This is a genomic window from Streptomyces sp. NPDC001832 (assembly GCF_040297265.1).
Classification (GTDB): domain Bacteria; phylum Actinomycetota; class Actinomycetes; order Streptomycetales; family Streptomycetaceae; genus Streptomyces.
The window spans coordinates 1-50,910 of record NZ_JBEOYU010000044.1 but is presented as its reverse complement, the minus strand read 5'-3'; the positions used below and the strand labels follow the sequence as shown (position 1 = coordinate 50,910).

Here is a 50,910-nt window from a genome sequence, read left to right as displayed (position 1 = left end):
CCCGCGCATGGGCGCGCCCCGGTACAAGTCGAAGCGGGACAGCCGGCAGGCCGTCCGGTTCACCGCGAACGCCCGCTGGTCGATCACGCCGGGGCTAAAGCTGCGCCTGTCGAAGATCGGCGACGTGCGGGTGAAGTGGTCCCGGACGCTGCCCTCGACCCCGTCCACGGTGACCGTGGTCAAGGACAGCGCGGGCCGGTATTTCGCGTCCTTCGTCGTCGAGACCGGCCCGGAGGAGATCCTGCCGGAGGCGACGCCCGAGATCGGGATCGACCTCGGCCTCGGACACTTCGCGGTCCTCTCCGACGGCACGAAGATCGACAGCCCGCGCTTTCTGCGCCGGGCCGAGAAGCGCCTGAAGAAGGCGCAGCGTGTTCTTTCCCGCAAGGAGAAGGGCTCGAAGAACAGGGACAGGGCCAGGGTCCGTGTCGCACGGGCGTACGCCCGTGTCGCGGACGCGCGCCGTGAGTTCCATCACCAGCTCTCGACGAGGCTGATCCGCGAGAACCAAGCGGTCGCCGTGGAGGACCTGGCGGTGAAGGGGCTTGCCCGCACGCGCCTGGCCAAGTCCGTCCACGATGCCGGATGGTCGGCGTTCGTGAGCATGCTGGAGTACAAGGCCGCCCGGTACGGGCGGATCTTCATCCGGTTCGGCCGGTTCGAGCCGACCAGCCAGGTGTGCTCGCAGTGCGGCGTGAAGGACGGCCCCAAGCCCCTGCACGTCCGTACCTGGACGTGCGCGGCGTGCGGGGCCGTCCTGGACCGGGACATCAACGCGGCGGTCAACGTCCGCCAGGGCGGCCGGACTGGCCGTGTCAGCCCGTGGAGCGCTGGTAAGACCGGGACTCGTCCCGGCACCGCGCAGCGAAGCGGGAACCCACCCGACACCACAGCCTTCAACGGCACGGTGCGCTCTTCGTCGTGTCGTTCAGCAGCCGTTCAGTACGGACTGCAGGGCGCTCTTCTCGGCCGAATCGACGCTCAGGTTGTAGTAGTGCTTCACATGTACCCAGGCGCGCACGTACGTGCACCGGTACGCGGTGCGTGGCGGCAGCCAAGTGGTCGGGTCCTGGTCGCCCTTGGACTGGTTGACATTGTCCGTGACCGCGATGAGCTGCGGGCGCGTCAGATCGTTGGCGTATGCCTGTCGTTGGGCGGTCGTCCAGCTGCTGGCACCCGATCGCCAGGCCTCGGCGAGCGGGACCATGTGGTCGATGTCCAGATCGGATGCCGCGGTCCAGGTGGCGCCGTCGTACTGCGAGTACCAACTGCCGCTGACGGCCGCGCAGCTGGAGTCCTGGGTCACATTCGTGCCGTCCCGGTCGAGGACGACCTCACGGGTGTTGCAGGTGCCCGACTGGGTGATCCAGTGCGGGAACTTGTCGCGGCTGTAGCCGCTCGACGAGCCCTCCGCGGAGACGGTCAGCTCGCTCAGATAGGTACGGGCGGTCGATGCCGAGACCGGGGTGGGCATGGCCGCCTGGGCGGTGGGGGCGGTGAGCAGTCCGGTGGCTGCGGCGAGGGCGGCGGATGCGGCGACGACAGCGATGCGACACGCGTAGACACCTGACATGCGAACTCCCTTGTTGTGGGGGGCGTTGGACGGGTGGCCCATAGGGCCCGGCCATCGTGGCGGCGCCAGGTTTCCGTGGGGTGGGCGCCAGGTAACAGAGTGGCGACATGAGCACGTCACATCAAGACTTCTGACGAACGGAGCTGGAGCACAGGGGCCTGTCTGCGGGAGCCCGGCGATCGCGTCCATGAAGGCGGGGGCGCCTGCGACCGGGGCGGGAGAGAGAACAAGCAGCCTCGCCTGCCGGTCAGGGGGTGGCGGGCGAGGCTACTTTGTTCCGTCACGATACAAAGACCTGTCCGGGAAAGCCAATCCTTCCCCGGTGGGGGCGTCGGGCCGGTTGGCCAGGAGCGTGCCTGCTCCGTCGTCTTTGCCCCCAGGGCCCGTCCGCGCAGGTCCTGGCCGGTCCCGCTCGGCAGGCCATAACCATGCGGACCGGCCAGGATGGGGAAGTAGCGGACCCGAGGAGATGTTCAATGGCCCAGCATCTGATCCCCCCGGCCGCGGCCCCCGGCGAGGACCGCTCCGCGCGTTCGGTCATGGTGGCGATCGGTGCGCTGCTACTCGGCATGCTTCTGGCCGCACTCGACCAGACCATCGTCTCCACCGCGCTGCCGACCATCGTCAGCGACCTCGGCGGTCTGGAACATCTCTCCTGGGTGGTCACGGCCTATCTGCTGGCGTCGACCGCTGCGACCCCGCTCTGGGGCAAACTCGGCGATCAGTACGGACGCAAGAAGCTCTTCCAGACCGCCATCGTCATCTTCCTCATCGGCTCGGCGCTCTGCGGCGTCGCCCAGAACATGCCGCAGCTCATAGGCTTCCGGGCCGTTCAGGGCCTCGGCGGCGGCGGCCTCATCGTGCTCTCGATGGCGATCGTCGGCGATATCGTCGCACCGCGCGAACGAGGCAAGTACCAGGGTCTGTTCGGAGCGGTCTTCGGCGCGGCGAGCGTCCTCGGACCGCTCCTCGGCGGCCTCTTCACCGAGCACCTCAGCTGGCGCTGGGTCTTCTACATCAACCTGCCGATCGGCGTCGTCGCGCTGCTCGTGATCGCCGCCGTGCTGTACATCCCGGTCAGCCGCACTCAGCACACCATCGACTACCTCGGCACCTTCCTCATCACCTCCGCCGCCACCTGCCTGGTCCTCGTCGCCTCGCTCGGCGGCACCACCTGGGCCTGGGACTCGGCGCAGATCATCGGTCTCGCCGTCCTGAGCGTGCTGCTGCTGATCGCCTTCGTGTCCGCGGAGCGCCACGCCGCGGAGCCCGTTATTCCGCTGAAGCTGTTCCGGATCAGGACCTTTACCCTCGTCGCCGTCATCAGCTTCGTCGTGGGCTTCGCGATGTTCGGCGCGATGACCTACCTGCCGACCTTCCTGCAGGTGGTGCACCACATCACGCCGACGATGTCCGGTGTGCACATGCTTCCGATGGTGCTCGGTCTGCTTCTCACCTCGACCGTGTCCGGGCAGATCGTCAGCCGCACCGGCCGCTGGAAGGTCTTCCCGATCGCGGGCACCGGCATCACCGCGATCGGACTGCAGCTCCTGCACCGGCTCACGGAGACCAGCGGCACCTGGGAGATGAGCATCTGCTTCTTCGTCTTCGGTGCCGGTCTCGGCCTGGTGATGCAGGTCCTGGTGCTGGTCGTGCAGAACGCCGTCAAGTACGAGGATCTCGGCGTCGCCACGTCCGGAGCCACCTTCTTCCGCTCCATCGGCGCCTCGTTCGGTGTCGCGGTCTTCGGCACGATTTTTACGAACCGGCTCACCGGCAAACTGGCCGCGGCGCTCGCCGGCCGCTCACTGCCCCCCGGGATCAGTGCCGAGGGGCTGGCCGCCGACCCGCGCGCCATCGGCCGGCTGCCGCCCGTGCTGCGGCCCTCGGTGCTCCACGCGTACTCGACCTCGATCACCGATGTGTTCATGTACGCGGCCCCCGTCGTCCTGGTCGCCTTCGTCTTCGCGTGGTTCCTAAAGGAGGACAAGCTGCGCGGCTCGGTGACCGCCCCGGAGCCCAGCGAGACCCTGGCGTCGAACCCGGTCGAGCGGTCCTCGTACGACGAATGCGCCCGGGCCCTCTCAGTGTTTGCCACCCGCGCGGGGCGCCGCCAGGTCTACGAGGAGATCACCAAGAGGGCGGGGTACGACCTGCTGCCCGCGGCGAGCTGGATGCTGCTGCGCATAGCTCGGCACGGCACGGTCGAACCGGCCATGCTCGCCGAGGTCGCCCAGGTGCCGCTGCGGGTGGTCAGCGAGGCTGCCCGTCAGCTGGAGGAGCGCGGACTGGCCGGGCGCGTAGGCGCACAGCTGGTGCTCACCGAAGCTGGTGCGGAAGTGGTGGTGAAGCTCGCGGAGGCCCGTGAGGAGTCGATGGCCGAGCTGCTGGGCGACTGGTGGGGGCCGGAACGGCCGACCGATCTCGTCAAACTCGTGGCGGAGCTGACCGCCGAGACGAACGGGTCGAGCAAGGAACGGCCCCACACCCCCGAGCCGAGACGGGACCACGCTGCCGGACCGGGGTGAGCCGCCCCGCGGACAGCTCCTACAGTTCCTACAGCTCCTTGGCGAACCAGTGCTCCGCGTACTGCCGCCGGTGGAACGCCGGGACCTCCCGAAAGCCGTGCTTGGCGTACAGCCCCCGTGCCTCCACCAGGTCAGCGCGGGTGTCGAGCCTGACCGTGCGTACGCCGAAGGCGCGCGCCGCGCTCTCGACAGCCGCCAGGAGCAGCCCGCCGCCGCCCGTACCGCGGTATTTGGGCCGTACGAACACCCGGGTCAGCTCCGCGATGTCCGCGTCCACCAGCAGCAGCCCGGCGCAGGCGGCCGGCTCCCCCTCGAACCGGCCGACGACGAACTGGCCGGTGGGCGGGGCGAGTCGGTCGGCGCCGTCGTCGGTGAGCCCCTCGTCGATCTCCTCGGCGGTCGCGGGCCGCCCCCAGTAGCGACTGGCGACCTCGTCGTAATAGTCGCGACGCAGCAGCGCGGCGTCGGCGGAGTCGAAGGGTTCTGGGGTCACGGTCCAGGTCATGCCGGTCATTCTTTCGGAAAGAAGGAGGATGACAGTCAGGTAAAGAGGGGGTTTATTGAGTCTCCGTCATAACGCAATGCGAAGGTTTCACAGCACGCCCAGGTCGAGGGGCGGGCGCGGAAGCGGCGGGAGGGGCGACGCAGCATGGCGAATGCGGAGCACAGTGTGCGCGGAAACGCGGCAACGGGGGCGAGGACCGGGGCTGCCCGGGCTCTGTTATGGCTGGTTGCGGCCGCACTGGCGATACGGCAGATAGCAGTGGTGCTACGGCAGCCGCCGGACGAACGGCTTGCCGATCTGGACAACTGGATCGGTGAGAACGGTGTCCTGCATGTGACGGGCTCGCTGTATGACAGCGACCGGTTCACCGGCACCCCGTTCGCCGGACTGGTGCTGAAGCCACTGACCCGGACCGCCGAACAGAGCCTGGGCGTCGCCTGGACGTTCGGATCGCTGCTGCTCGTCGCCGCCCTCGGCATCATTGCCGCCCGCTCGCTGCCGGGCCCGGTCACCCGTCGCACCTCGCTGTTGGCCGCTCCCGTCGCGATCAGCCTGCTGATGCTGTCCCTGCCGGTCCGTAACGCGCTCCACCTCGGGCAGACCAGCATCCTGCCGGTCCTGCTGGTGCTGCTGGCCTGTTGCACGGTCCGCAGGGAACGTGCCTCGGGCCTCCTGATCGGGCTCGCGGCCGCGCTCCAGCCGACCGTGCTGCTCTTCGCGGTCCTGCTCTGGCTCACCGGCCGCCGCCGGGCGGCGATCACCGCAGGCGCCGCGTTCGCCGCCTGCACCGCGCTGGCCTGGGCCGCGATGCCGCACGACTCGTGGACCTACTGGGTGCACCATGTCGCGGGCGCCGGGCTCGGCGACGACGCGGACAGCCTGGCCAACCAGTCCCTGCACGGCGCGCTGCTCCGATTCGGCCTGGAGGGCCCGCTCGAAATCGCGCTGTTCGTGGTGCTGGCGGCCGCCGTCTGCTACCTCGGACTACGCCGCGCCGTACGGTACGCACACGACGGGCAGCTGCTGCTCGCCGTGGCCGTGACCGGCTGCGTCTCCGTCGCCGTTTCACCGACCGCCTGGCAGCACCAGCTGCTGTGGGTGCTGCTCGCCGTGGTCGGCCGCGTCGGCAAGCGGGCCTCCGACCGGCTGGTGTGGCCGACGGTCGTGGTGCTCGTGCTCATACTGCCGGGGAAGATGCTGCTGCCGAACAAGGCGCTGGTCTTCCCCGTACGAGACAACGTGCTGCTGATAGCGGCGCTCGGCGCGGCCTGCGCCGTACCGTTCCTGATGCGCACCTCGCCGTACTGGCAGCAGCCGATCCCCACCGATTACGCGGCGCCGGTCGCGGCCCGCTGGAGCCGCATCCCTCTGCTGCCGTTCTGGCGGCGGGTGCTTGGTCGGCCCAATCTGCTGCTGGAACTGCTCCTGATCAGGGTCGTGTACTCCGCATACGCACAGATCAGGCTCGCGGCGACGGCAGGACGTGCCACCGCCGAACACCACGGTCGCCAGATCCACTCCCTCGAACAGTGGCTGCACATCGACATCGAGCACTGGGCCAACCACGCGGTCGTCGAGGTCGCCTGGCTGAGGGGCTTCTTCGACTACTACTACGAGACGTTCCACTTCATCGTGCCGCTGACGATCCTCGGTGTGCTGTACGTACGACGTCCCGCGGACTACCGCTGGGTCCGCAGCTCCATCGGCTTCGCCACGGTCCTTGCGCTGGTCGGCTTCTGGCTCTACCCGCTGGCCCCGCCGCGACTGATGCCGGGTCTGGACTTCATCGACACGGTCAATGGGGTCCAGGACTTCGCGAAGCCGGACTACGGAACGCTGACCGAGGTGACCAACCAGTACGCGGCGATGCCCTCGCTGCACTTCGGCTGGTCGCTCTGGTGCGGTGTGGTCATCGTCATGCTGGCCCCGAAGACGTGGATGAAGGCGCTGGGGCTGCTGCACCCGCTGTTCACGGTCTCCGCGATCGTGGCCACGGCCAATCACTGGGTGCTGGACGCGGTGGGCGGCGCAGCCGTCGTCTCGCTCGGCTTCGGGCTGACCTACGTACTGTCGGGGCCGCGGAGGCTGCAGCTGCCGGCCGTGCCTGCGGCGGCGAAGCCGCGGGACGGGATCGCGGTGCCCGTGCCGGGTCCGAGGCCGACCGACGATGCGGTGGGCAGCAAACACTAGTGCCGCGACCGGCAAGGTTTGCCCTGATCGCCGCTGGGATGTGCCGGGCAGCGAGCAGCACCGGTACGGACGGCGGGGCCGGGGCGTGAGGGGGAGGCGCCCGCCGTCCGAAGCTGCCGGAAAGCGGTCAGCTTCCCGCGGCACCGACGCCCGCGGTGCTTGCGGCGGTGCTGACCTGAAGCTGCTTGATCCCGTTGAGCCATGCCGAGCGCAGCCGTCGCGGTTCGTCGACCAGCCGCAGGTCCGGCAGCACATCCGCGATCGCGTTGAAGATCAGGTTGATCTCCATCACGGCAAGGGACTTGCCGAGGCAGAAGTGCGGACCGCCGCCGCCGAAACCGAGGTGGGGGTTGGGGTCGCGGGAGATGTCGAAGGCCTCCGGGTTCTCGAAGACCTCGGGGTCGTTATTGGCCGAGGAGTAGAACAGCCCGACCCTGTCACCCTTCTTGATCTGCTGCCCGCCCAGTTCGAGGTCCTGGGTGGCGGTCCGCTGGAAGGAGACCACAGGCGTGGCCCAGCGAACGATCTCCTCAGCGGTCGTCTCCGGCCGCTCGCGCTTGTAGAGCTCCCACTGATCGGGGTGGGTGAGGAAGGCGTGCATGCCGTGGCTGATGGCGTTACGGGTGGTCTCGTTCCCGGCGACGGCGAGCAGGATCACGAAGAAGCCGAACTCGTCGGAGGAGAGGTTCCCTTCGCCCTCCGCGGCGACCAGTTGGGAGACGATGTCCTTGGCCGGGCACTCCTTGCGGGCGGCCGCCAGATTCATCGAGTACGAGACGATCTCCATGGCCGCCTCGGTGCCGGCCTCCTCGGTGATCGCGTACTCGGGATCGTCGTACGCGGCCATCTTGTTGGACCAGTCGAAGATCCTGGACCGGTCCTCCTGCGGTACGCCGATGAGTTCCGCGATGGCCTGGAGCGGCAGTTCGACGGCGATGTTCGTGACGAAGTCGAACGAACCGTCGTCGCCCGCGGCGGCGAGAGCGGTCTCGACGATTCGGCGGGCGCGGCTGCGAAGGGCCTGCTCCAGGGAGCGTACCGCCCGGGGCGTGAAGCCCCGCTGGACGATCTGGCGGACCCGGGTGTGTTCGGGCGGGTCCATGTTCAGCATGATCAGCTTCTGTACCTCGATCTGGTCGCGGCTGATCGACTCGTTGAACCGGATGACCGCGGTGTTGGTGTTCGAGGAGAACAGTTCGGGATGGGTGGAGACGTACTTGACGTCCGCGTGCCGGGTGACGACCCAGTAGCCCTCGTCGTCGAAACCGGAGATACCGGTCGGCTGGGTGCACCACCAGACCGGTGCGGTCTGCCGCATCTGTGCGAACTCCGGGTGCGGAATGCGGGCTTGGAGCAGGTCGGGATCGGTGAAATCGAACCCTTCGGGCAGATGGGGGCAGGGCATCGGCAGCTCCAGGTCGGGCCGAGAGTCGCCCGAACGATGTCTGACGACCCATCAGAAGATGTCCGAAAGGTAGTAACGAGTTCTACAACTGGCAAGAGCGGCGGCCCGACCTGTTGCGTGAAGAGTGGGTGAGGTAGGCATGAAGCGGACGCAAGGTGCGTGCAAGACCCTTGCGTACCGAGGGTAAGCCCCACAAGACTGCCTGTAGAACTAGAACGCGTACTAGTTCCCTCCGCGGGCGCCGGGACGCCCCTGCGGAAGTGCGAGGAGAGGACGAGCTCATGGCCGCGGAACCTGTCATCGTCGAAGCCGTACGCACCCCCATCGGCAAGCGCCAAGGCGCGCTCGCCAATCTGCATCCCGCCTATCTGCTGGGTGAGACCTACCGAGAACTTCTCGGCCGCACCGGCATCCATGCCGACTGCGTCGAACAGATCGTCGGCGGTACGGTCACCCATGCCGGCGAACAGTCCATGAACCCGGCCCGCACCGCCTGGCTCACCGTGGGCCTTCCGTACGAGACCGCCGCCACCACCGTGGACTGTCAGTGCGGCTCCTCGCAGCAGGCCTCCCACATGGTGGCCAACATGGTCGCGGCCGGAGTGATCGACATCGGCATCAGCTGTGGCGTCGAGGCCATGTCGCGGGTGCCGCTGGGCAGCGGCTCCAAGCACGGACCGGGCAAGCCCTGGCCCGACGAGTGGAACGTAGACCTGCCCAACCAGTTCGAGGCCGCCGAGCGCATCGCCCGCAATCGCGGACTGACCCGGGAGAACGTCGACTCGCTCGGGCTGATCTCGCAGGAACGGGCCGCCGTCGCCTGGGCCGAGGAACGGTTCAAACGGGAGACGTACGCGGTCCAGGTGCCGACCACCGAGGAGGAGCAGGCGGCCGGGCAGGGCATGTGGCGTCTGGTCGACCGGGACGAAGGGCTGCGGGACACCACGATGGAGGGGCTCGGCCGGCTCAAGCCGGTCATGCCCACCGCGATCCACACCGCGGGCAACTCCTCACAGATATCCGACGGCGCCTGCGCGATCATGTGGGCGTCCAAGCGGATGGCGCGCGCGCTCAAGCTCAAGCCGCGCGCCCGGATCGTCGCGCAGGCGCTGGTCGGCGCCGACCCGCACTTCCACCTCGACGGACCGATCGACGCGACCCGCGCGGTGCTCGGCAAGGCCGGTATGTCGCTCAAGGACATCGACCTCGTCGAGATCAACGAGGCCTTCGCCTCCGTGGTGTTGAGCTGGGCCCAGGTCTTCGAGCAGGACCTCGAAAAGGTCAACGTCAACGGCGGAGCCATCGCGCTCGGTCACCCGGTGGGCGCCACCGGGGCCCGGCTGATCACCACGGCACTGCATGAACTGGAGCGCCGTGACAAGGAGTTCGCACTGATCACGATGTGTGCGGGCGGCGCACTGGCGACAGGCACGATCATCCAGCGGCTGTAACGCGACGCTGTGGAGGAAGGCCGGTCGACGCAGGCTGCCTCGGCGGCCGCTGCGCGGACGTCCTCCGCGGGCGCGGCCTCCAGCGGCTCCAGTTTCGCGAGCAAGCTGAGCACGGCGGCCAAGTGGGGCGGCCGCGGCCTGCTCGGACTCGGCGTCGGCGTCGCCGCCTACGAGGTCTCTGGTGACTCACCCCCGATATCCTGGCCCCCGCGGTGCACTGTGACCGCCGGGGCCAGGCCCTTTGTCCGGTCACAACGATTCGGGCCTTTTCCCGGGCCCTGCGAGGCAGAAAAGCGTGATGAGCGAGTACGACACGTCCGGCGGCTGGTTCGACGCCGATCCGGAGCTGGAGCCCACCGAGGACGGCCTGCGGTTTCTCGCCGCGCTGCGGGAGCGGGCGGAGTCCGGCGGATGGGGCTGCGAGGCCGACGACACCTATGCGACGTTCGCGGTCTTCGAGAATCGTACGGAACTTCTGGTCACTCTGGGTCTGTCCGATCCCACGACCGAGCCCGAGCAGCATGTGCTGACCGTGGGCGCGTTCTTCACCGGTTCGCGTCTCGTCGGCGGGGAATTCCACGATCAGCTGTACACCCTTGAGCGGACCCTGGAAACGCTCATCGAGAAGGACGGGTCGCCGGAATTCCTCGCCGAGCGGGCGGCGGAGTGGTTCGCGCGGATGATCGAACTGCCCGTCCTGAGGAACGAGTTCGCTGTCGACGGCCGGGTGGTGAACCGGCAGTGGGTGCTGGCCGGCTCCGGCCGGGAGCTGGCGGCGCAGTTCCGGGTGGAGCCGGGCGACCCGCTCGCGCGCACAGTCCAGGTGCGGGGCGCGGCCGGCTCCGCGGAGTGAGGGCGGTGTGACCGTGGACGGACTCAGCCCTCCGCGGTGACGTCCCGCGCCATGCGAGCACGACGGGGACGGGCGGGGCGTCCGCCAGGGGCCGGTAGACGACGCCGGGGTGCGGGTGCATCTCGGCGGTGAAGGCCGCCGAGTGAAGTTCCCCGTGTGTCCTGAACGTGAAGGAGAGTTCGATGTAGATAGAGCGATCTGACGTGGTGCTCAACACCATTGCGTTTGGCCCCTGAGCTGTACGTCAAGCCCTGCTGAAACAGCGCAACGGGACCACCTGATAGATCAACGATCGGCGAAGAAAGTCGATCAAGGTCAGGGGTCCCGTTGCAGGAGAAGTCTGTCATCGCGTCCACGATCCAGACAGCCCGGGGTGTGTTCGCGCCGGGGTATCTGGGGGGAGTTGACCCAGATCGTGGACTTCGCGCTGGTGGACGCGGTGCTGGAGGAGACCGGCCGGCGCGAGAAGTGCGTGCGGCTGCTGCCTTCTCGGGTGGTGGTGTACTTCGTGCTCGCTCTCGCGCTGTTCGAACACCGCTCGTACCGCACGGTGTGGTCCAAGCTGACGGCCGCCCTGACCCCGCTGGACCTGGTGCGCCCCGCGGTCTCCTCGCTGACACGGGCCAGACGCAGGTGGGGTCACCTCTGCGGCGGCGCTCCGGGGCCCGCCGCGTCCCCACCCCCGCCGAGCACCTGGGCGACGGCTCCTACATCGCCCGCATAGGCTACGGCGTCCTGCGGGTACTGCTGCGGGTGCGCGTGATCGAGGCGACCCTCACCGTCACCCTGGCCGATGGCACCGTCCGTACCGAGCAGTGGCGGCTGATCACGAACCTGCTGGACCCCGTCCGTTATCCGGCCTCGAGCCCGGGTGCGCCCGCTCAGTACGGCACATGGGTGGGGAAGGTGGTGGTGGGGCCGAACAGCGCGGCGTACCCGTCTTCGTGCTGGCGGCGGTGCCGCCCGGACCGGCTCACCTCGGTGACCGGGTTCGCGAGCGTGAGCAGTCCGTCGTTGGCGAGCTCCTGCACACGCATCAGCAGTGCCCGCACCGACAGACCGAGTTCGGCGGCGACCGTCTGTACGTCGAGGCCGGACTCCCAGCTCCACAGCAGCACGGAGTCCATGCTGGGCGACCAGATGACCGTGTTCTCCACCTCGCCGGGCGGCACGGGAAGAGCGGGCGGGGGCGAGGGCGGGGCAGGCGGTGGCGTGTCCAGTGGCGGAACGACCACCTCTTCGCGCGGATGCGGCACGGTGACCTCGGGTGCGGAAGGGGGCTCGGCCACGGCTTCCTTCGCCGCTTGCGTGGTCTGCAGGAGTTCCTCGGCAAGGGACCGGGCGTCACTGCGGCCCACCGTGCGTCGTGCTAATCGCACTTCTCGTTCGTTGAGGCCCATCATGTCTGCGATCGAGCCGTCGTCGCCGACTGTGACGGCGAAAGCCGCAAGCATTCGGCTCCGCTCCGCCTGCGCCTCGTCCAGCAACGCCTGCGCCAGGCGCAGGCGTTCGTCGCTGGCGCAGAATGCTTCCGCCAGTACGGAGTTCCGATCCCAGAATTCTCGAGGTTCCACGTACGTGACAACGCTCCGGCGGCTGACGGGAACGGACACCCGAGCAAAATGCGCCTAGATGGACCAACGGGTTATTAAGCTGGCCGATTTATATGAAGTTGATGATTTGTCAATTGTTGACCCGTTCAAGGGCGTGGCGAAGGCCCCGACCGCCCGATACACCAAGGCCCTGCGGGAGTCCTCACACGTCGGGGGCGTCGAACGTGACCTGGGCCTCGAAGGCGGCGCGGCGGGTGGCCCGGCGCAGCGCCTTCAGTACTGTCCCGCCGATGGTGAGGGTCAGCACAACGGTCAGCGCGGCGCGGCCCAGGTCCCAGCCGAGCGAAGTCGCCATGCAGTACGCGAGGAAGCGGACCAGGTTCTCCGCCAGCGGGTCACCCGCGTGGAACGAGATCCCCGAGCCGAGCGGGGGCACCACCGTCCAGCCGTACAGGTTCATCACCGTGCCGTACGCGAACGACGCCACGAACCCGTACACCGCCAGCATCAGGAGCTCGGCCCGCCCGCGCAGCCGGTCAGGTCCCGGCAGCAGGCCCGCGCCCATCGCGAACCAGCCCATCGACAGCATCTGGAACGGCATCCACGGACCGACTCCACCGGTGAGCAGCGCGGACGCGAACATCGTCACCGCGCCGAGCACGAAGCCGAAGCCCGGACCGAGTACCCGGCCGCTCAGCACCATCAGGAAGAACATCGGTTCCAGCCCCGCCGTGCCCGCGCCCAACGGACGCAACGCCGCGCCGACCGCGGCGAGCACCCCCAGCATCGCCACCGCCTTCGCGTCGAGACCGGAGTCCGCGATCATCGCGACGACCACACCGACCAGCAGCGGCAGCAACGCGGCGAACAGCCAGGGCGCGTCCTCGGAGTGCGCCAGGCCGGAGGTCCCGTCGGCCAGCAGCGGCCAGCCGAACGCGACCACACCGATCGCGCTGATGAGGACGAGCGCGGCGATCGCGCGCGGCCCGAGACGCACCGGCCGTGTCCGGCGCCCACTCATGACGGGGCTCCCAGCGCGTCGCGCACCTGTGTCACGGTCAGCCACTCCTGCGGGGCGAGGATCTTCGCGGTCTGCGGGGCGAACGCCGGGGAGGAGACCACCACCTGGCGGGTCTCCCCGTCCGCGACTGTCTCCCCATCGGCGAGAATCACCACCCGGTGCGCCAGCTCGGCGGCGAGTTCCACATCGTGCGTGGCCAGGACGATCGCATGGCCCTCGGCCGCGAGAGAGCGGAGCACCCCGACCAGCCGGGCCTTCGCCGCGTAGTCCAGACCGCGGGTCGGCTCGTCCAGGAGCAGCAGCGGGGGCCTCGCGGTGAGCACGACGGCCAGGGCGAGCGCCAGACGCTGGCCCTCCGAGAGATCACGGGGGTGGGTGTCGTCCGGCACGCCGGGCAGCAGCTCGGAGACCAGGGCGCGGCAGCTGCCCGCCGTGGCACCCGCATCGATGTCGGCCGCGGCGCATTCGGCGGCGACCGTGTCCGCGTACAGCAGATCGCGTGGTTCCTGTGGCACGAGCCCGACCCGGCGCACCATCTCGCGCGGCTGTGTGCGGTGCGGGATCCGGCCGCCGACGAGGACGGTGCCCGTGGTGGGCTCGACCATGCCGACGAGCGTGGCCAGCAGGGTGGACTTGCCCGCACCGTTGCGGCCCATCAGGGCGACGGTCTCGCCGGGGGAGACGGTGAGCGTCACCCGGCGCAACGCCTCGACGTGTCCGCGCCGTACACCGAGACGCTCGACCCGGGCCGTGACATCGACGACGGGCTCCACAGCGGCGGTGGCGGTCCCGGCGCGGCGGCCCAGCAGCCGGGCGAGGGCGCCGCGCCGCGCGGGGGCGGTGCGCAGCGGGGTCACGGCCGCCCCGGCCGGCAAAGGTGACGGAGCGGGCGGATGTGTCCGCGCCAGCCGCTCGCGCAGGTCCGCCGCCCGGCGCCGGGCATCGCGGACCGAGAGTGGCAGCGGCTCCCACGCCGCCAGCCGACCCAGCGCGACGACCGGCGGATGCACCGGGGAGACGGACATGATGTCTGCGGGCGCGCCCATGACCGCAGCCGCGCCCGGCGACGGCAGCAGGACGACCTGGTCCGCATACTGCACCACCCGCTCCAGACGGTGCTCCGCCATCAGGACCGTCGTACCCAGGTCGTGCACCAGCCGCTGCAGCACGGCGAGGACCTCCTCGGCCGCCGCCGGGTCCAGCGCGGACGTCGGCTCGTCGAGAACCAGGATCTTCGGGTGCGGGGTGAGGACCGAGCCGATCGCGACCCGCTGCTGCTGGCCGCCGGAGAGCGTGGCGATCGGCCGGTCGCGCAGCCCGGCCAGACCCAGCAGATCGAGGGTCTCCTCGACCCGCCGTCGCATTACGTCGGGGGCGAGGCCCAGCGACTCCATTCCGTACGCCAGCTCGTCCTCGACCGTGTCGGTGACGAAGTGGGAGAGCGGGTCCTGGCCCACCGTGCCGACCAGATCGGCGAGCTCGCGTGGTTTGTGGGTACGGGTGTCGCGCCCGTCGACCGTGACCCGGCCGCTCAGCGTGCCGCCGGTGAAGTGCGGTACGAGACCGGAAACGGCGCCCAGCAGCGTCGACTTGCCGACCCCGGACGGACCGACGAGCAGCACCAACTCGCCCTCCGGGATGGTCAGATCGACCCCGGAGACGGTGGGACGCTCCGCGCCCTCGTACTGCACCGAGACATGCTCGAACCGGATCACTGGCTCTCCTTGGAGTTCGGGGCGCCCACCGGGGGCGGCACGGGCGCCACCACCGCGGGCAGCAGCCCGATCAGCACCGCGGCCGCGGGCCACAGCGGAAGCACCGGCGCGGTCAGCGGCACGACTCCGGGGTGCAGCGCTTCCGCATCGACCACGCCCGCCCAGATCATCGCCACGGCCACGGCGACCCCCGAACCCGCCACCAGCCAGGCCCGCACACCCCACCGGTCGGGCCGGTAGCGAGTACGGACCGAACGGGCCCCGCCGAGCCGCAGCCCGGCCATAGCGGCGAGGAGCCCGGCGATCAGCAGCGGCAGTCCGTACACCGCACCCTGCGCGGCCAGCAGCCCGTACGAACCCGCGCACACCCCGAGCAGCCCGCCGAGCGTGAGGATGTTCGTGGTGTGCCGGACGGCGGGCGGGACCTGCGCGCTGCGCCCGTATCCGCGCGCATCCATCGACGCCGCCACCGCGACCGACCGCTCCAACGCGCCCTCCAGGACCGGCAGCCCGATCTGGAGCACCGCCTTGACACCGCCGGTCGGACGGCCCCGCAGCCGCCGTGCGGTGCGCAGCCGTGCCACATCGGCGACCATGTTCGGCGCGAAGGTCATGGCGACGACGACGGCGACCCCCGCCTCGTACAGCGCACCCGGCAGCGACTTCAGCAGCCGGGCCGGGTTGGCGAGCGAGTTCGCCGCACCGACGCAGATCAGCAGGGTGGCCAGCTTCGCCCCGTCGTACAGCGCGAAGAGCAGCTGTTCGGCGGTGACCCGGCCACCGATCCTGATGCCCTTCGCCCAGTCGGGCAGCGGCACCTCGGGGAGCGTGAACACCGTATGCGTACCGGGGATCGGCGAACCGAGAAATACGGAGAAGACCAGCCGCACCGCGATGACGAACAGCCCGATCTTGATGAATGTCCCGTACGAGCGGGCCCACGGCGCATCCGTCCGGCGCGCCGCGACCACATAGCCCGTCACCGCCACCAGCAGCCCGAGCAGCAGCGGATTGGTGGTCCGGGACGCGGCGGTGGCGAGGCCGAGCGCCCACAGCCACCAGGCCCCGGCGGGCAGAGCGTTGCTACGGGTCGCCTCGGGGGCGCGCAGCAGGCGGCGCAGCCGTTCCGGGCCGCTGGTCGAGGAGGTCATCCGCGGCGGCGGCGGGCCTGCACGACTGCGGCTGTACCGAGCAGGAGAACGGCACCGACACCGACGAGCACCCCGGCGGACGGACCGCCACCGGAGCCGTCCGAGCCGTCGGCGGCATCGGAGGCGTCGGGCCCGGCGGGGGACGCGGACGCGGCAGGCGTCTCGTGTCCGTTGCCCGAGACCTGTTCGCCGCAGCCCGAGGCCGGATAGCCGGATATGGCACAGAGCATCGCGTCGCTGTTGTAGCGCAGCGGCTTGGCCACAGCGGCGAGTGCCTCCGCGCTGCTCGCGTCCGGGGCGACCCGCGCGCATGCGGTGCGCAGCGCGGGCGGCGTCTCCCCGGCCGGGGCGTCCGCCGCCGTGCCCGGGTCGATGACCAGCGCGACCCGCTTGGTGCCGTCCTTCGCCGGGGTGTCCGCGCATATCTTGGCGAAGTCGGGGGAGCGGCGCGGCTTCGCCGAGTCCCCCGAGCCCTCGCTCACCGAGAACCGGAAGCCCTGCACCGCGCCGTCGTCCGGCCGGACCAGGGACGGGCCCTGGGTGGCGTACGTCCAGCCGGTGCCGGAGCCTTCCCAGAACGACCAGTACCGGTAGCCGGCCGCCTGGGCCGGTCCCGCGCACAGCACGGCCAGGACGAAGCCCGGGACCAGGAGCGCGCCGACTCTTCCCAGCCGCCTCACAGCTGCTGGTTCTTCCGGCGGCCGCTGATCAGGAAGCCGACGCCAGCACCGACGACGAGGCCGATGCCGACGTACCACCACACGCCGCCGATCACGTCGTCCCCGCTGTGGACCTCGTCCTTCTCGGTGGGCATGTACCCGGTGTCGGCGGACGGGTCGGGCGTCGTGATGGCCGCGGGGGTCGGACCGGTCGCGTTCAGCTCGTCGACCAGGTTGACGCCGCCGAAGTCGCGGGCGTCGGCGCCGGTCGCATGCGCGGCCAGGATCAGCTGCGCGTAGGCGGCGGGACCGTTCTGCTCGGCCCAGGCCGCGGAGTTCTTCTTCAGCCAGCTCACGGCCTTGGTCGCCTTGTCCTGGTGGCCCGCGGCGGACAGCGCGACGACCGCGTCCGCGGTGTTGCCGATGTCGGGCTGCGGGGTGGAGTCGGTGGCGCCGGGCATCGGCGCCAGGTCGAGATGACCGCTGGTCGCAAGGGCATCCGCGAGGAAGTGGGCGCCGTTCTGTGCGGCCTGCTCGGGCGTGAGATCGGACCCCGGGTGGCAGCTGGGCGCCTTGACCGCGGCGTTGTTCCCGACGGCCAGGCCCTTGCCCATCGTGCCGAGCACGGCGGCCGCGGTGGCGTCCGCGTTGGCGGCGAGCTTCCCGGCCTTGTCGGGCTGGTAGGCGAAGGCGCCGCCGTCCTTGCTTCCACAAGGGATCGCGAGCGCCAGCAGCGCGTCGTAGGGGGTCTTGCCGCCCGGGGTCGTGATGTCCGCGATCCGCTGGCCCTGCCGGGCAAGGGCGCCGATCACCAGCGAGGTGGAGTTGGCGTCACTGGGCGCGCCCGCGGTGTAGCCCCAGCCGCCGTCCTCGTTCTGTATGGACTTCAGCCAGCGGACCGAGTTGTTCACGGTGTCCCGGTGCCCGCCCACCTCGACGAACGCCTGGACGGCGACCGCGGTGGCATTGGTGTCCAGCACGGTCTTCTCGTCGCACGGTTTGGAGACGTCGGCCCGGTACGCGGCGTAGGCACCGTTGGCGCACTGCTGGGCGATCAGCCAGTCCACCGACTTCTTGGCGGGCGTGACGCCCTCGACCCGCTGGGCGAGGAAGGACAGCGACTGCCGCCAGACACCGTCGTACGTGGGGTCCTTCGTTCCGTACAGCCCGGACGGCTGGGCGACGGACGGCGAGGGCGACGGGGACGGCGCTGCGACCGCGACCGGGGCAGCGGCCGCACTGAGCACGGTGGCGGTGACGGCGAGCGTTGCTGCTCTGCGGCGTACGGTCATGGTGGGCGGGGCCTCTCCTGGAGGAACCGGGCACAGGCACGCTCAGGCACCAGGCTCCGGCTCCGTATACCTCGACGGTGCCGACCACCGGGGTTCCGGTGGTCCGAGCCGGTCACGACCGCGGACAGGGCATTCCGACTCACCGTCGCCGACGACGGTTCACGGTTGCGTGGTCAGTGCCGGATTCGCACCGGCTTCCCCCTGAACGGGCATGATGACGACTCGCACACTCTACCGGGCGCGGTCGGAGGGGTTCCGGGCCGGGAGGAGCGCCGACGCCCGCCCACCCCCCCGCCGGGGCGGGAGCCCCGTCACACTGCGACGTACGTCACAGGCTCGCTCCCCGCCACCGCCTCCGCGCGCCCCAGCTTCACCAGCCGTCGCAGATGGGCCTCCGCCTCCGAGACGGCGATGTTCCGCGAGCCGTGCGGGATCTGCGCCCAGGGCCGGTTCCACTCCATCCGCTCGGCCAGCTCCCAAGGCGTCAGTGGCGTGACAAGCAGCCCGAGCAGCCCGGTCAGCCGCTCCTCGTGGTGGTCCAGGAGTTCCCGTACGCGCCCCGCGGCATCCGCGAACGCGTACTGGTGGGCGGGCAGCACCTCCGCGACGTCGAGCCGGCCGATGCGCTCCAGCGAGTCGAGGTAGTCGCCCAGGGGGTCTCCCCAGCTCGAACGCGGCTGAGAGCTTGGGGAAGGGTCGGTGACCGTCGCGTCGTCCGGGTCCTCGTACAGCCCGATGTGCGGGCTGATCCCCGGCAGCAGATGGTCCCCGGAGAAGAGTCGGCCCCGACCGGGCAGATTCCTCGGATGCTCCTCCTCCAGATGCAGGCAGACATGGCCGGGCGTGTGCCCCGGCGTCCAGATGGCCCGCAGCTTGCGGCCCGCCAGGCCGAGGAGTTCACCGGGAACGATCTCCCGGTCCGGAAGCGCGGACCGCAGGCCGGGCAGGGTGCGCGTCCGGCCGCCCTCGGTCGCGGCGGCCCGCAGCGGCGCGAGATGCTCCTCGGGCGCGCCGACCGCCGTGAGCTTCGCCGCGAGGTACGTCAGCCAGGTGCCCGGCCGGGACTCGCGGGTGCGGCGCACGATCGCGGTGTCCGCCGCGTGCATGGCGATCCAGGCCCCGGACGCCTCGCGCACCTGCCCGGAGAGCCCGTGGTGGTCGGGGTGGTGGTGCGTGATGAGCACGCCGTGGATGTCGGCGACGTCCACGCCCACGGCGGTCAGCCCGGCGGTGAGTGTGTCCCATGCCTCCGGGTCGTCCCAGCCGGTGTCGATCAGGACCGGTCCACGATCGGTGTCGAGGACGTGCACCAGGGTGTGGCCGAGCGGATTGTCCGGGATGGGGACCCTGATGCTGTGCACGCCCCCGCCGTGGTCGGTCACCTGCGTCATGGTTCCCCACTCTCTCCGCGGCCTGGTGTGGCCCGGCCGGCGTACCGGACGTACGGCTGTGCGGTGCAACGTGCCCACTGCGACGTGCCCACTGTAACGAGAACTTGTTCCATTAGTAGCCCCAGTTGACCATCTATCCGATCGGGGGTCGGTCGGCAGTCCGGGTGGGCGCGGTCGCAGTCGTGGACTCCTGGAACTGGAACTGGTATCAGTTTTGACGGGCAATCAGCTCGCATACCGGTTCGCGGGAGGCAGCAGCCAATGACCGAGCTTGTCGAACACGGAAAACTGTTCATCGGCGGGGAGTTGGTCGATCCGCTGGGCCCGGAGGTCATCGAGGTCGTCTCGCCCCACACCGAACAGGTCATCGGCCGGGTGCCGCGCGCCTGCGAGGCGGACGTGGACCGGGCTGTCGCCGCCGCCCGGCGGGCGTTCGACGAGGGGCCCTGGCCGCGGATGACCGTGGACGAGCGGATCGCGGTGATCACCAGGATCAAGGACGCGTTCGCCGTCCGGTACGAGGAGATCGCCCGGGTCATCAGTTCGCAGAACGGCACCCCGTACACGTCCAGCGTGATGGTGCAGGCGCTCGCCGCGATGATGGTGTGGGACGCGGCGATCACTGTGGCCCGCACCTTCCCGTACGAGGAACGGCGGGACGGGGCGCTCGGGCCGCTGCTGGTGCGCCGGGAACCGGTGGGGGTGGTCGCGGCCGTGGTGCCGTGGAACGTTCCGCAGTTCACCGCTGCCGCCAAGCTCGCGCCCGCACTGCTGGCCGGCTGCTCCGCAGTCCTCAAGGTGTCGCCCGAATCCCCTCTGGACGCCTACCTCCTGGCCGAGATCGCCGCCGAGGCCGGGTTGCCGGAAGGGGTGTTGTCGATCCTTCCGGCCGACCGCGAGGTGAGCGAGTACCTGGTCGGGCATCCCGGCGTCGACAAGGTGTCGTTCACCGGGTCGGTGGTTGCCGGGCGCCGGGTGATGGAGGTCGCCTCCCGCAACCTCACCCGGGTCACGCTGGAGCTCGGCGGGAAGTCCGCGGCCGTGATCCTCGCGGACGCCGACCTGGACGCGGCCGTCGCCGGCATCGTCCCCTTCGCGTGGATGATCAACGGCCAGGCATGCGTCGCCCAGACCCGCATCCTGGTCCCGCGCTCCCGCTACGACGAGACGGCCGAGGCGTTCGCCGCGGCAGCGGGTGCGCTGAAGGTCGGCGACCCGCTCGACCCCGCCACCGAACTCGGCCCCCTCGTCGCGCGACGCCAGCAGCGGCGCTCGCTCGACTACATCCGGATCGGCCAGGACGAGGGCGCCAAGATCCTCACCGGCGGCGGCCGTCCGGCGTCCCAGGAACACGGATGGTACGTGGAGCCGACCCTCTTCGGTGACGTCGACAACTCCATGCGCATCGCCCGTGAGGAGATCTTCGGCCCCGTCATCTGCCTGCTTCCGTACGGCGACGAGGACGAGGCGGTACGCATCGCCAACGACTCCGACTACGGCCTCAGCGGCAGCGTCTGGACCGCCGACACCGAACGTGGCATCGACATCGCCCGCCGGGTCAGGACGGGCACGTACAGCGTGAACACCTTCAGCCTCGACATGCTCGGGCCGTTCGGCGGCTACAAGAACTCCGGTCTGGGGCGGGAGTTCGGGCCCGAGGGATACGGCGAGTACTTCGAGCACAAGATGATCCACCTGCCGGCCGGCTACCAGGGCGGTGCGTGATGGGGGACCGCTGGGCCGTGGAGGTCGACCGCGGGGTCTGCATCGGCTCCGGGATGTGTGTGAACCACGCTCCGGGCGGATTCGCACTGGATTCCGCCCGGCAGTCCCATCCGGCAGCCCCGGAGACCGACGCCAACGAGAAGGTCCTCGCCGCGGCCGAGGGATGCCCGGTCGAGGCGATCACGATCACGCTGGCCGGATCGGGGGAGGCCGTCTTCCCGCCGGAGGAGTAGGGGTGTCATGGTCGCCGGCGCCGACCAGGAGGACGACACCGAGCCCAGTGCCGCGCGTCAAGCCGATCAACGAGGTGAAGCCGTACCGGCCGACGGCCGGCGAGGCGGACGCCTACCCCCCGGCTCGCTCCGGCGCTGACCCGCCCGATACCCGCTACCTGCGGCTTCGGGATCTTCAGCGCGAGATCGAGGAGGGCCCGAACGTCATGGAGTCCTCCAACGGCGCCAACTCCGTGATCGCGTACGGCAAGGGCGGAGAGATCGCGTCGAACCGGTGCGGCGAGCAGGAGATGTTCGTCCTGTGCCTGCGCATCCTCCAGTCCGCCCTGGCCTACGTGAACACCCTGATGCTTCAGGACATCCTCGGCGAGCCGGAATGGGCGGACCTCCTCACACCCGCCGACCGGCGCGGCCTGACCCCCGCTGTTCTGGTCCCACGTCCGCCCGTACGGGGAGGTGAACCTCGACATGGATACCCGCCTGAACCTGACTGCGGTCACCGTGCCGGGCCCCCGAACACCAACGGACACCGACGAACAGCAGCCGGCCGGGCGTCCACGAACTCACATACACGTCCATTGATGCGAAGTTGGCGGTCAAGCCTGGAGCGGGTTCTACGCTGAGCCAGTGACCGAGACGCTGCCCCCCGTGGGCATTGACCTCTTCGACGTTGAACGGCTCCTGCTGACCGAAGCTGCGGAGCCGCCGCTGCCGCCCCGGGACGCTGAGGCCCGAGACCGGGTGTGGGACATGGCAGTCCGGGCCAACCCCACCCTCTTCGACGGGCCTGCGGTGGCGTGTGCGGGACTGGAACGGACCGGCCCGCGCATCCTGCGCCTCTCCTGGGTGCGTGTGACCTACCGGCACTACGCCTTGCGTCGCGTTCCCGGCGCCACCGCGCTGCCCTCGTTGTTCGTGAACGTCGTCCAGCCGACCGACGACGGCCGTGTGCTGGCAGCGAAGATGTCGCTCTCTACGGCCGCCCCGGGCCGCTGGCAGCTGCCAGGCGGGTCTGTGGAGCCTCCCCAGGACGGGGCGGTGCTGGACGAGTCGGCACTGGCCGGCCAGGCTGCGCGAGAACTCGCCGAGGAGTTGGGGATCGGCGTGGCCGCCGAGGATCTGAAGCTGTGGGTCGTCACCCGCGGCGAGAACGGCAGTGTCGGCCTGACCTACCTCGCCCCGGCCCTTCCCGAGGCAATGCTGCGCGCAGACTTCACCGTTGCTGCGGCAGCCGAGCGCGTCCAGGGACGCGAACCTGAACTCGACGACATTGCCCTGGTGCGGTCACCGGAGGAACTGGCCGGTCTGGACGGGCCGCACGCGGACTACCTGAAGCCGATCGTCTGCCGCTTCTTCGAGTGTCGCTGAGGTCAGGCGCCAGCGAGGAAGTCGCGTCCCCGTTCGTCGAGCTCAGCCACGCACCGCAGGCCACGGGCCCGGAAGCGTGCGAGGTCGCTGCGCATGCGGGAGACCGCCTTTCGGGTGCGGACGGAGCGGACACCGTCCATGTGGTCGATGGCCCGGTGCCAGGTGGCGCACGCCTGCTCAATGCTGCCGCGCCGGAGGTGCATCTCCGCGCCTGCGACCAGGTCCAGGGCGACGATCCGCGCGTAGGTACCTGCCGGGCGGGCCGTGGCGGCCAGCGCGTACTGCTCGGCGGCGGCCCGGTGGTCTCCTATGGTCTCGTGGACCTTGGCGGTGCGGGAGTACACCGAAGCGGCCGGTGGGCTCCAGGCCAACGCCCAGAACGGCACCTCGTCGCCGGGGGCACCGGTCAGCAGGGTGCGGGCATGTTCGGCCTCGGCCAAGGCCGCGCGGCGCTTGCCGCTCTTGGCCAGAGTGTGGGCGTGAACGACGCGGAAAAGGGCTTCGGTCTGGGCATCCACCCGCCCCTTGGCCCGGTTCAGGCCGGTCTCGGCCAAGCCCAGGCAGTGCTCAGGACGATGAAGCCTGAGGCCCTGCATAGCCATCGTGCGCATCACGAATCCGTCGTGCCCCCGCAGGCCGGATTCGGCGGCCAGGGCATATGACTGGAGGTAGTAGCGCTGGGCGAGTCCCTGCTGACCTGCGTCGTAGCTCTTCCAGCCCAGCAGGTGGACACCTCGGCTGGCGGCGGAAAGCATCTGCTGGCGGACGTCGTCGTTACGGAACCGGGCCCGGCACAACGGGGCGACGTCGTCGCGGAGGTAGGTCACCAGCGCGCTGCGGCCGTGCTGTCCGCCGTGGCGCTCGTCCATCTCGGAGAACGCGTGGATCATGTCGCGGACGGCGGCGACTTCGGCCAAACCAACGGTGGAGCCGGTGCGGGCGGCCGCGGTGCGGGCCGCGATGTCCTGGACGTGGCTGAGCGGTAAGGCTGCGGCTGCCACGGAGTACGCGGAGGCCGTCAGGAAGCGGCGGCGGTCCAACTCGTACCTCCACATCGGCAGCAGGGCGTCCAGCGGATCGCTCCCGAGAGACAGCCCGATGGTGTCACTCTCGGCCTCCGCTGGGGAGGGCAGGCCGAGGTCGGCGGGGGTCAGGAGGCGGCCCAGACGCCGGGAGAGCGCGACCGCAAGGTAGCGAGGTGTGTCGCCGCGGGGCACGGATCCGCTTAGCCAGTGCTCGACGTTGGACTTGTTCGTGCGTAAGCGTGCGCCGCATTCGGCGCCGACCGCGCAGACCGCCTTGGCCAGCGCCTCGTAGGTGAGGCCGGATTCGGCGACAAGAGCGCTGAGCTGGACGTTCGGCGTGCGCGTGGTCATGAGCACCTACCCGTATATACGCGATATACCGCTTGGCCTGCCCGTCACCGTACCGCTGTGATGAGCCCGCCGGTTGACTCTTCATCGGGCCTGAGCCCGGCGGCCGACACCAGCGCCATCCCGGATCTGCTCCCGTGCCCACGTCTGCGAACCGCATGCAGTACCCCATGCCCCGAGGAGGGATCGTCATGGTCGAGCAGGATGACCGCTGGATCGCCGCTACGGCATCGACTCTGCTGGCGGCGGAGTACGAGGGCGTCCCGATCGAAGCTTTGACCGTCCGGCGGCCGGGTTTGCCGTTGGAGACCGCCTACCAGGTGCAGAGGGCAGCGGTGGCCCGGCGGATTGCGGGCGGCGCGCGCGTCGTCGGCCACAAGGCCGGGGTGACCTCTCAGGCCATGCAGGAGCAGATGGGCGTCGACGAGCCGGACTCAGGTGTCCTGCTGGACGACATGGTGCTGACCACAGGCAACACCATGGCCCGGTGCGTGCTGATGCAGCCGCGGGTGGAGGCGGAGATCGCGTTCCGGCTCGGCCGTGACCTGGCGGGCGCGAACGTGGGCCTGGACGAGGTACGGGCGGCGGTGAAGAAGGTGTTCCTCGCCCTGGAGGTGATCGACACCCGGTTCACCAGCTGGCGCATCACGGTCGCAGACAGCATCGCCGACAACGCGTCCTGCGCTCGGGTCGTCACCGGGCCTATGGTGCCGCTCAGCGCGGACATGGACCTGGCCGCCGAGCTGCTGGTCGTCAGCGTCGACGGCACCACCATCGTCACCGGGGAAGGCCGCGCCGTCCTCGGCGACCCGCTCCGTGCCCTGGCCTGGCTCGCCGGACGGCTGCACCGCTTCGGCGATGGCCTGCGCGCCGGGCAGCTGGTCCTGGCCGGTGCTGTGCACGCCAGCCTCCCCCTGGAAGCCCGGAGCACGGTACGTGCCCGCTCGCCGCATCTGCCGCCGGTCGAGCTGCACGTGCGCTAGTCCGCAGCGCCCGGCGTTCCGCCGGCCCCGCACCCCTCATGCACCACCCTTCCTCTTGAACGAAGGAGCGGCCGATGGCTGCTGATGAACAGAGTCTGCGTGTCGCGGTACTCGGCGCGGGCCTGATCGGCGTCGACCTCGTCGACAAGATCCGCCAGTCTGGGAAGCTGGAACTCGCCCTGGTGGCAGGCCGCGACCGGGACAGCCTGGGCCTGCGCCGGGCGGCTGAGATGGGCCACCCGACCACAGCTGGCGGGATCCGCGCCGTGGTGGACGCCGGGCCCTTCGATGCGGTCTTCGATGCCACCAACGCCGAGAGTCACGCCGAGCACTGGGCGGCGCTGTGCCCGACCGGCACCACCCTGATCGACCTGACTCCCACTGGGCTCGGCACGGTCATTGTCCCGGGCGTCAACAGCCACCGGTCGGCGGCCCACCGGCATCTGAACCTCGTCAGCTGCGGCGGGCAGGCGGCCATCCCGGTCCTGCACGCCATCTCCCAGCGCTGCACCCCCACCTACATCGAAGTGGTCTCCACCGGAGCGAGCGCGAGCGCCGGCCAGGCCACCCGCCTCAACCTCGACCAGTACATCGCCACCACCTCTGCCGCAATCCGGACGTTCACCGGCACCCGGAACGCGAAGGTGATGGTCAACCTCAGCCCCGCCCGGCCCGCCCCGCCGTTCCGGGTGGCCATGACCGTCCTCGCGGACGGCATCCGCCCCGCACCGGTCCGCACGAGCATCGCGGCCGCCGCCCAGGCCGTGCGTGCCTACACGCCCGGGTTCAAGGTGACCTCGCTCGCTGTGGACCCGGGCCGGATCTCGGTCGTGGTGGAGGTGACCGCCTCCGGCGGCCGCCTGCCCAGCCACGCCGGAAGCGTCGACATCATCAACGCCGCCGCCGTCTTGCTCGCCGAGCAGTCGGCCGCCGCCTCCCGATGAAGGGAACTCCGTCTATGGACACCACCCCGCACGAGCGGACCCGGATCCTCCTGCACGACCCGACCCTGCGCGACGGCCATCACGCGGTCGGCCACCAGCTCGACGCCGACCAGCTCCGCGCCTACGCCACCGCCGCGAACGCCGCTGGAGTGTCGGTGGTGGAGGTTGGCCACGGCAACGGGCTGGGCGCCTCCAGCCTCCAGATCGGCCGCGCCAGGCTCGACGACGCCACGATGCTTACAACCGTCCGCGAGGCCCTCACCTTTTCGCGGATGGGCGTCTTCATGGCCCCCGGCTGGGGCACCTCCAAGGACCTGGCGGCCGCCGTCCACCACGGCGCTGACGTCGTGCGGATCGCCGCGCACTGCACCGAGGCCGACGTCACCGAACGCCACCTCGGTGTGGTCCGCGACCTCAGAGCCGAAGCCCAGGGCGTCCTGCTCATGAGCCACATGGCCAGCCCCGGCGAGCTCGCCGAACAGTGCGCCCTGATGGTGAAGTTCGGCGCCCAGGCGGTTGGCATCATGGACTCTGCCGGCCACTACCTCCCCGGCGACGTCACCGAGCGCGTGCACGCCATCGCCGACGTTGTCGACGTGCCGGTCATCTTCCACGGCCACAACAACCTGGGCCTGGCCGTGGCGAACAGCCTTGCCGCTGTGGACGCCGGGGCGTCCGTTATCGACGCGACCGCCGGTGGGTTCGGCGCCGGGGCCGGCAACACCCAACTCGAAGTCCTCGTGGCCGTCCTCGAACGCTGTGGCGTCGAGACCGATATCAGCCTGCGCGAGATCCTGGCCGCCGCCGATGTCGCCGCCGAACGCCTGATGAAGGCCCCGCCGGCCATCGACTCGATCGCCGTGGCCAGCGGGCTCGCCGGGGTGTTCTCCGGCTTCAAGCGGCCCGTCCTTCAGACCGCCCGCACCGAGGGCATCGACCCCATCGACCTGTTCCTCGCCCTTGGCGAGCGGCAAGTTGTCGCCGGGCAGGAGGACCTGATCAGCGACGTCGCCCGGCAGCTCAAGGCGGCCACCCGATGACTGCCGCATCCGGAGTTGCCGGGAGGGCGGCCGTAGTCAGCGGGGTCGGCGCAGCGCTGCCCCCGCGTATTGTCTTGAACGCCGACCTGACCGCACGTCTGGACACCACGGACGAGTGGATCCGCTCGCGGACCGGCATCGCCCGGCGGCACATCGCCGGGGCAGACCTGTCCACGACCGACCTTGCCGTACGGGCCGCCGCCCAGGCCCTCGCCAACGGCGAACCGGTCACGGCGGAGGCCGTGGTGGTGGCCACGACCACCCCGGACCGCTGCTGTCCGGCCACCGCCCCCACCGTTGCCACCCGGCTCGGGCTGACCGGCATCCCCGCCTACGACCTCGCGGCCGGCTGCACCGGCTTCCTCTACGCCCTTGCCACGGCGGCCGGGTTCATCGCCGCCGGTAACGCGCGGACCGTCCTGGTCGTCGGCGTCGACCGCCTCGCCACCCTTCCCGGCCCCGAAGACCGCACGACTGTCCCGCTGTTTGGCGACGGCGCCGGAGCCGTGGTGCTGCGCCGCGGCAGCGCGGACGAGGCCGGGGCGCTCGGGCCGGTGGTACTGGGCAGCGACGGCACCGGCGCTGACCTGATCCGGGCTCCCCGCCCCGGCGCCCTGCACATGGACGGAGGCGAGGTCTTCCGGCACGCGGTCGACCGCATGTCCACCGCCTCCCGCCAGGCCGTCACCGCCGCCGGGTGGGAACTCGCGGACGTCGACCGCCTGGTTCCGCACCAGGCCAACAGCCGCATCACTGCTTTTGTCGCCTGCCAGCTCGGCGTCGCCGACGACCGCCAGCTCAGCAATATCGCCGAGACCGGCAACACCGGCGCCGCGTCCATCCCTCTGCTCCTGGCCCGCTCCGCCGCCGACGGCCGCCTCAAGCCCGGCCACCGCACCCTGCTCACCTCGTTCGGCGCCGGACTGACCTGGGGCGCCACCACCCTCACCTGGCCCGACCTCTCTCACCCGCCTTCCTGAAGGAGCCGGACATGACCGGTGACCTCACCAGCATCCTGACCGATGACCTCAAGCTGCCCGCCGACCGGCTAACCGACGACGCGAGCCTCGACCATGCCGGATTCGACTCCCTCGCCGTTGTCGAGCTGTCCGTCCTCCTCGCCGACCGCTACGGCATCGACGTCAGCGACAGCGACATCAAGGACGCCGCCACCCTCGGCCAGCTCGACCTCCTCATCATCACCAAGCGCAGCGGAAGGTGACCACTCCATGACCAGCACCAGCCGCCGGCCCGGACGGGCCTGGATCATCACCCCCGGCCTGCATGGAGACCGCTTCGCCAGCGCGCAGAAGTCCGGCGCAGCGGTCGCCATCGTCGACATCGAGGACTCCATCGCCCTCCCCGACAAGCAGAACGCCCGCACCGCCTCCGAAGCGTTCTTCGCTCTCCCCGACCCGCAGTGCACCCGTGGCATCCGGATGAACAGCCTCACGACGATCGACGGCATCAAGGACATCGTCGCCCTCGCCGCCTACACCGCCCGGCCCGACCTCATCGTGGTCCCCAAGGTGGAATCCCCCCGCGACATCGAACTCGTCGCCGCAGCGCTCGACGCCGACAGCTACACACCCGACATCTGGGCGCTGATCGAAAGCCCCCGGGCCTTCGACACCCTCCCCACGATCATGCGCGCGCCCCGGATCGGCGGCGTCATCTTCGGCTCCGCCGACTACGCCGCCTCCGTCCGCTGCAGCCTGGGCTGGGACGCCCTCCACTACGCCCGCTCGGCCCTCATCAACGCGGCCACCGCCGCGAACATCCCCGCCATCGACGCCCCCACCTGGGAGCTCGACAACCCCGGCATCCTGCGCCGCGACGCCGAGCGGGCCAAGGAACTCGGCTTCTACGGCAAGGGCTGCGTCCACCCCCGCCACGTGCAGGTGATCAACGACGTTTTCACGCCCACCGCCGAGGAAATCACCCAGGCCCGCGCCGTCGTCGCAGCCTCCGACGCTAGCGGCGGAACGGTGACCACCGTGGACGGGCAGATGCGCGGCACCCCCTTCTTCAACGCCGCCCGCGCGCTCGTCGCCGAAGCGGACCGTACGTCATGACCCCCGGCCTGCCCCACGGCTACCGCCAGATCGACGACGACCGGATCCGCGAGAGCGTCGGCCTCTCCTACCCCGAACTCGCCCCCGGCCTGGTCATCGAGCACCGGCCCGGCCGGACCGTCACCGAAGTCGACAGCCTGCTGGGAGCCGCCCTGAGCGGCAACGTCGCCCCCATCCACACTGATGCCCGCTACAGCAGCCAGACCCGGTGGGGCCGCATCCTGGTCTGCTCCGGTGTCACCCTCAACCTCGTAGCCGGCATGACCGTCCGCAGCATCAGCGGCCTGACCACCGCCAACCTCGCCGTAGACCAAGTGCGCTTCACCGTGCCCGTCCACATTGGCGACACCCTGTACGCCGAGACGAAGATCCTCACCCGCCGAACCTCCGAAAGCCGTCCCGACACCGGAGTCATCACCTGCCACACCACTGCCCACAACCAGGACAACACCAGCGTCCTGGCCTTCACCCGCACCTTCCTCGTGCCCCTGGATGCCGACGCCGCCCGCGACGCCACCCACTACTGAAGGCGGACCATGAACGAGCAACTGACCTTCGCCCCAGCCGATGACTGCCTGTGGGAGCAATACGACCAGCTCGCCACCCGCGCCTACGGTCACCCGGTCGGCGACATCACCCACCTGCGCGAGCACGCCAACCTCCAGGTCGCCGTCCGCGGCGGCCGGGTCGTCGCGGGCGGCCTCGGCCTCCTCGTTGACCAGTTCTTCGGCGGCGCTCCCGTCCCCAGCGCCTGCCTCGGCGACGGCTGCGTGGCTCCCGAGGAACGCGGCGAGCACCTGGCCGCCGACATGGTCACCGAACGACTGCGCCCTTTGATTGAGCGCGGAGCGGTGATCTCCGCGATCGTGACCTCCTCCACCGGCTACGCTCGCCGCCTCGGATGGGAGGCCCCCACCGGCGTCCTCGCCTGGGCGGTGGCCACCGACGACCTCAAACGCTCCTTCGCCAGTGAGGACTTCGAGGTCGAGCACGGACTGACCGACGAAGCCGAAGCTCTCCAACGCGGCCTCGCCCGCCAGTGGAACGGCCCCGTCCACCGGCCCACCTGGTGGAGCCGGTGGAAGCAGGACAAGAGCAACCTCACCACCTACCGCTTCGCCCGGCCCGGCCACCCCACCGCCGGCCTGCTCAGCCTTACCACCAAACGGCACGAACGTCACGGCATGAGCCTGGTCGTCCACGACTTCTGGGCCGTCAGCCAGCCCACCGCCGCCGCCATGCTCGCCTTCCTCGGCCGCCACAACACCCGCGCCCGCACGATCGAGTTCCGGCGCGGTGCCCTTCCGCCCTACCCCACCCTCCTCCACGGACTTCGCCACCACCGCACAACCGCTGAAGCCTGGCACCCCTGGATGCTTCGCATCCTCGACATCCCCGAGGCCATCCGGCTCCGCGGGTGGCCCAACGACCTCACCACCGCCGTACCGATGGAGATCCAGAACGAGACCGGCGACTGGGACCGGTGGATGCTTCAGATCAAGGCCGGAACGGCCGAGTTCGTCCCCACCCACGTCGAGGGGCAGGTGACCTTCACACGGCGCCAGCTCGCGGTCTGGTACTCCGGCGGCTACCGGTCCACCACCTCGGCCCGCATGGCCGGAGTCCACGCCGTATCGGAGAAGGCTCTGGCGACCCTCGTCCGCAGCACGGCAGAGCTCGAGCCCTGGCTGCCCGACCACTTCTAGCAGCCACGTGTGTTTCCCTCCGTCACCTTGCCTGAGTGTCGGCAAACGATCGTTATCTTGAGCCGCCCGAAGGGCGTCCTTGACGTTGAGCAAGCCCAGGTGAAGCCCCGGGAACTGCCTGGTGGATGTGGTTATCTGCCGCTGTCCATCACGCAGATTCCCCGGAGGTCCGATGCTCGTACAGCGCGTGGTGATGCCGTCCTCGCCGCTTGAGTCATGGACGGTGCTCGGCGAGGACGCCGCCCCGGTCGAACCGATCGAGCGCTACCTGGCCTATCTCACCGATATCGAGCGATCACCGAACACGATCAAGGCGTATGCGCATGATCTGAAGGACTGGTTCTCCTTCCTCGGCGTCCGGGGCCTGGACTGGCGGGAGGTGCGGCTGGAGGACGTCGGCGAGTTCGTCGCCTGGCTGCGGCTACCGCCAACAGCCCGGGCTGGGGAGGTCGCGGTGCTGCCGTCGGTCGAGCATTACTGCGGCGAGGCGACGGTGAACCGAAAACTGTCGGCGGTCAGCGCCTTTTACCAGCACGCCGCACGCTATGGCGTCGATCTGGGCGAGTTGCTGACGACTTGGCAGCCGGCCGGGCGCCGCAGCACCGCGTGGAAGCCGTTCCTGCACCATGTGAGCAAGGGGCGACCACAGCAACGGCGGGCTATCTCGCTGAAGACGGACAGGAAACTCCCGCGCATCCTTGCCGCAGCCGAGGCCCAGGCCATCCTGGATGCTTGCGAGCGGCTTCGGGACCGGCTGCTGTTCGCCGTCCTGGTCGACTCGGGCATGCGGATCGGGGAGGCCCTCGGGCTGCGGCACGAGGACTGGGCCGTCGCTGAGCGCGAGCTGTCAGTGGTGCCGCGGCTCAATGACAACGGCGCCCGCACCAAGTCAGCGAGGACAAGGACGATCCCGGTCAGCGCTGAGCTGATCCGGCTGTATGCCGACTACATGCACACCGAGTACGGCGACCTCGACTCCGACTACGTCTTCGTCAACCTCTGGGCCGCCCCGCGCGGGCACGCGATGAACTATGCGGCGGCCTACGACCTGGTCAGACGGCTCCGTCGAAGGACCGGCATCTCCTTTGACCCGCACTGGTACCGCCACACCTACGCCACCAGGCTGCTGCGAGGCAGCACCCCGGTCGAGGTCGTCAGCAAATTGCTGGGACACGTCAGCCTGACCACTACGACCGAGATATACGGACACCTCACCGCCGAGGACGCTCGGAAGGCGCTGGAGGCAGTCGGCTGGTTCGACGGCACGGAGGTGCGGCTGTGAGCGAGACCTCGCACATGCCCCCCGACCCGGGAAAGCCGAGGCCCGAACGCCCCAGGCTTCAGCTGCATACAGGGCAACGCATCGAGGAACCCACGCCGCGAAATGTCTGGGACATCGAGTACGACCGGGAGGTCTGGCGGCTCCGCGAGCTGGGGATCAAGGCCAAGATCGCCCACATCCTCTTCGACCGAATCCCTCAGCCCTGGCTGAAGGATCTGGCGAAGCGGTGGGCCCGGTGGCGGCTCAGCACGGGGCTCGGCGCGGAGTCGGCAGCCTCCGGCACACGAGCCATTAGTCACTTCGCGCAGTTCCTCGCATCGCCGGCGGTCCGCGTCGTCCGCCTTGATCAGGTGGATCGGCCGTTGCTGGAGAGGTATCTGGCCCATCTGCACGCCGACTATGCAGGTCGAGCGGTGCACCGGAACTTCATCGGACAGCTCAATCTCTTCTTCCTGGCCATCCGTCAGCACCGCTGGAACGACGCCCTGCCCGCAAGCACTGTGTTCTTCCACGAGGACTTTCCCCCACACGAGAGCGGCTGCCCCGGGCCCTGAGCGAACCAGTGCAGTTGGAGCAGCCCTCGAACCTGGACCGGTGGAAGACCCCGGCCTACCGGCTGGTCACGCTCATCCTGATGCGCTGCGGCCTGCGGATCACCGACACGGTGCGGTTGCCGCACGACTGCATCGTCCACGACGCCGATAGTGCCCCCTACCTGCGCTATCTGAACCACAAGATGAAACGTGAGGCGCTCGTCCCCATCGACGAAGAGCTTGAATGCGAAATCCGAGATCACCAGCGCCACCTTCGTGATCGCTGGCCGAACGGCACTCCGGTGCTCTTCCCGCGATCCCTAAAGAACGCAGACGGGCACGAGCCTACGGATGACAACGTCTACCGGAGGGCGATGCACCAGTGGTTGAAGGCATGCGACGTCCGTGACGAACACGGTCGTCTCGTGAAGGTCACCCCTCACCAGTTCCGTCACACGCTGGGCACACGGTTGATCAACCGGGACGTCCCGCAGGAAGTCGTGCGTCGGATCCTCGACCACGACTCCCACATGATGACGGCGCATTACGCCCGGCTGAGCGACACCACGATCCGTCGGCATTGGGAGCAGGCCCGCAAGGTTGACATCACCGGCCAGACCGTCGCCCTCGACCCCGAAGGGCCGTTGGCCGAGGCGTCCTGGGCCAAGCAGCGTCTCGGCCGGGTCACCCAGGCCCTGCCCAACGGCTTCTGCGGCTTGCCAGTGCAGAAGAGCTGTCCGCATGCCAATGCCTGCTTGACGTGCCCAATGTTCGTGACCCCCCGGAGTTCCTGCCCCTGCACCGGCAGCAGCGCCAACAGCTCCTACAGATCGTCTCGGCGGCCGAAGCCCGCGGCCAGCTCCGCGTCGTCGAGATGAACCAGCAGGCCCTCGGCAGCCTCGACCGGATCATCACCGCCCTGGAGGAAGACGAGGCTCCCGGCGGAGAGGAGGTGACCGATGCGGGCTGACAACTCCCGTCATATCGTCGCCGCGGCCGGCAACCGCCACGAGTACACCCGGGCCAAGGCGATCAAGGCCCTACGCGAGATCGACGCCGCAGGCACGGCCGTCACCTTCGACAGCGTGGCCCGTGCCGCCAGCGTCTCAGGATCCTGGCTCTACACCCAGCCCGACCTGCGAGCCGAGATCGAACGCCTACGGACCGAACGGCAGCGAGCCTCCGCCGACCCGGTTCCGGCCCGGCAGCGAGCCTCCGACGCTTCGCTCATCCGGCGCCTGGAGGCCGCTAATGAACGCAACCGCCGCCTCGCCGAGGAAAACCGTCAGCTCCGAGAACAACTCGCCCACGCACTCGGCAACCTCCGCGCCGCCAGGCTTCAGAGCCCGCCCATTCCGGAGGCCCGCCGCCCAGGTCGAGGTTCGGCAACGATCGGGCCATGCTGACAGGTCCCCGAGCTGCCTCGTGAGCTGCTTCACGGACGCTGTCCTCACCGCATCGCCGCAGGTCAGCGAGGCGCATCATTTCAGAGCTCAAGATAACGATCGTCTGCCGACACTCGGAACCGTGATCGCGAACCCGCAGGTGGGCGGTGTCGGCAACTCGCGTCGGAAATTGTCGCGCACGGGGCGGGCAGGCCCGAGGCCACCGAACCGCCCGCGAGCATGGCCGGGTACGCGGCCAGCAAATCGGCGGTCATGCCGCGCCCGCCGACAGGCCGGTGCTGTACACCCGGCGCGTGTCCGAGCCGTACTGCTGCTTCGCATGGTCCACCACCTGCGCGGGAGGTGAAATGCGCGGCTGCAACAGCCCTGTTTGCTAAAGAATCGGTCAAACAGTAGGTAAGAAATGTTCAATCTCTGACCAAGGATTCTTTGGATATGAGACCGAGACGCACCGCCGGGCACCCCGCGGGCACTCCCCTCATCTGCTGACACGCCTGACCGCGGCCATGCGGTCACGCTGCGCGTCGGCAGCTCGGCGCCGCTGCCGCACTGGTGCCGGGCGTACCGTCGCAACGGATGTTGATCAAGACCCATATCTCCCGGGATGCAGGGAGATATGAGTGAAGTCACCATGTTCGCAAAGGAGATGACATGTCTGCGGTGCAACAGGTGGTGCGGGCGCAGGACTGGCTCTCTCCGCGCGCCGGACTCGTACAACTGCGCGGCATTGCCCAGGTCGCACTCACTTCCAGTCCATGGGCCGGGCTGCTTTTCACCGTCGCGTTGTTCGTCGACGGATGGCGTATCGGTGTGTACGGGCTGCTCGGCGCCGCCTCGTCCGCCGCTGCCGCCGCTCTGCTGGGCGCCGAGCGGCAGGGTGTGGGCAAAGGGCTTCAGGGCTACTGCGGTTGCCTGACCGGCATTGCCCTCGTGGTCCGGCTCGGCGCCTCGTGGCAGACCGCGGTGCTGACCGTGCTCGGCGCGGCAGTCTGCTCCGTGCTGAGCGCCGCCGCGGGCCGCCTTCTCACCCCTCTCGGGCTGCCCGTTCTGACCGCCCCCTACTGCCTGGTCGCCGGAGCCCTGACCGTCGCGTTGCCGAACGCCCCGGTCGTCGCGGGCGCCGCCGCCCGGGTCCAGGGGTTCACCGACCTGACGGCCGCCGAGGCCGGACGCGCGTTCTGCAACAACATTGGCCAGATCTTCTTCCTGGACAAGTGGTACGCCGGCCTGATCGTGCTCGCCGGGCTCTTCGTCGCCTCCCGGGTCGCGGCCCTCGCGGCGATGGGCGCCAGCGCCGTCGCACTGCTGACCGCCTGCGCGATGGGGCTGCCCGCCGACCGGATCGCCGAGGGGCTGTACGGCTACAACGCGGTGCTCTGCGCGATCGCGCTGACGGCCGTCTTTCTGGCCCTCACCCCCTGGACCGCCGGGTACGCCGCGCTCGCCGTCGTGGCCTCGGTCCCCTTCGCCGCCGCCTGGGAAGCCTTCGCCCAACCGTCCGGTGGAACCCCCTTCACCTGGCCGTTCACCGTGACGACCTGGCTCTTCCTGGCGGCCGCTCCGGCTCTGGACCGCCCCGGGCTCTCCTTCGAGAAAGCACCTTCGAGAAAGCACCTTCGAGAAAACACCTTTGAGAAAGCTGACGTGACGCCATGAACCTCGCACCGCGGGAAATCGACAAACTCCACGTCTATGTGGTCGCGGACCTGGCCCGGCGCCGCCGCGACCGGGGAACCAAGCTCAACTACAGCGAGGCCGCCGCCCTGATCACCGAGGCCGTCCTGGAGGCCGCGCGCGACGGCCACACCGTCGCCGAGTGCATGGAGCTGGGCCGCACGGTCGTCTCGTCCGACGACGTGATGCCCGGCGTACGGGAGATGCTCACCGTCCTCCAGGTCGAGACGGCCTTCGTCGACGGGACGAAGCTGGTCACCTGCCACGACCCGATCAGCGCCTGAGAGACCGAGGAGACACAGATGTCGGGCGGAGCCCACTACCTCTACGGGGACGAACCCGTGGAGATCAACGCCAACCGGGCCAGGACCAGGCTCACCGTCGCCAACACCGGTGACCGGGCCGTCCAGGTCGGTTCCCACTACCACTTCTTCGAAACCAACCGCGCGTTGCGCTTCGACCGCGAGGCCGCCTACGGCATGCGCCTGGACATCCCCTCCGGAACCGCCGTGCGCTTCGAGCCCGGCGACACCCGCGAGGTGGAGCTCTGCGCCTTCGCCGGCACCGGCCGGCTCACCGGCTTCGCCGCGCTCGTCAACGGCGGCCTCTCTGCCTCGGACACCAAGCGCGACGCGCTCCGCCGGGCCGCGGAGCTCGGTTTCATCCACCCCGACGCCGCAGCCGGCACCAACAACGAGGAGGACCGGGCCTGATGGCGATCATCCCGCGCAAGCAGTACACGGATCTGTTCGGCCCCACCGTGGGCGACCGCTTCCACCTGGCCGACACCAACCTGATCGTCGAGGTCGAGTACGACCACAACGCGGCTTCGTACGGGGAAGAGGCCGTCTACGGCGGCGGCAAGGCCATCCGGGACGGCATGGCCCAGGACCCCTCCGCACTCAACCGCGAGGGCGCCCTGGACCTCGTCATCACCAATGTCGTGGTCCTCGACCCCGTCCTGGGCGTGGTCAAGGGCGACATCGGAGTTCGCGGCGGCCTGATCGTCGGCGTCGGCAAGGCGGGAAACCCGCACCTCCAGAGCGGCGTCGACCCCAAGCTCGTCATCGGCCCCGGCACCGAGGTGATCTCCGGCGAACACCTCATCGCCACCGCCGGGGGTGTCGACACACACATCCACTTCATCGCGCCCCAGCAGGCCCAGGAGGGCCTGTCCAACGGCATCACCAGCTTCTTCGGCGGCGGCACCGGGCCCACCGACGGATCCAACGGCACGACCTGCACCCCGGGCCCCTGGAACATCCACCGGATGCTGGAGGCCGTGGAGGACCTGCCGGTCAACGTGGGGCTTCTCGGCAAGGGGAACGGCAGCCTGCCCGAGGCGCTGCGCGAGCAGGTCGAGGCGGGAGCGGCCGGGCTGAAGGTGCACGAGGACTGGGGCGCCACCCCCGCCTCGATCGACACCGCGCTGCGGGTCGCCGACGAGTACGACGTACAGATGGCCATCCACACCGACACCCTCAACGAGGGCGGTTTCTACGAGGACACCCTGTCGGCGATCGACGGCCGGACCATCCACACCTTCCACACCGAGGGCGCGGGCGGCGGCCACGCCCCCGACATCATCCGGGTGTCGGGCGAGGCCAACGTGCTGCCGGCCTCCACCAACCCGACCCTGCCGTACACCGTCAACGCGGTGGACGAGCTGCTGGACATGGTGATGGTCTGTCACCACCTGTCCCGGGACATCCCCGAGGACGTCTCGTTCGCCGACAGCCGGGTGCGCGCCGAGACGATCGCGGCCGAGACCGTACTGCACGACCTCGGGGTCATCAGCATTTTCTCCTCGGACTCCCAGGCCATGGGCCGGGTCGGCGAGTCTTTCGTCCGCGCCTTCCAGACGGCACACCACTGCAAGGAGATGCGCGGTCCGCTGGCGGAGGACAGCTCCCGCAACGACAACGCGCGGGTCCTGCGGTACCTCGCCAAGCTGACGATCAACCCCGCGACGGCGGTCGGCGCCGCGGACGTGATCGGTTCCCTGGAGCCCGGCAAGCTCGCCGACATCGTGCTCTGGCCGATCCACTCCTTCGCCGCCAAGCCCAAGCTGATCATCAAGGGTGGCCTGGTCAACTGGGCCTTGATGGGTGACCCCAACGCCTCTCTGCCGACGCCGCAACCGGTGTACTACCGGCCGATGTTCGGCGCCCACGGCCGCGCGAAGCAGCGCACCTCGGTGACGTTCATGTCGCAGGCGTCCATCGCCGCCGGGGTCCCCGAAGAGCTGGGGCTGCAACGGCGGATCGAGCCCGTGCAGCGCTGCCGGACCATCGGCAAGCAGCACATGGTGCGCAACGACGCGCTGCCGCGCATCGAGGTGGACCCCGAGACGTACAAGGTCACCGTCGACAAAGAGCCCGCCACCATCGAACCGGCCGAGCGGCTCCCGCTCAACCACCTCTTCTACATCGTCTGACCGTCCCCCGGCGTCCGCCGACGGCCCGGCCCGGACAGTCATCTGCTCGAACGGAAAACCCGGTGTGAACGATCCGATCCCGATCCCGGCGCTGCTGACCGGACTCCAGCTCACCGACTCGGCCTTCCCCAGCGGCTACTACACCCTCTCGCACGGCCTGGAGGGCTTTCAGCAGGCCCGCGCGGTCACCCCGTCCGGTCTGCCGGCGCTCCTGCACGACCTGCTGCGCCACAGCGTGGGCCCGGCCGACGCCACCGCCCTCGCGCTCGCCCACCGTGCGGTCACCGCCGACGACTGGGCGCAGGTGGTGGCCGTGGAACAGCGGCTGCACGCCACCAAACTGGGCCGCGAGGCCCGGCAGGCCGCCGTCCGCACCGGACGGCAGCTGCTGGACCTGGCCGGCGAGGTGTATGACACCGCGCAGATCAAGCGGTACCGGGGCCTCTACCAGGACGGCGCCGTACGCGGCTGCCAACCGGTCGTCGCCGCCGTCGTCCACGCCGGCAACGAGCTGCCCGTCCGTCAGGCGGTCACCTGCGAACTGTTCGCCTTCGCGGCCAGTCTCGTGGGGGCCGCGATGCGGCTGCGGCTCACCGACCACCGCCGGGCGCAGGTCGTGCTGCACGGCGCCGCCCCGGTGATCGAGGAGACCGTCGACGCGGCCCTGGCGCGCGAACTGCCCGACATCGGTGGCTGCGTCCCGGTCGCGGACGTCATGGCCGGCCGCCACGAGCGCGCCGAGGCACGGCTGTTCGCCAGCTAAGGGCTGTCCCGTAATCCCTGGCGGGCGCGCGACGACAGCTACGGCACCTCGCCGGGGCCTCTTCGACACTCTTCACCTCTTCCACCCCTCCCACCCGGACAGGAACACCATGCACGACCCCATGCAGGCCAGGCACCACCACCACGACCACGACGAGCTCATGCGGCGACCGAAGGACGGCGTACTGCGCGTCGGTGTCGCCGGACCGGTCGGCTCCGGCAAGACCGCGCTGATCGAGGCACTTGTCCCGGTGCTGATCGAGCGCGGCCGGACCCCCGCCGTCATCACCAACGACATCTTCACCACCGAGGACGCCGCGCATGTGCGCCGCACCCTGGCCCAGATCCTCGACGCGGACCGGATCGTCGGCGTGGAGACCGGGGCCTGCCCGCACACCGCTGTCCGTGACGACCCGACGATGAACCAGGCGGCCGCGGACGAACTCCTGGAGCGCTTCCCCGAGGTGGACACCCTGCTCTTCGAGAGCGGCGGGGACAACCTGACCCTCACCTTCAGCCCCGCGCTGGTCGACCTGTTCCTGTTCGTGCTGGACACCGCCGAGGGCGACAAGATGCCGCGCAAGCGGGGGCCTGGCATCACCGAGTGCGAACTGCTCGTCATCAACAAGGTGGACATCGCCCCCTACGTACGGTGCGATCTCGGTGTCATGGAGTCGGACGCCCACCGCGTCCGGGAGGGCCGGCCGGTGGTGCTGACCAACTCGCTCACCGGAGAGGGGCTCGGCACCATCGCCGACTTCCTGCTCTCCCACGAGGCCGCCCAGGAGACGGCTTCCGCATGACCGATGCGCCCGCGCGGCTGGATCCCGCGCACTACGAACCCCGTCGGGTACCGGCCCGGATGCTCGACCTCACCGGTACCCCGGACACCCTGGCCGCCGGGCGCCCCGGCAAGGTCGGTCTGCTCGAACTGCGCTACGTGCGGGTGGGCGGGCGGACCGAACTCGTCGACCGGTACCAGAAATCACCGCTGCAGATCATGCGCCCGCTGTACATCGACCCCTCGCGGCCCGATCTCCCGGTGACCTATCTGATGTCGACCGGCGGCGGCATCATCCAGGCCGACCGCAACCGGATCGACATCGACTGCGGCCCCGGCACCTCGGTCCACCTGACCACACAGGCCGCGACCAAGGTGCACCGGATGGAGTTCGACCACGCGACCCAGGTCGTCAACCTCACGGCAGGGCAGGGGAGTTACGTCGAATACCTGCCGGATTCCCTGATCCCCTACCGGGACGCACGCTTCTACCAGCACACCCAGGTGACCGTCGACCCGACCGCCACCGTGCTGCTGGGCGAGACGATCGCGGCCGGGCGGCTGGCCCGCGGTGAACGCCATGCCTACCGACTGCTCTACAGCGACCTGGAGATCCGGCGCCCCGACGGGACGCTCCTGGCCGTGGACACCGTCCGCCTCGATCCGCACGGACCGGGCCCGGTCACCGGGCCCGCCGTCTTCGCGGACCACGACCTGATGGCCTCGCTGTACGCGGTCACTCCGCTCGCCCCCGCGGACCGGGTCGCCGACACGCTCCACGAGGCGCTCGCCCCGACCGGCCTGGCCTTCGGGGTGAGCACCCTGCCCGACGACTGCGGGGCGTGGGTCCGGGTCGTCGGCAGCGACCCGCCCGCCCTCACCCGCGCGATGCGCGCCGCGTGGGACGCCCTGCGGTGGTCGCTCATCGGCGTCCCGGCCCCGGACCTGCGCAAGACCTGACCGCGCCCCGATCCGTGGGCGAACACGTAACCGCCCGCGGCGTGGGCCCGGCCCGCCGCCACCGTGTACGGGTACGCCGTGCCGGCGGTACGAAGTGGAACCGGTGGTGGCGACCCCCGCCCGTGCCCGCACCATGTAGGCCGCCACCATGCCGACGTACCACGGTGTGTGCACCGACCCCGTGTGACGTGGGCTTCGGTCTCCTTACGGTGACGACCATGGACACTCCTCAGAGCCCGGACCACGGGCCCGCCCCGCATACTGCCCCGCCCATCGTCCCGCCGTCCGCCGCCGGTCCATCGCCGTCGCCCGCAGACCGGCTCCTTGCCGGGCGCACCGCCCTGGTGACCGGTGCCGCGAGCGGTATCGGGCGGTCCTGCGCACAGGCCCTGGCCGCCGCGGGCGCCCATGTCCATGTGGTGGACAAGGCCGCCGACGCCGCCAAGAGCCTGGCGGAGGAGATCGGCGGGACGGCGTGGGTGGTCGACCTGTCCGTCCCCGACGCGGTGGACACGCTGCCCGCCGACGTGGACGTCGTGGTCAACAACGCCGGGCTCCAGCATGTCGCCCCCGTGCACGAATTCCCGCCGGACCGCTTCGCACTGATCCAGCGCGTCATGGTGGAGGCGCCGTTCCGCATCTTGCGCCGGACCCTGCCGGGCATGTACGAACGCGGCTGGGGGCGCGTGGTCAACATCTCGTCCGTGCACGGCCTGCGGGCCAGCCCCTACAAGTCGGCCTATGTGATGGCGAAGCACGCACTGGAGGGACTCAGCAAGGTGGTCGCGCTCGAAGCGGCGGAGCACGGGGTGACGAGCAACTGCGTCAGCCCCGGGTACGTACGCACCCCCCTGGTCGAGAACCAGATCGCGGCCCAGGCCCGTGCGCACGGCATCTCCGAGGAGGAGGTGGTGGGCCAGGTCATGCTGGAGCGCAGCGCGATCAAGCGCCTGATCGAACCCGATGACGTCGCCGAGGCCGTGCTGTGGCTCTGCGGGCCGCGTACGGTGCACATCACCGGCATCTCGCTCTCCATGGACGGCGGCTGGACCGCCAACTGATCCCCGACCCCCTACGCCCGAGGGCCGCCCATGTCTGAACCGTCCGCCTCCGCCGCGCCCCATCTGCGGCGCCTGCTCGACCTGCTGGCCGACGACGCCCCCGCCGAGGCGCTGGGGGCCGTCTCCTCGCAGGCGCGGGCCGCCGGTGTGCCCACGGGCGATCTGGCGGAGGTGGAGCGGGCCACCGCCACCGCACTGCGGATCAGGGGCGCCCTGCGGCAGCACCGGCGCCGCGAGCTCCAGCTCACCGCGCTCTTCGACACCGCGGGCGATCTGGCCGCGTCCCGCGACCTGGACGACGTGCTGAAGGCGATCGTGCGCCGGGCCAGGATGCTGCTCGGCACGGACACGGCGTATCTCACGCTCCCCGACGAGGAGGCGGGGGACACCTACATGCGGGTCACCGACGGGTCGGTGTCGGTGCTCTTCCAAGGACTGCGGCTGGAACTCGGCCACGGGCTCGGTGGTCTGGTGGCGCAGACCGCGAGCCCGTACGCGACCCCCGACTACCGCACCGACGACCGCTTCCATCACACCCGCAACATCAACGCCGGGGTGCTGGACGAGGGGCTCGTCGCCATACTGGGTGTGCCCCTGCTTCTCGGCTCCAGCCGCGGCGGTACGGGAAAGGTCATCGGCGTGCTCTTCGCCGCCGACCGCGCGCCTCGCGTCTTCAGCCCCGACGAGGTCGCCCTGCTGTGCTCGCTCGCCGCACACGCCGCCATCGCCATCGACACCGCACGCGCGCTCGCCGACACCCGGTCCGCGCTGGACGAACTAGCGGAGGCCAATGCCGAGTTGGCCGAGGCCAATGCGGCCGTACGGGCTCACTCGGCGGCCATGCAGCGAGCCGATGAGTCCCATGACCGGCTGACCGATCTGGTCCTGCGCGGCCGTGACGTCCAGGATGTCGCCGCGGCGGTCGCGGGGCTGCTGGACTCCCCGCTCACCATTCACGACCCCGGCGGACGGCCGCTGGCGGCGGTCCGGCCCGACGGTGCGGGCTTCGCCGCCGACAGCATGGACGCCGGCTGGCTGGCCGAGACCGCCGAGGAGTCCCGCACGGGTGCCCGCGCCGTACACCGCGACGGCCGGTGGATCTGCGCCGTCCTTGCCGGACAGGAAATCCTGGCCCATCTGGTTCTGCACCGGCGCGAACAGCTCGACGACTCCGACCGTCGGCTGTTCGAGCGGGCCTCGGTGGTCACCGGACTCCTTCTGCTGCTGCGGCGCACGGTCGCCGAGACCGAGAACCGGATCCGCGGAGAGCTGATCACCGATCTGCTGACCGAAGCTGACCGCGACCCGGCCGGGCTCGCCGAACGCGGCCGGCGCCTCGGCATCGACCTCGACCGCCCGCATCTGCTGCTGGTTGCCGAGGGCGGAGCCCGGGAGAGGCTGGCCCCTGCCGTGATGCGCTATCTGTTCGGCGGCGACATCCACGGGGTGAGCGCCGAACACGCGGGGAACGTAGTGCTGTTGATAGCAGCCGACGACCCCGCACAGGCCGCCGGTGACGCGGCACGCGCGGCGGCGGCCCAGCTCGGGCAGCTGACCCTGGCCCCCGTCACCGTCGCCGCCTCCGGGCCGGCACGCGGCGTCCGGGAGTTGGCCTCCGCATACGGAGAGGCCGCCCGCTGCCTGCGCGCCATGCGGGTCCTTGGGCGTACGGGGGAAGGCGCGTGCGTCGACGAACTCGGATTCCTCGGCGTGGTGTTGGGTAACGCCCAGGACGTCGACGGCTTCGTCTCGGCGACGCTCGGGCCGCTGCTGGAGTACGACGCGCAACGCGGCACGCATCTTGTGCGCACGCTCGGTGCCTATTTCGGGTCCGGGGGCAGTCTCATCCGCGCCAAGGACGAACTCCACGTGCACGTCAACACGGTGGTGCAGCGGCTGGACCGGGTGCAGGTGCTGCTGGGGCGGGACTGGAACGAGCCCGGACGGGCTTTGGAGCTACAACTTGCCTTGCGACTGCATTTGTTGGCGGGCGGCCGGGAGCGGTAATCGCGTCCGGCCGCCCGGTGTCGCGGTCAGCCTCTCAGGCGCCGCACAGCTCCAACAGGTGCTGTGTGATCTCCCGGCCGCCCTTCTCTCCCGTCAGCAGTGTGTAGTGGTTGACGTCCCGTACAGGCACCGGTGTCACCTCCGTGCCTCCGAGGTCGGCCACTGCCAGACGGGTCTCGTCGTACAGACCCTGCTCCTCGTTCATCAGGCCCCGCTGCGCCCACAGCAGCGTCGCCGGAGCCGGCAGCTTCCGTACCGCCGTCAGTACCTCCTCGTCGAAGAGGCCGATGCCGTCGGCGCGTATGGCCTCGATCCGGCAGGTGGAGTGCATGGCGGGTTCGTCCCCGGTCAGATCGCGCTGGATGTACGCATCCACCTCGGCCGACCACGCACCCGCGAACGCCGGGTGCGCCTGCCAGAAGGAGCGGTAGGCGGCCCGGTCGGGGAAGGTCATCGACAGCCGGTCCATGGCCGGGCCTATCACGGCGGTCATCAGCTCGTCCGGGGAGAGATGCGTCGGGGCGGGGAAGCCGATGCCGCCGTCGACGAGCAGCAGCGGCCCGAATCGTTCAGGGTGCCGTACGGCGGCCAGCGCCGCCACGAACGCGCCCATCGAATGGCCGGCCAGCACCACCCGGTCCAGGCCCAGGGCCTTGGTCAGGGCGGCGATGTCATCGGCGTGCGTGGCGATCCCGTACGGCCCCGGCAGGGCCGAACTCCCGGCCCTGCCGCGCAGATCCGGGGCGATCAGGGTGACGCGGCCGTCCAGCAGCCTTGCCACCGGGCCCCAGGACAGCGCGTTGGCCGTGATGCCGTGCACGGCGACGACGACCGGTGCGTCCGGCTCACGGGCCGGCCACCTCAGTACCGCCAACTCGCCGCCGATCACGGGGACCTTTACCTCTTCGTACGGAATCACGGGCGTCCGTTCTCCTTCCGGGCCTTTTTGGCCGGGAGTGTTTCGGTGGTGGCGGGTCCGCGGCGCACCGCGGCCAGTCGGGACGGCAGCCGGGCCAGGCCGCCAGGCAGCAGGTGTACCACGGCCACGAACAGCACACCGAGCAGGAACAGCGGCTGGGAGAGCGGCACCCGCAGCACCGCGGGCAGATCGGCGACCGCGCCCGACCCGGCCAGATCGCCGAGCCGGTGATCGGCCCAGGTGTAGAGGATGCCGCCGACCATCGGACCCCAGCGGGTGCCCGATCCGCCGAGCACCACCATCACCAGCAGGGAGAGGGTGAAGTCGGAGGTGGTCGTCTGCGGGGTCGAGCCGCCGGTGAGCAGCAGATGCACCAGACCGCCCAGCGTGGCCAGCGCGCCCGCCAGGACGAAGGCCGTCAGCTTGAAGCCGTACGGCTTCAACCCCAGTACCTCCACCCGGCGTTCGTTCTCCTTGATGCCCTCCCAGACCCGTCCGGTGGGGGAGTGGACCGCCCAGTGGACGACGGCGAGGGTGAGGACCAGATAGGCGAGCGCCACCCAGTACAGGTTCGCGGTGTGGTCGATGCCCACGAGCCAGGACGGCAGCAGATCGGCGGGGGCGGCCCGGCCTTCCTCGCCACCGGTGAAGCCACCGGGGTTGCGGGAGACCAGGATGGAGCCCGCCTGGGCGAAGGCCAGCGTCACCATGGAGAAGCCGATGCCGGTGACCCGTAGGCTCACCGACCCCAGGACCAGCGCGAGCGCGATCCCGGAGCAGAGGCCGAGCAGCGCGGACACGGCGAACGGGAGGCCCGCCTCCAGCAGGAACATGTTGGTGGCGTAGCTGCCCGCGGCGAAGTAGAGCGCATGCCCGAAGGAGAGCAGCCCGGTTCGGCCGACCAGCAGGTCGTAGCCGGTCGCCAGCGCGCCGAACAACAGGCAGGTGGCGAGCAGTTGGAGACTTCCGGGGCTGCCGAGCGGGCCGTCCAGGAGTCCGGGCAGCGGCAGTGCGCTGTACGGGGCGAGGAAGAGGATCAGCAGCGCGGCGGCGGGCCACCAGCGGCGCAGCAGCCGGGTGGTGTTCCCGGGGGCCGGCGCGACCGTGTGTCTTTCGCCGGTGCGGTCGTGTGTCTCGGTGACGGTAATCACGCGAGCCTCCCGGTCAGTCCGCGCGGCCGTACGAGCAGCAGCGCGGCGAGCAGGACGACGACGGCCAGGTCGCCGAGGCCTGCTGCGGTGTAGTAGTTGGCGAACTGCTGGACCAGGCCGATGACGACGGACGCCACGGCGGCGCCGGTCACCGAGCCCATGCCGCCGGTGACCACCACGACGAATGCGAAGATCAGCAGCGAGGTGCCCTGGCGGGGGTCGACCGAGCCGAAGTACAGGCCGCCGAGTGCACCGCCGAGCGCGGCCGCGCAGCCGCCGATCGCGAAGACGAGCGTGAAAGCCTTCCGCACATCGATACCCAGGGCGGTGACCATCGCCCGGTCCTCGACCCCGGCTCGTACGACCAGACCGTGCCGGGTACGGCCGAGGAAGAGCCGCAGTGCGACGAGGACCACGACCGCCGCCGCGACCAGTACCAGTCGGTTGACCGGGACCTGGGCGCCGAGCAGCCCGAAGGTGCCGGACAGCGCCTTCGGCCCCGGGAAGGTGAGGGCGTCCGAGCCCCAGATACCCGACAGCAGCGCCGGGACGGCGAGCCCCACCCCGACCGTGGCGAGCACCTGCTCGCGAGGCCGGGTGTAGAGCGGGCGGACGACGGCGAGTTCCAGCAGCACGGCGGCCGCGGTGCCCACCGCCGTACCGAACAGGACCGCGAGGACGAAGCCCGCTCCGTCCGGGCCGGCGCCGGGCAGATTGCCGGACGCCGCCCACCAGGTGCCGTACGCGCCGATGGAGAGCAGCGCCCCGTGCGCGAAGTTCAGCACATCCATCAGGCCGAAGATCAGTGAGAGTCCTGATGCGATCAGGAAGTAGAGCGCTCCCAGACCGAGTCCGGTCATGGTGAGCAGAACGACGGTGGACATCAGGAATCCGCCTCCACGGTCGAAGAAGCCACGGTCGAGGAAGGCGCTGTAGAAGAAGCCACGGTCGAGGGAGTGTGCGGTGCCGCCGCTGTTGCCGGGCCGTGTCCCACGCCCAGCAGCCGCCGTGCTGCCTCCGCATCGCCCAGCAGCTCGGCGGCCGGTCCCTGATGGGCGGTCCGGCCGTCGGCCAGCACCGCGCAGTGCTCCGCCAGGCGTCGCACGACGGCGAGGTTCTGCTCCACGAGCAGCACCGGCACCGCCTCGGCGGCCCGCTCCAGCACCTGGGCGACCTCGGTGACCACCTTGGGTGCCAGGCCCTTGGTGGGTTCGTCGGCGATGATCAGCCGGTTGCCGCCCAGCAGGGTGCGGCCGATGGCCACCATCTGCTGCTGCCCGCCGGACAGTGTCCCGGCCAACTGCCGCTCCCGGCGCTTCAGTTCGGGGAAGAGCTCATGGACGAGCGGGTACGCGGGCTCGCCCGCGCCGCGCCGCTCGGCCAGGCGCAGATTCTCCGCCACGGTCAGTGAGGCGAAGATGCCCCGGTCCTCGGGGGCGTAACCGATACCGAGCCGCACCACGGTGTGGGTGGGCATCGACACGGTCTCCTCGCCGTCCAGCCGCACACTGCCGGTGCGCGGGACGAGGCCGAGGATGCCGCGTACGGTCGTGGTCTTCCCGGCGCCGTTGCGGCCGAGCAGCGCGGTCACCCCGTGCCGGGCGACGTCCAGGTCGACGCCGTGCAGGATGTGCCGGCCGCCGATCAGGACCCGCAGGTCCCGTACGGCGAGCAGGGTTCCTGTCGTCACAGTCCCTCCCCGAGGTAGGCCTGCTGAACGGTCGGGTCGGCGGTCACGGCCTCGGGGGTGTCCAGCGCCAGCAGCCTTCCGTGGTGCATCACGGCGAGCCGGTCGGCCAGGCCCAACAGGACGTCCATGTGGTGCTCGACCATCAGGACGGTGCGGCCCTCGTCCCGGTGCAGGGTGCGGATCAGTTCGGTCAGCGCGGGGACCTCCTCCGCGCTGACCCCGGCCATCGGTTCGTCGAGCAGCATCAGCCGCGGCTCGCCCACCAGCAGCACCGCGAGCTCCAGCTTCCGCTTCTCGCCGTGCGACAGTTCGGACGCCATCGCCTGTGCCCGGTGGTCGAGGCCGGTGCGTTCCAGTACGCCGTTCACCTCGGCGGTGTACTGGGAGGCGCGCCGCCACAGCCGGTACGAGCCGCCCCGGGCCGCCTGAGCGGCCAGCCGGACGTGGTCGGCCACGCTCATCCCGGGCCAGAGGCTGGACGTCTGGAACGTGCGGCCGATGCCGCGCCTCGCCCGTGCGTGCGCGGGGCGGTCCGTCATGTCCGTACCGTCCAGCGCGAGTCTGCCCGACGTGGCCATGGTCAGCCCGCTGATCAGGTTGAACAGTGAGGTCTTGCCGGCTCCGTTGGGACCGATGAAGGCGAGGAACTCGCCCTCGTGGACGCTCAGCGTGACGTCCTCGACGATCGTCGCGCCGCCGACGCCCCAGCCGAGTCCGTCCAGTTGAAGCACCGGGGCGGTGGCCGGTGCCCCGCCCGGGCGCTTTGTGATGGTGTCCGGTACGGCCATCGGTCAGCCCGCCGAGGGCGTGGCGGGCGGCGCCACCTTGTCCATCGCCTCGGTGCTCACCAGCTCCGGCCGGGCACCGGCGCCCTTCCCCTTCAGCTTCGCGACGAACATCGGCTGCACCAGTGCGTGGTCCTCGGCACGGACCTGCTCCTTGCCCTTCACCCCGTCGAAGCTCCAGCCCTCCAGAGCCTTGACCATGGCGGCGGAATCGGCGCCGCCCTCCTCGACGGCGCGCACGACCATCTGCGCCGCGGTGAAGCCGTCGGGGGTGAACAGGTCAGGGGTGCCGCCGGCCTTGGTGACCGAGTCGAGCATGGACTTCTCCACAGCGTTGCCGCCGCCCGCGCCGGGGAAGTAGTGCGCCAGGAACGACACCTTGGAACCGGCGTCCCCGAAGATCGGGTACGAGGCCGTTCCGGCGAGGCCCGTGACGACCTTGCTCGCCCCCAGCACGCCCTGCTGGTCCAGTGCGGTCCACAGTGCCGGCGCGGTGGAGCCGGCCCAGGCGACGAAGACCAGATCGGGTCCGCCCGCCTTCACCTGCCGGGCGAACGGGGTCAGGTCGGTGGCGCTGGGCGGAGCCAGTACGGAGTCCACCTTTGCGCCCTTGGAGCCGAGGACGGCCTTCACGGCGGCGACATTGGCCTGGCCGAAGGTGGAGTCCTGGGCCAGCACCGTGACCTTCTTGCCCTTGGCCTCGCCGAGCATCGTCCCGGCCGTGAGGATGTCCTGGTAGGACTGCCGACCCGAGCGGAAGGTGTACTTGTTGATGCCGGTCACGGCGTCGGTGGCGGCCGGGCCGCTGATGTACAGCACCTTGTTCTGGGCGGCGAGCGGCGCCATCTGGAGGGCCACCCCGGAATCGGTGGTGCCGGCCAGCACCTTGTAGCCCTTGCCGATCAGGTTCTTGGCCGCGGAGACCGCCTTGCCCGGGTCTCCCGCGTCGTCCTGCTCGGTGACCTCGATACGGTGCCCGGCGACCTTGTTGGTGCCGTTCGTCGCGTAGTCCAGGCCCGCCATGAACCCGTCGCGATACTGCTTCCCGTAGTCCGCGAGCAGCCCCGTACGGGAGTAGACCAGGCCCACCTTCACGCTCTGGCCCTTCGCGTCCTTGCCGGACGCGGAATCGGCCTCGCCCGCCTTCCCGGCGGCGGTGCACCCGACCAGCAGGAGGCCGACCGAGGCCAGCGTGACGACGGTGGAGAGGGGTCTGTGGTGACGGGCGGTGCCTGCGGTTCTGCGACGCATGGTGAGCGGCTCCTCGGCGTTTGCATGTGATGTCGCCGAACCGTATGAACACCGTGCCGCCGTCGACATGGTGCAGGGCACCTCACCTGACGCGGTGCGCATGTGGGGGCCGTACATGGGCCGGGGGCGCGAGCCGCGCCAGGGGCCGTACGTGGGCCGGAGCCGGGCGTCGCACCGTCCGGCCCCGGGCCGCCCACGGCGCTGACGCGTCGGGGCCGTGGGAAGTGATGGCCCGTCAGATGACGGAAAGCGCCATCAGTGTGGCCACGACCACGCCGAGGGCGGCGAACGCGGTGCCGATGATGCCCATCACCATGCCGGCGGTCGCCTGGCCGCGGCCGCCGCCCTCGCCCCGGTCGGCCATGCGCCGGGCCGAGATGCCGAGGCACAGTGCGATGATCGGCGGGATGATCGGGATCAGCAGCAGCCCGACGATGCCGAGCACCATCGAGGCCGTCGCCTTGCCGCTGGGCAGCGGGGCGCCACCGGGGTGCCCGTAGCCGGCCGGGGGCTGTACGTCGTAACCCGGTCCGCCCGGGGCCTGTATCCCCGTCGCGCCGCCTGCACTGACTGACTGGTCGGCCATGTCTTCCTCTCCATCGGTGCCAGGCCCTGATCCGCCGGACAGGCCTTGGTCATGATCATGTTAAGAAGAGGTTTGTGGCGTTTTCGAACAGGTCGGTGAGGGGTGTGTGATGAAAGATCTCGATCCGCCACGGGGGCGGGCGGGCCCTACGCGTCCTGGGGTGCCGTCACGTCGATCAGCCGGCACACCGTCTCGATGTCTATCTTCACCTGGGCGATCGACGCCCGCCCCGACAGCCAGGTGATCAGCGCCGAGTGCCAGGTGTGCTCGATGACCCGGACCGCGGACAGCTGCTCCGGTGTCGGATGCTCCAGTCCCATCGCGTCCAGGATGATCGCCGTCGTGATCCGCGAGACGGTGTCCACCTCCGGGCTGACACTGCGGTCCGCGAAGGTCAGCGCCCGCACCATGGCATCCGCCAGATGCGGTTCGCGCTGCAGTGCGCGGAACGCCCGCATCAGGGTGCCGGCGACCCGCTGCGCCGCGCAGTTGCCGGCCGGGGGGCGCTTGTGCAGCGTCATGTGCATGTGCTGGAGCTGGTCCTGCATGGTGGCGACCAGCAGATGGATCTTGGACGGGAAGTAGCGGTACAGCGTGCCCAGGGCGACCTCGGCAGCCTCCGCGACCTCACGCATCTGCACCGCCTCGAAGCCGCCCCTGCCGGCGAGCTGGGCGCTGGCGTGCAGGATGCGGCGGCGGCGGGCCTCCTGCCGCTCCGTCAGGGGCGGCGATGCCGGCTTCGCTTCTGCTGTCATGTGTCCCCATCCATGGCTTCTGTCCGCAACCGGAGGGATGTGCTAAGAGGCTGTCGGGTGGCCTCCGATCGGAAAGCGGACGCGGTCTGGTGCGTGCGATTCCAAGGCGCCGGGATGTCCTCGTAGCAGCGCTACG

49 protein-coding genes, 2 pseudogenes and 1 riboswitch are annotated in these 50,910 nt (G+C 70.2%); of the genes and pseudogenes, 31 read left to right on the top strand and 20 right to left on the bottom strand.

The window, feature by feature from the left end:
* A pseudogene (locus tag ABT115_RS26030) lies at positions 1–992 on the top strand (RNA-guided endonuclease InsQ/TnpB family protein); the annotation flags it as partial.
* On the opposite strand, the gene ABT115_RS26025 reads toward ABT115_RS26030, so the two are convergent.
* On the bottom strand, positions 929–1,573 hold the full coding sequence (locus tag ABT115_RS26025) for an HNH endonuclease family protein (RefSeq protein ID WP_351794387.1): 645 nt from the start codon (positions 1,571–1,573) through the stop codon (positions 929–931). The pseudogene ABT115_RS26030 and the gene ABT115_RS26025 sit on opposite strands and share 64 nt — an antisense overlap.
* A gap of 476 nt (positions 1,574–2,049) precedes the next feature.
* Here ABT115_RS26025 and ABT115_RS26020 point away from each other — a divergent pair, with 476 nt between their 5' ends.
* Positions 2,050–4,101 carry an MFS transporter gene (locus ABT115_RS26020; protein ID WP_351794384.1) on the top strand — a complete coding sequence of 684 codons (2,052 nt, stop codon included), beginning with the start codon at positions 2,050–2,052 and terminating at the stop codon, positions 4,099–4,101.
* Between the two features lie 28 nt (positions 4,102–4,129).
* On the opposite strand, the gene ABT115_RS26015 is transcribed toward ABT115_RS26020, so the two are convergent.
* Positions 4,130–4,606 (bottom strand): GNAT family N-acetyltransferase, encoded by a 477-nt coding sequence (locus ABT115_RS26015; protein WP_351794381.1) that lies wholly within the window; start codon positions 4,604–4,606, stop codon positions 4,130–4,132.
* A 144-nt stretch (positions 4,607–4,750) separates the two neighbouring features.
* On the opposite strand from ABT115_RS26015, the gene ABT115_RS26010 reads away from it, so the two are divergent.
* Positions 4,751–6,796 (top strand): bifunctional glycosyltransferase 87/phosphatase PAP2 family protein, encoded by a 2,046-nt coding sequence (locus tag ABT115_RS26010; protein ID WP_351794379.1) that lies wholly within the window; start codon positions 4,751–4,753, stop codon positions 6,794–6,796.
* Between the two features lie 127 nt (positions 6,797–6,923).
* Here the strand turns inward: ABT115_RS26010 and ABT115_RS26005 are convergent, their stop codons facing one another.
* Positions 6,924–8,201 carry a cytochrome P450 gene (locus ABT115_RS26005; RefSeq protein WP_351794376.1) on the bottom strand — a complete coding sequence of 426 codons (1,278 nt, stop codon included), beginning with the start codon at positions 8,199–8,201 and terminating at the stop codon, positions 6,924–6,926.
* 281 nt (positions 8,202–8,482) lie between these two features.
* On the opposite strand from ABT115_RS26005, the gene ABT115_RS26000 reads away from it, so the two are divergent.
* From ABT115_RS26000 to ABT115_RS25985, 3 genes are all read left to right on the top strand, one after another.
* Positions 8,483–9,652 (top strand): steroid 3-ketoacyl-CoA thiolase, encoded by a 1,170-nt coding sequence (locus ABT115_RS26000; protein ID WP_351794373.1) that lies wholly within the window; start codon positions 8,483–8,485, stop codon positions 9,650–9,652.
* Between the two features lie 298 nt (positions 9,653–9,950).
* A complete protein-coding gene (locus tag ABT115_RS25995) occupies positions 9,951–10,505 on the top strand; it encodes a hypothetical protein (protein ID WP_351794371.1) in 555 nt (184 codons plus the stop codon).
* A 403-nt stretch (positions 10,506–10,908) separates the two neighbouring features.
* Positions 10,909–11,229: a transposase domain-containing protein gene (locus ABT115_RS25985; RefSeq protein WP_351794369.1), complete on the top strand. Its 321-nt coding sequence runs from the start codon at positions 10,909–10,911 to the stop codon at positions 11,227–11,229.
* Between the two features lie 157 nt (positions 11,230–11,386).
* Here ABT115_RS25985 and ABT115_RS25980 read toward each other — a convergent pair whose 3' ends face one another.
* From ABT115_RS25980 to ABT115_RS25950, 7 genes are all read right to left on the bottom strand, one after another.
* Positions 11,387–12,079, bottom strand: a complete 693-nt coding sequence (locus tag ABT115_RS25980; RefSeq protein WP_351794367.1) for a hypothetical protein — start codon at positions 12,077–12,079, stop codon at positions 11,387–11,389.
* 181 nt (positions 12,080–12,260) lie between these two features.
* Complete coding sequence (locus ABT115_RS25975) at positions 12,261–13,079, bottom strand: ECF transporter S component (RefSeq protein ID WP_351794364.1); 819 nt, start codon at positions 13,077–13,079, stop codon at positions 12,261–12,263.
* Positions 13,076–14,794 carry an ABC transporter ATP-binding protein gene (locus ABT115_RS25970; RefSeq protein ID WP_351794362.1) on the bottom strand — a complete coding sequence of 573 codons (1,719 nt, stop codon included), beginning with the start codon at positions 14,792–14,794 and terminating at the stop codon, positions 13,076–13,078. The genes ABT115_RS25975 and ABT115_RS25970 overlap by 4 nt, the downstream gene beginning before the upstream one ends.
* Complete coding sequence (locus ABT115_RS25965) at positions 14,791–15,945, bottom strand: energy-coupling factor transporter transmembrane component T family protein (RefSeq protein ID WP_351794359.1); 1,155 nt, start codon at positions 15,943–15,945, stop codon at positions 14,791–14,793. Before ABT115_RS25965 ends, ABT115_RS25970 begins: the two co-directional genes overlap by 4 nt.
* On the bottom strand, positions 15,942–16,625 hold the full coding sequence (locus ABT115_RS25960; protein WP_351794357.1) for an SCO2322 family protein: 684 nt from the start codon (positions 16,623–16,625) through the stop codon (positions 15,942–15,944). The genes ABT115_RS25965 and ABT115_RS25960 overlap by 4 nt, the downstream gene beginning before the upstream one ends.
* Positions 16,622–17,896, bottom strand: coding sequence for an SCO2321 family membrane protein (locus ABT115_RS25955; RefSeq protein ID WP_351794354.1), 1,275 nt, complete (start codon positions 17,894–17,896; stop codon positions 16,622–16,624). The genes ABT115_RS25960 and ABT115_RS25955 overlap by 4 nt, the downstream gene beginning before the upstream one ends.
* A 127-nt stretch (positions 17,897–18,023) precedes the next feature.
* Positions 18,024–18,097, bottom strand: a riboswitch (cobalamin riboswitch).
* 110 nt (positions 18,098–18,207) lie between these two features.
* Positions 18,208–19,287, bottom strand: coding sequence for a Strvi_7410 family MBL fold metallo-hydrolase (locus tag ABT115_RS25950; RefSeq protein ID WP_351794352.1), 1,080 nt, complete (start codon positions 19,285–19,287; stop codon positions 18,208–18,210).
* A gap of 261 nt (positions 19,288–19,548) precedes the next feature.
* On the opposite strand from ABT115_RS25950, the gene ABT115_RS25945 reads away from it, so the two are divergent.
* The 4 genes from ABT115_RS25945 to ABT115_RS25930 are packed head-to-tail and all read left to right on the top strand — an operon-like array spanning position 19,549 to position 22,613.
* Positions 19,549–21,012 (top strand): aldehyde dehydrogenase, encoded by a 1,464-nt coding sequence (locus ABT115_RS25945; protein WP_351794349.1) that lies wholly within the window; start codon positions 19,549–19,551, stop codon positions 21,010–21,012.
* Complete coding sequence (locus tag ABT115_RS25940) at positions 21,012–21,245, top strand: ferredoxin (RefSeq protein WP_351794346.1); 234 nt, start codon at positions 21,012–21,014, stop codon at positions 21,243–21,245. Before ABT115_RS25945 ends, ABT115_RS25940 begins: the two co-directional genes overlap by 1 nt.
* A gap of 47 nt (positions 21,246–21,292) precedes the next feature.
* A complete protein-coding gene (locus tag ABT115_RS25935) occupies positions 21,293–21,868 on the top strand; it encodes a Tn3 family transposase (protein WP_351794343.1) in 576 nt (191 codons plus the stop codon).
* 4 nt (positions 21,869–21,872) lie between these two features.
* On the top strand, positions 21,873–22,613 hold the full coding sequence (locus tag ABT115_RS25930; protein WP_351794340.1) for an NUDIX domain-containing protein: 741 nt from the start codon (positions 21,873–21,875) through the stop codon (positions 22,611–22,613).
* Positions 22,614–22,615: 2 nt separating this feature from the next.
* Here the strand turns inward: ABT115_RS25930 and ABT115_RS25925 are convergent, their stop codons facing one another.
* Positions 22,616–23,989 carry an NsdA family TPR-like regulatory protein gene (locus ABT115_RS25925; protein ID WP_351794337.1) on the bottom strand — a complete coding sequence of 458 codons (1,374 nt, stop codon included), beginning with the start codon at positions 23,987–23,989 and terminating at the stop codon, positions 22,616–22,618.
* A 188-nt stretch (positions 23,990–24,177) separates the two neighbouring features.
* Here ABT115_RS25925 and ABT115_RS25920 point away from each other — a divergent pair, with 188 nt between their 5' ends.
* From ABT115_RS25920 to ABT115_RS25865, 12 genes are all read left to right on the top strand, one after another.
* Positions 24,178–24,969 carry a 2-keto-4-pentenoate hydratase gene (locus tag ABT115_RS25920; protein WP_351794335.1) on the top strand — a complete coding sequence of 264 codons (792 nt, stop codon included), beginning with the start codon at positions 24,178–24,180 and terminating at the stop codon, positions 24,967–24,969.
* Positions 24,970–25,043: 74 nt separating this feature from the next.
* On the top strand, positions 25,044–25,913 hold the full coding sequence (locus ABT115_RS25915; RefSeq protein ID WP_351794332.1) for an acetaldehyde dehydrogenase (acetylating): 870 nt from the start codon (positions 25,044–25,046) through the stop codon (positions 25,911–25,913).
* A 14-nt stretch (positions 25,914–25,927) separates the two neighbouring features.
* Positions 25,928–26,953 (top strand): 4-hydroxy-2-oxovalerate aldolase, encoded by a 1,026-nt coding sequence (dmpG, locus tag ABT115_RS25910; RefSeq protein ID WP_351794329.1) that lies wholly within the window; start codon positions 25,928–25,930, stop codon positions 26,951–26,953.
* Positions 26,950–27,933, top strand: coding sequence for a beta-ketoacyl-ACP synthase III (locus tag ABT115_RS25905; RefSeq protein WP_351794326.1), 984 nt, complete (start codon positions 26,950–26,952; stop codon positions 27,931–27,933). The genes dmpG and ABT115_RS25905 overlap by 4 nt, the downstream gene beginning before the upstream one ends.
* Positions 27,934–27,944: 11 nt before the next feature.
* The gene (locus ABT115_RS25900; RefSeq protein ID WP_351794323.1) at positions 27,945–28,175 is read left to right on the top strand and encodes an acyl carrier protein; all 231 of its coding nucleotides are present in this window, start codon (positions 27,945–27,947) and stop codon (positions 28,173–28,175) included.
* 7 nt (positions 28,176–28,182) lie between these two features.
* Positions 28,183–29,028: an HpcH/HpaI aldolase/citrate lyase family protein gene (locus ABT115_RS25895; RefSeq protein WP_351794320.1), complete on the top strand. Its 846-nt coding sequence runs from the start codon at positions 28,183–28,185 to the stop codon at positions 29,026–29,028.
* Positions 29,025–29,555 (top strand): MaoC family dehydratase, encoded by a 531-nt coding sequence (locus ABT115_RS25890; RefSeq protein WP_351794317.1) that lies wholly within the window; start codon positions 29,025–29,027, stop codon positions 29,553–29,555. Before ABT115_RS25895 ends, ABT115_RS25890 begins: the two co-directional genes overlap by 4 nt.
* Before the next feature lie 9 nt (positions 29,556–29,564).
* Positions 29,565–30,734 (top strand): GNAT family N-acetyltransferase, encoded by a 1,170-nt coding sequence (locus tag ABT115_RS25885; protein WP_351794314.1) that lies wholly within the window; start codon positions 29,565–29,567, stop codon positions 30,732–30,734.
* A 172-nt stretch (positions 30,735–30,906) separates the two neighbouring features.
* Positions 30,907–32,016: a site-specific integrase gene (locus ABT115_RS25880; protein WP_351794311.1), complete on the top strand. Its 1,110-nt coding sequence runs from the start codon at positions 30,907–30,909 to the stop codon at positions 32,014–32,016.
* The gene (locus tag ABT115_RS25875; RefSeq protein WP_351794308.1) at positions 32,013–32,570 is read left to right on the top strand and encodes a site-specific integrase; all 558 of its coding nucleotides are present in this window, start codon (positions 32,013–32,015) and stop codon (positions 32,568–32,570) included. Before ABT115_RS25880 ends, ABT115_RS25875 begins: the two co-directional genes overlap by 4 nt.
* Before the next feature lie 14 nt (positions 32,571–32,584).
* Positions 32,585–33,427, top strand: a complete 843-nt coding sequence (locus tag ABT115_RS25870) for a tyrosine-type recombinase/integrase (RefSeq protein ID WP_351794306.1) — start codon at positions 32,585–32,587, stop codon at positions 33,425–33,427.
* An 81-nt stretch (positions 33,428–33,508) separates the two neighbouring features.
* The gene (locus ABT115_RS25865; protein ID WP_351794303.1) at positions 33,509–33,955 is read left to right on the top strand and encodes a DUF6262 family protein; all 447 of its coding nucleotides are present in this window, start codon (positions 33,509–33,511) and stop codon (positions 33,953–33,955) included.
* Positions 33,956–34,110: 155 nt separating this feature from the next.
* Here the strand turns inward: ABT115_RS25865 and ABT115_RS25860 are convergent.
* Positions 34,111–34,289 (bottom strand): annotated as a pseudogene (locus ABT115_RS25860) (extracellular catalytic domain type 1 short-chain-length polyhydroxyalkanoate depolymerase); the annotation flags it as partial.
* 317 nt (positions 34,290–34,606) lie between these two features.
* Here ABT115_RS25860 and ABT115_RS25855 point away from each other — a divergent pair.
* From ABT115_RS25855 to ABT115_RS25815, 9 genes are all read left to right on the top strand, one after another.
* Positions 34,607–35,611: an urea transporter gene (locus tag ABT115_RS25855; RefSeq protein ID WP_351794300.1), complete on the top strand. Its 1,005-nt coding sequence runs from the start codon at positions 34,607–34,609 to the stop codon at positions 35,609–35,611.
* Positions 35,608–35,913 (top strand): urease subunit gamma, encoded by a 306-nt coding sequence (locus ABT115_RS25850; protein WP_351794297.1) that lies wholly within the window; start codon positions 35,608–35,610, stop codon positions 35,911–35,913. Before ABT115_RS25855 ends, ABT115_RS25850 begins: the two co-directional genes overlap by 4 nt.
* A gap of 18 nt (positions 35,914–35,931) precedes the next feature.
* Complete coding sequence (locus ABT115_RS25845; protein ID WP_351794294.1) at positions 35,932–36,342, top strand: urease subunit beta; 411 nt, start codon at positions 35,932–35,934, stop codon at positions 36,340–36,342.
* Complete coding sequence (gene ureC, locus ABT115_RS25840; protein ID WP_351794291.1) at positions 36,342–38,066, top strand: urease subunit alpha; 1,725 nt, start codon at positions 36,342–36,344, stop codon at positions 38,064–38,066. Before ABT115_RS25845 ends, ureC begins: the two co-directional genes overlap by 1 nt.
* A 64-nt stretch (positions 38,067–38,130) precedes the next feature.
* Positions 38,131–38,829: an urease accessory protein UreF gene (locus ABT115_RS25835; RefSeq protein WP_351794288.1), complete on the top strand. Its 699-nt coding sequence runs from the start codon at positions 38,131–38,133 to the stop codon at positions 38,827–38,829.
* A gap of 160 nt (positions 38,830–38,989) precedes the next feature.
* On the top strand, positions 38,990–39,631 hold the full coding sequence (ureG, locus tag ABT115_RS25830) for an urease accessory protein UreG (protein ID WP_351794395.1): 642 nt from the start codon (positions 38,990–38,992) through the stop codon (positions 39,629–39,631).
* Complete coding sequence (locus tag ABT115_RS25825) at positions 39,628–40,569, top strand: urease accessory protein UreD (RefSeq protein ID WP_502969167.1); 942 nt, start codon at positions 39,628–39,630, stop codon at positions 40,567–40,569. Before ureG ends, ABT115_RS25825 begins: the two co-directional genes overlap by 4 nt.
* A 218-nt stretch (positions 40,570–40,787) precedes the next feature.
* Positions 40,788–41,630, top strand: coding sequence for a 3-hydroxybutyrate dehydrogenase (locus ABT115_RS25820; RefSeq protein ID WP_351794286.1), 843 nt, complete (start codon positions 40,788–40,790; stop codon positions 41,628–41,630).
* A 30-nt stretch (positions 41,631–41,660) separates the two neighbouring features.
* Positions 41,661–43,637 (top strand): helix-turn-helix domain-containing protein, encoded by a 1,977-nt coding sequence (locus tag ABT115_RS25815; protein WP_351794283.1) that lies wholly within the window; start codon positions 41,661–41,663, stop codon positions 43,635–43,637.
* A 34-nt stretch (positions 43,638–43,671) separates the two neighbouring features.
* Here the strand turns inward: ABT115_RS25815 and ABT115_RS25810 are convergent, their stop codons facing one another.
* The 8 genes from ABT115_RS25810 to ABT115_RS25775 all read right to left on the bottom strand — a co-directional run bounded on the left by ABT115_RS25810 (position 43,672) and on the right by ABT115_RS25775 (position 50,774).
* Entirely contained in the window at positions 43,672–44,556 is an 885-nt protein-coding gene (locus ABT115_RS25810; RefSeq protein WP_351794280.1) for an alpha/beta hydrolase, read from the bottom strand.
* Positions 44,553–45,707, bottom strand: coding sequence for a branched-chain amino acid ABC transporter permease (locus ABT115_RS25805; RefSeq protein ID WP_502969165.1), 1,155 nt, complete (start codon positions 45,705–45,707; stop codon positions 44,553–44,555). Before ABT115_RS25805 ends, ABT115_RS25810 begins: the two co-directional genes overlap by 4 nt.
* A complete protein-coding gene (locus ABT115_RS25800; protein WP_351794278.1) occupies positions 45,704–46,591 on the bottom strand; it encodes a branched-chain amino acid ABC transporter permease in 888 nt (295 codons plus the stop codon). The genes ABT115_RS25805 and ABT115_RS25800 overlap by 4 nt, the downstream gene beginning before the upstream one ends.
* The gene (locus ABT115_RS25795; RefSeq protein WP_351794276.1) at positions 46,591–47,397 is read right to left on the bottom strand and encodes an ABC transporter ATP-binding protein; all 807 of its coding nucleotides are present in this window, start codon (positions 47,395–47,397) and stop codon (positions 46,591–46,593) included. The genes ABT115_RS25800 and ABT115_RS25795 overlap by 1 nt, the downstream gene beginning before the upstream one ends.
* Entirely contained in the window at positions 47,394–48,185 is a 792-nt protein-coding gene (locus ABT115_RS25790; RefSeq protein ID WP_351794273.1) for an ABC transporter ATP-binding protein, read from the bottom strand. Before ABT115_RS25790 ends, ABT115_RS25795 begins: the two co-directional genes overlap by 4 nt.
* 3 nt (positions 48,186–48,188) lie before the next feature.
* Positions 48,189–49,433, bottom strand: a complete 1,245-nt coding sequence (locus ABT115_RS25785; protein WP_351794271.1) for a substrate-binding domain-containing protein — start codon at positions 49,431–49,433, stop codon at positions 48,189–48,191.
* A 235-nt stretch (positions 49,434–49,668) separates the two neighbouring features.
* A complete protein-coding gene (locus ABT115_RS25780; protein ID WP_351794268.1) occupies positions 49,669–50,019 on the bottom strand; it encodes a DUF4190 domain-containing protein in 351 nt (116 codons plus the stop codon).
* Between the two features lie 146 nt (positions 50,020–50,165).
* The gene (locus ABT115_RS25775; protein WP_351794266.1) at positions 50,166–50,774 is read right to left on the bottom strand and encodes a TetR family transcriptional regulator; all 609 of its coding nucleotides are present in this window, start codon (positions 50,772–50,774) and stop codon (positions 50,166–50,168) included.
* Positions 50,775–50,910 lie beyond the last annotated feature (136 nt).

Bases quoted from the DNA above. Each gene is read 5' to 3' on its own strand.
- ABT115_RS26025 (WP_351794387.1), bottom strand. From the start codon at position 1,573: ATGTCAGGTGTCTACGCGTGTCGCATCGCTGTCGTCGCCGCATCCGCC.
- ABT115_RS26020 (WP_351794384.1), top strand. From the start codon at position 2,050: ATGGCCCAGCATCTGATCCCCCCGGCCGCGGCCCCCGGCGAGGACCGC.
- ABT115_RS26015 (WP_351794381.1), bottom strand. From the start codon at position 4,606: ATGACCTGGACCGTGACCCCAGAACCCTTCGACTCCGCCGACGCCGCG.
- ABT115_RS26010 (WP_351794379.1), top strand. From the start codon at position 4,751: ATGGCGAATGCGGAGCACAGTGTGCGCGGAAACGCGGCAACGGGGGCG.
- ABT115_RS26005 (WP_351794376.1), bottom strand. From the start codon at position 8,201: ATGCCCTGCCCCCATCTGCCCGAAGGGTTCGATTTCACCGATCCCGAC.
- ABT115_RS26000 (WP_351794373.1), top strand. From the start codon at position 8,483: ATGGCCGCGGAACCTGTCATCGTCGAAGCCGTACGCACCCCCATCGGC.
- ABT115_RS25995 (WP_351794371.1), top strand. From the start codon at position 9,951: ATGAGCGAGTACGACACGTCCGGCGGCTGGTTCGACGCCGATCCGGAG.
- ABT115_RS25975 (WP_351794364.1), bottom strand. From the start codon at position 13,079: ATGAGTGGGCGCCGGACACGGCCGGTGCGTCTCGGGCCGCGCGCGATC.
- ABT115_RS25965 (WP_351794359.1), bottom strand. From the start codon at position 15,945: ATGACCTCCTCGACCAGCGGCCCGGAACGGCTGCGCCGCCTGCTGCGC.
- ABT115_RS25955 (WP_351794354.1), bottom strand. From the start codon at position 17,896: ATGACCGTACGCCGCAGAGCAGCAACGCTCGCCGTCACCGCCACCGTG.
- ABT115_RS25950 (WP_351794352.1), bottom strand. From the start codon at position 19,287: ATGACGCAGGTGACCGACCACGGCGGGGGCGTGCACAGCATCAGGGTC.
- ABT115_RS25945 (WP_351794349.1), top strand. From the start codon at position 19,549: ATGACCGAGCTTGTCGAACACGGAAAACTGTTCATCGGCGGGGAGTTG.
- ABT115_RS25940 (WP_351794346.1), top strand. From the start codon at position 21,012: ATGGGGGACCGCTGGGCCGTGGAGGTCGACCGCGGGGTCTGCATCGGC.
- ABT115_RS25925 (WP_351794337.1), bottom strand. From the start codon at position 23,989: ATGACCACGCGCACGCCGAACGTCCAGCTCAGCGCTCTTGTCGCCGAA.
- ABT115_RS25920 (WP_351794335.1), top strand. From the start codon at position 24,178: ATGGTCGAGCAGGATGACCGCTGGATCGCCGCTACGGCATCGACTCTG.
- ABT115_RS25915 (WP_351794332.1), top strand. From the start codon at position 25,044: ATGGCTGCTGATGAACAGAGTCTGCGTGTCGCGGTACTCGGCGCGGGC.
- dmpG (WP_351794329.1), top strand. From the start codon at position 25,928: ATGGACACCACCCCGCACGAGCGGACCCGGATCCTCCTGCACGACCCG.
- ABT115_RS25905 (WP_351794326.1), top strand. From the start codon at position 26,950: ATGACTGCCGCATCCGGAGTTGCCGGGAGGGCGGCCGTAGTCAGCGGG.
- ABT115_RS25900 (WP_351794323.1), top strand. From the start codon at position 27,945: ATGACCGGTGACCTCACCAGCATCCTGACCGATGACCTCAAGCTGCCC.
- ABT115_RS25895 (WP_351794320.1), top strand. From the start codon at position 28,183: ATGACCAGCACCAGCCGCCGGCCCGGACGGGCCTGGATCATCACCCCC.
- ABT115_RS25890 (WP_351794317.1), top strand. From the start codon at position 29,025: ATGACCCCCGGCCTGCCCCACGGCTACCGCCAGATCGACGACGACCGG.
- ABT115_RS25885 (WP_351794314.1), top strand. From the start codon at position 29,565: ATGAACGAGCAACTGACCTTCGCCCCAGCCGATGACTGCCTGTGGGAG.
- ABT115_RS25880 (WP_351794311.1), top strand. From the start codon at position 30,907: ATGCTCGTACAGCGCGTGGTGATGCCGTCCTCGCCGCTTGAGTCATGG.
- ABT115_RS25865 (WP_351794303.1), top strand. From the start codon at position 33,509: ATGCGGGCTGACAACTCCCGTCATATCGTCGCCGCGGCCGGCAACCGC.
- ABT115_RS25855 (WP_351794300.1), top strand. From the start codon at position 34,607: ATGTCTGCGGTGCAACAGGTGGTGCGGGCGCAGGACTGGCTCTCTCCG.
- ABT115_RS25850 (WP_351794297.1), top strand. From the start codon at position 35,608: ATGAACCTCGCACCGCGGGAAATCGACAAACTCCACGTCTATGTGGTC.
- ABT115_RS25845 (WP_351794294.1), top strand. From the start codon at position 35,932: ATGTCGGGCGGAGCCCACTACCTCTACGGGGACGAACCCGTGGAGATC.
- ureC (WP_351794291.1), top strand. From the start codon at position 36,342: ATGGCGATCATCCCGCGCAAGCAGTACACGGATCTGTTCGGCCCCACC.
- ureG (WP_351794395.1), top strand. From the start codon at position 38,990: ATGCGGCGACCGAAGGACGGCGTACTGCGCGTCGGTGTCGCCGGACCG.
- ABT115_RS25825 (WP_502969167.1), top strand. From the start codon at position 39,628: ATGACCGATGCGCCCGCGCGGCTGGATCCCGCGCACTACGAACCCCGT.
- ABT115_RS25820 (WP_351794286.1), top strand. From the start codon at position 40,788: ATGGACACTCCTCAGAGCCCGGACCACGGGCCCGCCCCGCATACTGCC.
- ABT115_RS25815 (WP_351794283.1), top strand. From the start codon at position 41,661: ATGTCTGAACCGTCCGCCTCCGCCGCGCCCCATCTGCGGCGCCTGCTC.
- ABT115_RS25800 (WP_351794278.1), bottom strand. From the start codon at position 46,591: ATGTCCACCGTCGTTCTGCTCACCATGACCGGACTCGGTCTGGGAGCG.
- ABT115_RS25790 (WP_351794273.1), bottom strand. From the start codon at position 48,185: ATGGCCGTACCGGACACCATCACAAAGCGCCCGGGCGGGGCACCGGCC.
- ABT115_RS25785 (WP_351794271.1), bottom strand. From the start codon at position 49,433: ATGCGTCGCAGAACCGCAGGCACCGCCCGTCACCACAGACCCCTCTCC.
- ABT115_RS25780 (WP_351794268.1), bottom strand. From the start codon at position 50,019: ATGGCCGACCAGTCAGTCAGTGCAGGCGGCGCGACGGGGATACAGGCC.
- ABT115_RS25775 (WP_351794266.1), bottom strand. From the start codon at position 50,774: ATGACAGCAGAAGCGAAGCCGGCATCGCCGCCCCTGACGGAGCGGCAG.